This window comes from Brevundimonas sp. UBA7664, assembly GCF_002483305.1.
GTDB lineage: Bacteria > Pseudomonadota > Alphaproteobacteria > Caulobacterales > Caulobacteraceae > Brevundimonas.
On record NZ_DLHQ01000050.1, the window covers coordinates 1 to 55,705 of the forward strand.

The 55,705-nt window shown below is 69.5% G+C and carries 56 protein-coding genes and 1 tRNA gene (1 of these 57 cut by a window edge); 26 read left to right on the top strand and 31 right to left on the bottom strand.

Features of this window, described 5'->3' with window-relative positions:
- The 8 genes from B2742_RS11645 to ccoS form a co-directional block, all read left to right on the top strand.
- Positions 1 to 690: cbb3-type cytochrome c oxidase subunit I (locus B2742_RS11645; protein ID WP_292066429.1), on the top strand; the 690-nt coding region annotated here is incomplete at its 5' end.
- Positions 691 to 700: 10 nt separating this feature from the next.
- Positions 701 to 1,438, top strand: coding sequence for a cytochrome-c oxidase, cbb3-type subunit II (gene ccoO, locus B2742_RS11650; RefSeq protein WP_292066432.1), 738 nt, complete (start codon positions 701 to 703; stop codon positions 1,436 to 1,438).
- Positions 1,435 to 1,608: a cbb3-type cytochrome c oxidase subunit 3 gene (locus B2742_RS11655; protein ID WP_292066434.1), complete on the top strand. Its 174-nt coding sequence runs from the start codon at positions 1,435 to 1,437 to the stop codon at positions 1,606 to 1,608. Before ccoO ends, B2742_RS11655 begins: the two co-directional genes overlap by 4 nt.
- A complete protein-coding gene (gene ccoP, locus B2742_RS11660) occupies positions 1,601 to 2,503 on the top strand; it encodes a cytochrome-c oxidase, cbb3-type subunit III (RefSeq protein WP_292066613.1) in 903 nt (300 codons plus the stop codon). The genes B2742_RS11655 and ccoP overlap by 8 nt, the downstream gene beginning before the upstream one ends.
- A complete protein-coding gene (ccoG, locus tag B2742_RS11665; RefSeq protein ID WP_292066436.1) occupies positions 2,500 to 3,990 on the top strand; it encodes a cytochrome c oxidase accessory protein CcoG in 1,491 nt (496 codons plus the stop codon). The genes ccoP and ccoG overlap by 4 nt, the downstream gene beginning before the upstream one ends.
- Positions 3,987 to 4,475: a FixH family protein gene (locus tag B2742_RS11670; RefSeq protein ID WP_292066438.1), complete on the top strand. Its 489-nt coding sequence runs from the start codon at positions 3,987 to 3,989 to the stop codon at positions 4,473 to 4,475. The genes ccoG and B2742_RS11670 overlap by 4 nt, the downstream gene beginning before the upstream one ends.
- Before the next feature lie 26 nt (positions 4,476 to 4,501).
- The gene (locus B2742_RS11675) at positions 4,502 to 6,640 is read left to right on the top strand and encodes a heavy metal translocating P-type ATPase (protein ID WP_292066616.1); all 2,139 of its coding nucleotides are present in this window, start codon (positions 4,502 to 4,504) and stop codon (positions 6,638 to 6,640) included.
- Positions 6,637 to 6,801: a cbb3-type cytochrome oxidase assembly protein CcoS gene (gene ccoS, locus B2742_RS11680; protein ID WP_292066441.1), complete on the top strand. Its 165-nt coding sequence runs from the start codon at positions 6,637 to 6,639 to the stop codon at positions 6,799 to 6,801. The genes B2742_RS11675 and ccoS overlap by 4 nt, the downstream gene beginning before the upstream one ends.
- A 19-nt stretch (positions 6,802 to 6,820) precedes the next feature.
- Here the strand turns inward: ccoS and B2742_RS11685 are convergent, their stop codons facing one another.
- The 4 genes from B2742_RS11685 to B2742_RS11700 are packed head-to-tail and all read right to left on the bottom strand — an operon-like array spanning position 6,821 to position 11,803.
- Positions 6,821 to 7,204: a DUF302 domain-containing protein gene (locus B2742_RS11685; protein WP_292066443.1), complete on the bottom strand. Its 384-nt coding sequence runs from the start codon at positions 7,202 to 7,204 to the stop codon at positions 6,821 to 6,823.
- Positions 7,201 to 7,545 (bottom strand): ArsR/SmtB family transcription factor, encoded by a 345-nt coding sequence (locus tag B2742_RS11690; RefSeq protein ID WP_292066445.1) that lies wholly within the window; start codon positions 7,543 to 7,545, stop codon positions 7,201 to 7,203. The genes B2742_RS11685 and B2742_RS11690 overlap by 4 nt, the downstream gene beginning before the upstream one ends.
- Positions 7,542 to 10,772: an efflux RND transporter permease subunit gene (locus B2742_RS11695; protein ID WP_292066446.1), complete on the bottom strand. Its 3,231-nt coding sequence runs from the start codon at positions 10,770 to 10,772 to the stop codon at positions 7,542 to 7,544. Before B2742_RS11695 ends, B2742_RS11690 begins: the two co-directional genes overlap by 4 nt.
- A complete protein-coding gene (locus tag B2742_RS11700; RefSeq protein ID WP_292066448.1) occupies positions 10,769 to 11,803 on the bottom strand; it encodes an efflux RND transporter periplasmic adaptor subunit in 1,035 nt (344 codons plus the stop codon). The genes B2742_RS11695 and B2742_RS11700 overlap by 4 nt, the downstream gene beginning before the upstream one ends.
- 167 nt (positions 11,804 to 11,970) lie before the next feature.
- On the opposite strand from B2742_RS11700, the gene B2742_RS11705 reads away from it, so the two are divergent.
- A complete protein-coding gene (locus B2742_RS11705; RefSeq protein ID WP_292066450.1) occupies positions 11,971 to 13,284 on the top strand; it encodes an NAD(P)/FAD-dependent oxidoreductase in 1,314 nt (437 codons plus the stop codon).
- Entirely contained in the window at positions 13,281 to 13,484 is a 204-nt protein-coding gene (locus tag B2742_RS11710; RefSeq protein ID WP_292066452.1) for a YgaP family membrane protein, read from the top strand. The genes B2742_RS11705 and B2742_RS11710 overlap by 4 nt, the downstream gene beginning before the upstream one ends.
- Positions 13,485 to 13,502: 18 nt before the next feature.
- Here the strand turns inward: B2742_RS11710 and B2742_RS11715 are convergent, their stop codons facing one another.
- The gene (locus B2742_RS11715; protein WP_292066454.1) at positions 13,503 to 13,946 is read right to left on the bottom strand and encodes a host attachment protein; all 444 of its coding nucleotides are present in this window, start codon (positions 13,944 to 13,946) and stop codon (positions 13,503 to 13,505) included.
- 118 nt (positions 13,947 to 14,064) lie between these two features.
- On the opposite strand from B2742_RS11715, the gene B2742_RS11720 reads away from it, so the two are divergent.
- The 4 genes from B2742_RS11720 to B2742_RS11735 all read left to right on the top strand — a co-directional run bounded on the left by B2742_RS11720 (position 14,065) and on the right by B2742_RS11735 (position 16,802).
- Positions 14,065 to 14,649, top strand: a complete 585-nt coding sequence (locus B2742_RS11720) for a hypothetical protein (protein WP_292066456.1) — start codon at positions 14,065 to 14,067, stop codon at positions 14,647 to 14,649.
- Between the two features lie 131 nt (positions 14,650 to 14,780).
- The gene (locus B2742_RS11725; protein ID WP_292066458.1) at positions 14,781 to 15,422 is read left to right on the top strand and encodes a helix-turn-helix domain-containing protein; all 642 of its coding nucleotides are present in this window, start codon (positions 14,781 to 14,783) and stop codon (positions 15,420 to 15,422) included.
- Positions 15,423 to 15,466: 44 nt separating this feature from the next.
- A complete protein-coding gene (locus tag B2742_RS11730; RefSeq protein WP_292066461.1) occupies positions 15,467 to 16,030 on the top strand; it encodes a CC0125/CC1285 family lipoprotein in 564 nt (187 codons plus the stop codon).
- 4 nt (positions 16,031 to 16,034) lie between these two features.
- Complete coding sequence (locus B2742_RS11735) at positions 16,035 to 16,802, top strand: SDR family NAD(P)-dependent oxidoreductase (RefSeq protein ID WP_292066462.1); 768 nt, start codon at positions 16,035 to 16,037, stop codon at positions 16,800 to 16,802.
- Positions 16,803 to 16,889: 87 nt separating this feature from the next.
- On the opposite strand, the gene B2742_RS11740 is transcribed toward B2742_RS11735, so the two are convergent.
- The 3 genes from B2742_RS11740 to B2742_RS11750 all read right to left on the bottom strand — a co-directional run bounded on the left by B2742_RS11740 (position 16,890) and on the right by B2742_RS11750 (position 19,875).
- A complete protein-coding gene (locus B2742_RS11740; protein ID WP_292066465.1) occupies positions 16,890 to 18,470 on the bottom strand; it encodes an MBL fold metallo-hydrolase in 1,581 nt (526 codons plus the stop codon).
- A gap of 73 nt (positions 18,471 to 18,543) precedes the next feature.
- A complete protein-coding gene (locus B2742_RS11745; RefSeq protein WP_292066468.1) occupies positions 18,544 to 19,404 on the bottom strand; it encodes a universal stress protein in 861 nt (286 codons plus the stop codon).
- 108 nt (positions 19,405 to 19,512) lie between these two features.
- Positions 19,513 to 19,875, bottom strand: coding sequence for a cytochrome c (locus tag B2742_RS11750; RefSeq protein ID WP_349681129.1), 363 nt, complete (start codon positions 19,873 to 19,875; stop codon positions 19,513 to 19,515).
- Between the two features lie 113 nt (positions 19,876 to 19,988).
- Here B2742_RS11750 and B2742_RS11755 point away from each other — a divergent pair, with 113 nt between their 5' ends.
- Positions 19,989 to 20,819: a universal stress protein gene (locus tag B2742_RS11755; protein ID WP_292066470.1), complete on the top strand. Its 831-nt coding sequence runs from the start codon at positions 19,989 to 19,991 to the stop codon at positions 20,817 to 20,819.
- Positions 20,820 to 20,915: 96 nt separating this feature from the next.
- Positions 20,916 to 21,449 carry a hypothetical protein gene (locus B2742_RS11760; RefSeq protein WP_292066472.1) on the top strand — a complete coding sequence of 178 codons (534 nt, stop codon included), beginning with the start codon at positions 20,916 to 20,918 and terminating at the stop codon, positions 21,447 to 21,449.
- Positions 21,450 to 21,472: 23 nt separating this feature from the next.
- Here B2742_RS11760 and B2742_RS11765 read toward each other — a convergent pair.
- Positions 21,473 to 21,548: transfer RNA gene (locus tag B2742_RS11765), tRNA-Lys, on the bottom strand.
- Positions 21,549 to 21,746: 198 nt separating this feature from the next.
- Here B2742_RS11765 and B2742_RS11770 point away from each other — a divergent pair.
- From B2742_RS11770 to B2742_RS11780, 3 genes are read left to right on the top strand one after another with little or no spacing between them, the layout of a single operon-like run.
- The gene (locus B2742_RS11770; protein ID WP_292066474.1) at positions 21,747 to 23,198 is read left to right on the top strand and encodes an amino acid permease; all 1,452 of its coding nucleotides are present in this window, start codon (positions 21,747 to 21,749) and stop codon (positions 23,196 to 23,198) included.
- Entirely contained in the window at positions 23,198 to 23,548 is a 351-nt protein-coding gene (locus B2742_RS11775; RefSeq protein WP_292066475.1) for an Hpt domain-containing protein, read from the top strand. Before B2742_RS11770 ends, B2742_RS11775 begins: the two co-directional genes overlap by 1 nt.
- Positions 23,549 to 23,606: 58 nt before the next feature.
- The gene (locus B2742_RS11780; protein WP_292066478.1) at positions 23,607 to 23,969 is read left to right on the top strand and encodes a beta/gamma crystallin-related protein; all 363 of its coding nucleotides are present in this window, start codon (positions 23,607 to 23,609) and stop codon (positions 23,967 to 23,969) included.
- Here B2742_RS11780 and B2742_RS11785 read toward each other — a convergent pair.
- Positions 23,966 to 24,310 (bottom strand): chorismate mutase, encoded by a 345-nt coding sequence (locus B2742_RS11785; RefSeq protein ID WP_292066480.1) that lies wholly within the window; start codon positions 24,308 to 24,310, stop codon positions 23,966 to 23,968. The two genes, B2742_RS11780 and B2742_RS11785, sit on opposite strands and share 4 nt — an antisense overlap.
- Positions 24,282 to 25,097, bottom strand: coding sequence for a ferredoxin--NADP reductase (locus B2742_RS11790; RefSeq protein ID WP_292066482.1), 816 nt, complete (start codon positions 25,095 to 25,097; stop codon positions 24,282 to 24,284). The genes B2742_RS11785 and B2742_RS11790 overlap by 29 nt, the downstream gene beginning before the upstream one ends.
- A 423-nt stretch (positions 25,098 to 25,520) precedes the next feature.
- Between B2742_RS11790 and B2742_RS11795 the strand changes: the two genes are divergently transcribed.
- The 4 genes from B2742_RS11795 to B2742_RS11810 are packed head-to-tail and all read left to right on the top strand — an operon-like array spanning position 25,521 to position 30,195.
- Positions 25,521 to 27,779, top strand: a complete 2,259-nt coding sequence (locus B2742_RS11795; protein ID WP_292066485.1) for a S9 family peptidase — start codon at positions 25,521 to 25,523, stop codon at positions 27,777 to 27,779.
- Between the two features lie 34 nt (positions 27,780 to 27,813).
- The gene (locus B2742_RS11800; protein ID WP_292066487.1) at positions 27,814 to 29,394 is read left to right on the top strand and encodes an amidase; all 1,581 of its coding nucleotides are present in this window, start codon (positions 27,814 to 27,816) and stop codon (positions 29,392 to 29,394) included.
- Between the two features lie 49 nt (positions 29,395 to 29,443).
- A complete protein-coding gene (locus B2742_RS11805; RefSeq protein WP_292066489.1) occupies positions 29,444 to 29,923 on the top strand; it encodes a low affinity iron permease family protein in 480 nt (159 codons plus the stop codon).
- Entirely contained in the window at positions 29,920 to 30,195 is a 276-nt protein-coding gene (locus B2742_RS11810) for a SemiSWEET family sugar transporter (RefSeq protein WP_292066491.1), read from the top strand. The genes B2742_RS11805 and B2742_RS11810 overlap by 4 nt, the downstream gene beginning before the upstream one ends.
- 2 nt (positions 30,196 to 30,197) lie before the next feature.
- Here B2742_RS11810 and cysC read toward each other — a convergent pair whose 3' ends face one another.
- The 10 genes from cysC to B2742_RS11860 are packed head-to-tail and all read right to left on the bottom strand — an operon-like array spanning position 30,198 to position 40,955.
- A complete protein-coding gene (cysC, locus tag B2742_RS11815) occupies positions 30,198 to 32,045 on the bottom strand; it encodes an adenylyl-sulfate kinase (protein ID WP_292066493.1) in 1,848 nt (615 codons plus the stop codon).
- A complete protein-coding gene (cysD, locus tag B2742_RS11820) occupies positions 32,045 to 32,950 on the bottom strand; it encodes a sulfate adenylyltransferase subunit CysD (RefSeq protein WP_292066495.1) in 906 nt (301 codons plus the stop codon). Before cysD ends, cysC begins: the two co-directional genes overlap by 1 nt.
- 38 nt (positions 32,951 to 32,988) lie before the next feature.
- A complete protein-coding gene (locus B2742_RS11825) occupies positions 32,989 to 33,381 on the bottom strand; it encodes a RidA family protein (RefSeq protein WP_292066498.1) in 393 nt (130 codons plus the stop codon).
- Complete coding sequence (locus tag B2742_RS11830) at positions 33,378 to 33,800, bottom strand: acyl-CoA thioesterase (protein ID WP_292066501.1); 423 nt, start codon at positions 33,798 to 33,800, stop codon at positions 33,378 to 33,380. Before B2742_RS11830 ends, B2742_RS11825 begins: the two co-directional genes overlap by 4 nt.
- Positions 33,797 to 35,407, bottom strand: a complete 1,611-nt coding sequence (locus tag B2742_RS11835; protein ID WP_292066503.1) for an AMP-binding protein — start codon at positions 35,405 to 35,407, stop codon at positions 33,797 to 33,799. Before B2742_RS11835 ends, B2742_RS11830 begins: the two co-directional genes overlap by 4 nt.
- Positions 35,407 to 36,573: an acyl-CoA dehydrogenase family protein gene (locus tag B2742_RS11840; protein ID WP_292066506.1), complete on the bottom strand. Its 1,167-nt coding sequence runs from the start codon at positions 36,571 to 36,573 to the stop codon at positions 35,407 to 35,409. Before B2742_RS11840 ends, B2742_RS11835 begins: the two co-directional genes overlap by 1 nt.
- Before the next feature lie 3 nt (positions 36,574 to 36,576).
- Positions 36,577 to 37,389 (bottom strand): enoyl-CoA hydratase family protein, encoded by an 813-nt coding sequence (locus tag B2742_RS11845; protein ID WP_292066508.1) that lies wholly within the window; start codon positions 37,387 to 37,389, stop codon positions 36,577 to 36,579.
- Between the two features lie 4 nt (positions 37,390 to 37,393).
- Positions 37,394 to 37,903 (bottom strand): MarR family winged helix-turn-helix transcriptional regulator, encoded by a 510-nt coding sequence (locus B2742_RS11850; RefSeq protein WP_292066510.1) that lies wholly within the window; start codon positions 37,901 to 37,903, stop codon positions 37,394 to 37,396.
- Positions 37,900 to 38,661 carry an SDR family NAD(P)-dependent oxidoreductase gene (locus B2742_RS11855; protein WP_292066513.1) on the bottom strand — a complete coding sequence of 254 codons (762 nt, stop codon included), beginning with the start codon at positions 38,659 to 38,661 and terminating at the stop codon, positions 37,900 to 37,902. The genes B2742_RS11850 and B2742_RS11855 overlap by 4 nt, the downstream gene beginning before the upstream one ends.
- Positions 38,658 to 40,955 carry a bifunctional salicylyl-CoA 5-hydroxylase/oxidoreductase gene (locus B2742_RS11860; protein ID WP_292066514.1) on the bottom strand — a complete coding sequence of 766 codons (2,298 nt, stop codon included), beginning with the start codon at positions 40,953 to 40,955 and terminating at the stop codon, positions 38,658 to 38,660. The genes B2742_RS11855 and B2742_RS11860 overlap by 4 nt, the downstream gene beginning before the upstream one ends.
- 86 nt (positions 40,956 to 41,041) lie before the next feature.
- On the opposite strand from B2742_RS11860, the gene B2742_RS11865 reads away from it, so the two are divergent.
- Positions 41,042 to 41,968 (top strand): ROK family protein, encoded by a 927-nt coding sequence (locus B2742_RS11865; RefSeq protein WP_292066515.1) that lies wholly within the window; start codon positions 41,042 to 41,044, stop codon positions 41,966 to 41,968.
- Here the strand turns inward: B2742_RS11865 and B2742_RS11870 are convergent.
- Positions 41,955 to 42,854, bottom strand: coding sequence for a LysR family transcriptional regulator (locus B2742_RS11870; protein WP_292066518.1), 900 nt, complete (start codon positions 42,852 to 42,854; stop codon positions 41,955 to 41,957). The two genes, B2742_RS11865 and B2742_RS11870, sit on opposite strands and share 14 nt — an antisense overlap.
- Before the next feature lie 113 nt (positions 42,855 to 42,967).
- Between B2742_RS11870 and B2742_RS11875 the strand changes: the two genes are divergently transcribed.
- Positions 42,968 to 43,156 (top strand): hypothetical protein, encoded by a 189-nt coding sequence (locus B2742_RS11875; RefSeq protein ID WP_292066520.1) that lies wholly within the window; start codon positions 42,968 to 42,970, stop codon positions 43,154 to 43,156.
- A gap of 15 nt (positions 43,157 to 43,171) precedes the next feature.
- Complete coding sequence (locus B2742_RS11880; RefSeq protein WP_292066522.1) at positions 43,172 to 44,956, top strand: PHA/PHB synthase family protein; 1,785 nt, start codon at positions 43,172 to 43,174, stop codon at positions 44,954 to 44,956.
- Between the two features lie 21 nt (positions 44,957 to 44,977).
- On the opposite strand, the gene B2742_RS11885 is transcribed toward B2742_RS11880, so the two are convergent.
- From B2742_RS11885 to hisB, 9 genes are all read right to left on the bottom strand, one after another.
- On the bottom strand, positions 44,978 to 46,600 hold the full coding sequence (locus B2742_RS11885; protein ID WP_292066523.1) for a cisplatin damage response ATP-dependent DNA ligase: 1,623 nt from the start codon (positions 46,598 to 46,600) through the stop codon (positions 44,978 to 44,980).
- Positions 46,600 to 47,664 (bottom strand): ligase-associated DNA damage response exonuclease, encoded by a 1,065-nt coding sequence (locus tag B2742_RS11890; RefSeq protein ID WP_414633063.1) that lies wholly within the window; start codon positions 47,662 to 47,664, stop codon positions 46,600 to 46,602. Before B2742_RS11890 ends, B2742_RS11885 begins: the two co-directional genes overlap by 1 nt.
- 89 nt (positions 47,665 to 47,753) lie before the next feature.
- Positions 47,754 to 50,201 carry a DUF305 domain-containing protein gene (locus B2742_RS11895; RefSeq protein ID WP_292066525.1) on the bottom strand — a complete coding sequence of 816 codons (2,448 nt, stop codon included), beginning with the start codon at positions 50,199 to 50,201 and terminating at the stop codon, positions 47,754 to 47,756.
- Positions 50,202 to 50,290: 89 nt separating this feature from the next.
- Positions 50,291 to 51,922, bottom strand: coding sequence for an alpha-glucosidase (locus B2742_RS11900; protein WP_292066526.1), 1,632 nt, complete (start codon positions 51,920 to 51,922; stop codon positions 50,291 to 50,293).
- A 134-nt stretch (positions 51,923 to 52,056) separates the two neighbouring features.
- A complete protein-coding gene (hisIE, locus tag B2742_RS11905) occupies positions 52,057 to 52,698 on the bottom strand; it encodes a bifunctional phosphoribosyl-AMP cyclohydrolase/phosphoribosyl-ATP diphosphatase HisIE (protein ID WP_292066527.1) in 642 nt (213 codons plus the stop codon).
- Positions 52,695 to 53,462 (bottom strand): imidazole glycerol phosphate synthase subunit HisF, encoded by a 768-nt coding sequence (gene hisF / locus B2742_RS11910; protein WP_292066529.1) that lies wholly within the window; start codon positions 53,460 to 53,462, stop codon positions 52,695 to 52,697. Before hisF ends, hisIE begins: the two co-directional genes overlap by 4 nt.
- A complete protein-coding gene (gene hisA / locus B2742_RS11915) occupies positions 53,459 to 54,184 on the bottom strand; it encodes a 1-(5-phosphoribosyl)-5-[(5-phosphoribosylamino)methylideneamino]imidazole-4-carboxamide isomerase (RefSeq protein WP_292066530.1) in 726 nt (241 codons plus the stop codon). Before hisA ends, hisF begins: the two co-directional genes overlap by 4 nt.
- The gene (hisH, locus tag B2742_RS11920; RefSeq protein ID WP_292066532.1) at positions 54,181 to 54,783 is read right to left on the bottom strand and encodes an imidazole glycerol phosphate synthase subunit HisH; all 603 of its coding nucleotides are present in this window, start codon (positions 54,781 to 54,783) and stop codon (positions 54,181 to 54,183) included. The genes hisA and hisH overlap by 4 nt, the downstream gene beginning before the upstream one ends.
- Positions 54,780 to 55,705, bottom strand: the 3' portion of a protein-coding gene (hisB, locus tag B2742_RS11925) for an imidazoleglycerol-phosphate dehydratase HisB (RefSeq protein ID WP_292066533.1). Its footprint extends 511 nt past the window's final position; only the last 926 of its 1,437 coding nucleotides appear in the window; its start codon lies off the right edge, out of view — the gene reads right to left on this strand; it ends in the stop codon at positions 54,780 to 54,782. Before hisB ends, hisH begins: the two co-directional genes overlap by 4 nt.

Sequence of the window (55,705 nt, forward strand, 5' to 3'; positions counted from 1 at the left end):
GGCCCGCACCACCTGCACTACACGGCCCTGCCGCAGTGGGCGCAGACCCTCGGCATGACCTTCTCGATCATGCTGTGGATGCCGTCCTGGGGCGGGATGATCAACGGCCTGATGACCCTGTCGGGGGCGTGGGACAAGCTTCGCACCGACCCGGTGGTGCGCATGATGGTCGTGGCCATCGCCTTCTACGGCATGTCGACCTTCGAGGGTCCGCTGATGTCCATCCGGACGGTCAACGCCCTGTCGCACTACACCGACTGGACCATCGGCCACGTCCACTCCGGCGCCCTGGGCTGGGTCGGCTTCATCAGCTTCGGCGCGATCTACTGCATGGTTCCGTGGCTGTGGAAGAAGGACCGGCTGTACTCCAACGCCCTGGTCGAGTGGCATTTCTGGATCGCGACGACCGGCATCGTTCTCTACATCACCGCGATGTGGGTCTCCGGCATCATGGAGGGCCTGATGTGGCGCGAGTACACGCCCGACGGCTTCCTCGCGAACAGCTTCATCGAGACGGTGTCCGCCAAGCATATCCAGAACGTCATCCGCACCGTCGGCGGCCTGATGTTCCTGAGCGGCACGCTCATCATGTCCTACAACCTGTGGCGAACGATCCGCATGCCGTCCTCGCGCTCTTCCGCGAACGTGCCGGCGACCACGATCGAGCCGCAACTCCTTCCGGCCGAGTGAGGATCAGACCATGTGGAAGCAACATCACAGGTTCGAGCGGCATTCGCTCTGGCTGGTCATCGGCATCACCATCGTGGTGTCCATCGGCGGCATCGTCGAGATCGCCCCGCTGTTCTGGGTCGAGAGCACCATCGAGGAGGTCGAGGGCGTCCGTCCCTATACCCCGCTCGAACTGGCCGGGCGGGACATCTACATCGGCGAGGGCTGCTACGGCTGTCACTCGCAGATGGTCCGCCCGCTGCGTGACGAGGTCGAACGCTACGGCCACTACAGTCTCGCCGCCGAGAGCATGTACGACCACCCGTTCCAGTGGGGCTCCAAGCGCACCGGCCCGGACCTGGCGCGGGTCGGCGGCAAATATTCGAACGACTGGCATGTCGAACACCTGACCGACCCGCGCGCCGTGGTGCCCGAGTCCAACATGCCTCCCTACCGCTTCCTGGCCAATCAGGACCTGGACCAGCACGCCATCAAGGCCAAGCTGCGGGCGATGCTGGCCGTGGGCGTGCCCTATACGGCCGAGCAGATCGAGAACGCCGAGGCGGATCTGAACGCCCAGGTCGATCCGTACGCGAGCGAGACCTCGGATTTGCGGCGCCGCTACGGCCCGCGGATCGCCCAGGGTGATTTCGACGGCGATCCCACGCGTCTGACCAAGATGGATGCCCTGATCGCCTATCTGCAGCAACTCGGCACCCAGGTCGATTTCCGGACCTACCAGGCCGAAGATCCGGACAACATGCGATGAGCGGGCTCGACTACGAAACCGTGGCGCGGTTCGCCCAGCAGGGCGGCACCCTCTACTTCGGCACCGTCTTCATCGCCGGGCTGATCTACGCCCTGTGGCCGAAGCACCGCGAGGCCTTCCGCCGCCTTTCCCACCTGCCGCTCGACAAGGACGAGGATGAGCATGTCTGACCGCGAGCGCGACGAACACTCCGGCACCGAAACGACCGGACACGAGTGGGACGGCATCAAGGAGCTGGACAATCCGCTGCCGCGCTGGTGGCTGTGGATCTTCTACGGCTCGATCGTCGTCGCCATCGTCTACTGGGTGCTGATGCCGGCGTGGCCGGGTCTGAATGGCTACACGCCCGGCGTGCTGAAACAGTCTGATCGCGCCGATCTGGTCAGGGATCTGGCCGCCCTCCAGGCCCAGCGCGGCCAGGGCGAGACCCTGCTGATGTCGGCGTCGCTGGATCAGATCGAGGCGAATCCCGACCTGCAGGCCCATGCCCTCGCGGTCGGCCAGTCGGTCTTCGGCGACAACTGCGCCACCTGTCACGGCGCCGGCGGCGGCGGGGCCAAGGGCTACCCCAACCTGCGCGACGACGTCTGGCTGTGGGGCGGTTCGCTGGCCGAGATCGAGCACACGATCCGCGTCGGCGTCCGCGCGGCCCACCCGGAAACGCGGACATCGCAGATGCCGGCGTTCGGGCGCGACGGCATGCTCGACGCCGGCCAGGTCTCCGATCTGACGGAATATGTCGTGGCCCTGTCCGGCCGCGAGGCGGACGTCGCCGCCGTCGGGCGCGCGCGGCAGCTGTATGCCGACAACTGCGCGGCCTGCCATACGCCGACGGGCGTGGGCGATCGGACGCTCGGCGCGCCCAACCTGACCGACCGGGAATGGCTGTACGGCTCTGACCGTGACTCCATCCGGACCCAGATTCACAACGGGCGCAACGGGGTCATGCCGACCTGGGAGGGCCGGTTCTCGCCCGCGGTGATCAAGGCCCTGGCCGTCTATGTCCACGTCAACGCCGGCGGCGGCGAGGCCTCCTCCGTTGCGGGTGAAACCGCCACGCCATGACCATCATCATCGACCGGACCCGCGAACGCCCGGCGACGACGGGTCCGGTCTCCGTCGCCGAGCAGCAGCGCGAGAAGGCCCGGCCCAAGGGCCTCTACCAGCCCCGCGTGCCGATCTACCCCAAGCTGGTTCACGGCCGTTGGCGGTGGCTGAAATGGGCGCTGCTGATCGCCATGCTGGCGATCTACTACATCACGCCCTGGATCCGCTGGGACCGGCCGGGCGCCTTGCCCGACCAGGCGGTGCTGGTCGATTTCGACGGCGGCCGCTTCTACTTCTTCATGATCCAGCTGTGGCCGCAGGAGGTGTATTTCATCACCGGCCTGCTGGTGGCCGCGGCCCTGGCCCTGTTCCTTGTGACCGCCCTGTTCGGTCGGCTGTGGTGCGGCTACGCCTGCCCGCAGACGGTGTGGACCGACCTCTACATCTATATCGAGCGGATGTTCGAGGGCGACCGCAACGCGCGCATGCGGCTCGACGCGGCGCCGGCGTCGTTCAACAAGCTGTGGCGCAAGACCGGCAAGCATCTGGTCTGGATCGGCGTCGCCTTCGGCACCGGCGGGGCGTGGATCTTCTATTTCCACGACGCGCCCGATCTGATCCGCACCTTCTGGGTCGGGACCGCGCCGATGACGGCCTATGTCTCGTGCGCCATCCTGACCTTCACCACCTACATTTTCGCCGGCCACATGCGCGAGCAGGTCTGCACCTACATGTGCCCGTGGCCGCGCATCCAGGGGGCGATGCTGGACGACCAGTCGTTCCAGGTCACCTACCGCTACGACCGCGGCGAGCCGCGCGGGCCGCACAAGAAGACCGAGTCCTGGGACGGTCGCGGCGACTGCATCGACTGCAACCAGTGTGTCGTGGTCTGCCCCATGGGGATCGACATCCGCAACGGGGCCCAGCTGGAGTGCATCAACTGCGGCCTGTGCATCGACGCCTGCAACGAGGTCATGGACAAGGTCGGCCGGCCGCGCGGGCTGATCGCCTATGACACCGACGCGGCCGTCGCGGCGCGAAGCTGCGGTCAGAAGCCGGAGCACAAGCTGGTGCGGCCGCGCACCCTTTACTACGGCATCGCTCTGGCGGTGGTCGGGGGTCTGATGATCTGGGGCTTCAGCACGCGCGAGCAGCTGGGCGTCCATGCCCTGCGGGACCGCAACCCCGCCTATATCCGGCTGAGCGACGGCGCGGTGCGCAATGGCTACACCCTGAAGATCGCCAACCACGGGTTCGACACCGCCAATCTGGAGATCCGCTACGCCGGCGTGCCCGGGGCGACACTGAGGATCCCCGGCCAGCCGGGCGCCGATCCGCTGCGCGTCGAGGTCGAGCCGAACCGCGTCACATCGATGCGCATCTTCGTCACCGCCCCGGCCGATCAGGTCGGCGACGGCAGCCGGGACGCGGCCTTCGAAATCCGCTCGGGCGGGAAGACGACGACCGTTCCGACCGCCTTTGAGTACGGGAGCCAGACCCAATGACCGTCCCGAGCAAACCCTCAAAGCCGCCGTTCGCCGTCAAGGGGTGGCACGTCGCGGCGGGGGTGGTCGCCTTCTTCGCCCTGGTGATCAGCGTCGACGCGGCCTTCCTGGTGATGGCCTACCGCACCCATCCCGGCCAGGTCGCGCCGCGCCCGTATGAGGCGGGGTTGATCTACAATGCCGAGCTGGAGCGGCTCCGCGTCCAGGATGCGCTGGGCTGGCGGGCGGGGGCCGAGGCTCGTGCGAATGGCCTGAACGTGCTGATGCAGGACCGCGAGGGCCGACCGCTGACCGGGCTCAAGGTGTCGGCCACGCTCCAGCGCCCGGCGACGGAACAGGGCCGGGCCGTGGTCGCCCTCAAGGAAGAGGCCCCCGGCCGCTACGGCGCCGACCGCGCCCTGTCCGGCGTCTGGGACGCCCGGATCGAGGCGACGGACAGCACCGGCCGCAGCTTCATCGCCGAGCGGAGGCTGACGTGGCCGTGACCTTCGAGGCGGCGACCGGGCCGGACATGTCGGCCTTCCTGCGCCGGCAGGAAGACGGCCGCGCCCGTCTCGACCTGCTGGTCACGGGGGCTCGTTGCGCCGGGTGCATTTCCAAGATCGAGCGGGAAGTCTTGCGTCTGCCCGGCGTCGAGTCGGTCCGTCTGAACCTGTCGACCGGCCGGCTCGCCGTCGGCCTGGACAGCGACAGGGTCGACCCGGCGCGGATCATCTCGGCGCTGGACAAGCTGGGCTATCCGGCCACGCCGTTCGACCCCGGCGCCGCCCTGGTCCAGCGCGACCGCGAGGGACGGCGGCTGATCCTCGCCCTGGCCGTGGCGGGCTTCGGGGCCATGAACGCCATGATGTTCTCGGTCCCGATCTGGGCCGGGCTGTTCGACCAGGAGCTCGGGCCCGCGACCCGCTCGATGATGATGTGGATGTCGGCCGCCGTGGGCGCGCCCTGCGCCATCTTCGCCGGCATGCCCTTCTTCCAGTCGGCCTGGCGGTCCCTGCGCGCGGGGCGGGCCAATATGGACGTGCCGATTTCGATCGGGGTGATCCTGACGCTGGCGATCAGCTTCTCCGAGACCATCCTGAACGGCCGCGACGCCTATTTCGACGCCGCCGTCTCACTGCTGTTCCTGCTGCTGATCGGGCGGTGGCTCGACCATGTGCTGCGAGCCAAGGCGCGCAGCGCCGCCGGCGATCTGCTGGCCCTGCAGGCGCCCGCCGCCTGTGTCGTGGACGCGCGGGGGGTCGAACGCTCGGTTCCGCTGGGCGACATCCAGCCGGGCGACATCCTTCGCGTGCGGCCCGGCGACCGGATCCCGGTCGATTCGACGCTTGAGCAGGGCGAGGCGCTGCTCGACAACAGCCTTCTGACCGGAGAGAGCGTGCCGGAGCGGGTCCTGCCGGGCGGGCTGTGCCGCGCCGGGGCGGTCAACACCGCCGGCCTGCTGACCCTGCGCGCCAGCGCCCGGTCGGAGGACTCCACGCTGGCGGCCATCGCCCGACTGGTCGAGGCCGGCGCCCAGTCGCGCTCGCGCTATGTCCGCCTCGCCGATCGCGCGGCCGCCCTCTATGTGCCGGTAGTGCATGCGGCGGCGCTGGCGACCTTCGCCGGCGGCTGGGCCCTGGGTCTGGATCCTCGGGAAGCCCTGATCCGGGCGGTCGCGGTGCTGATCGTCACCTGCCCCTGCGCCCTCGGCCTCGCCGTTCCCGCCGTGCAGGTCGTGGCCTCGGCCCGGCTGTTTCGCCGCGGCGTGCTGGTCAAGTCCGGGGCCGCGCTGGAGCGGCTGGCCGAGATCGACCATGTGGTCTTCGACAAGACCGGCGTGCTGACCGGCGGCCGACCGACGCTGGTGGGCGCGTCGCCCGCCGTCATCGCCATGGCGGCCCCGCTGGCCCGCGCCTCGAGCCATCCGATGGCCCGCGCCGTCGCCCGTGCGGCCGGCGAGGGGCCGATCGCCGCCGAAGTGGTCGAACACGCCGGCCTGGGGGTGGAAGGGCTGATCGACGGGCGGCGCGCCCGCCTCGGCCGGGCGGGGTTCGTCGGCGCGCCGACCCTGCGCTCGGGCGAAACGGAACTGTGGTTCGGCTTCGACGGAGAGACCAAGGTCCGGCTGCAGTTCTCGGATGTCGTCAGGCCGGACGCCGCCGCCACGGTCGCGGCGCTGGTGATGCGGGGGATCACGGTGGAGATCCTGTCCGGCGATCAGGTCGGGGCGGTGGGCGCGGCGGCGGACGCGGTCGGGGTGTCCAGCTGGAAGGCCGGCATGCTGCCGCAGGAGAAGGCCGAGGCGATCGATCGCCTCGCCGCCGCGGGCCGCAAGGTGCTGATGGTCGGCGACGGGCTGAACGACACCGCCGCCCTGGCCCGGGCCCACGCCGCCATCGCGCCGGGGTCGGCGCTCGAGGCCAGCCAGAACGCCGCCGACCTGGTGCTCACCCGGGACGCACTGATGGCGGTGGTCGAGGCCATCGACACAGCCCGTTCGGCCCGCCGGCGCGCCCTGGAGAATTTCGGTTTCGCCGCCCTCTACAACCTGGTCGCCGCGCCGGCCGCCATGCTCGGCTTCGTCAATCCGTTCGTCGCGGCCCTGGCGATGTCCGGCTCTTCGCTGGTCGTTACGCTCAATGCGCTTCGGGTGAGGGGTGGACGATGAACGTTATCTTCCTGCTGGCGCCGTTCTCGGTGGTTCTGGGCCTGATCGCCGTGGGAGCCTTCGTCTGGACCCTGCGCTCCGGCCAGTACGACGATATCGAAGGGTCGGCGGCGCGGATCCTGATCGAGGACGACGCGGAGTCAGACAAGCCCGCGCCCTGAGGCCGTCGGCCAGGCCGTTTCAGATTTCGTCGACCGCCGCGCGCAGGTGCTCGCCCACCGTCCGCGCGTGCTCAAGCAGTCCGGCATTGTCGATGGCCGCCATCGAGGCGGCGGGATCGACGGCGAAGACCTCGACGCCGGCCCCGGTGTGCTGGACGACGACGTTGCAGGGCAGCATGACGCCGACGTGGGGCTCCATCTTCAGGGCCTCATGCGCCATGACCGGGTTGCAGGCGCCGAGGATGCGGTAGGGGCGGAAGTCCTCGCCGATCTTCGCCTTCAGCGTGGCCTGGACATCGATCTCGGTGAGGACGCCGAATCCATGTTTCTGCAGCGCCGCGCGGGTGCGCTCGACGACCGCCTCGAAGTCGCCTTCGATGGTGCGGGCATGAAAATAGGTCATGACGTCTGGTCCTCGGGTTTGTCGCGGTAGATGTCGCAGAGCAGGGCGATAAGGCGCGCCGCGGCCGGATCGGAAATGCCGTAATAGATGGTCTGGGCCTCGCGCCGCGGCGCGATGACCCCGGCGTCGCGCAGGCGGGCGAGGTGCTGGGAACAGGCCGACTGCGACAGGCCCGCATAGCCGGCCAGCTCGCCGACCGCACACTCCCCCTCGCTGAGCCGGCACATCAGCATCAGCCGTTGCTCGTTGGCGAACAGCCGCAACAGACGCGCGGCGGGCGCGGCGCTGGCCTCGAGCTCGGCGAGGGCGGCGGGGTTCGGCAGGGGCAAGGCGTCGGTCATGGCGTCTCTTCCGCTGGTGCGGGCGCGGCCAGCGGCCGGCCGTCGTCCTTCAACGCGATATAGATGGCCGGGATCACCAGCACGGTCAGAATCGTCGAGGAGATAAGGCCGAACAGCAGGGAAATGGCCAGACCCTGGAAGATCGGATCGAACAGGATCACCGCCGCGCCGATCATGGCCGCCAGCGCGGTCAGCAGGATCGGCTTGAAGCGGATGGCCCCGGCCTCCAGCAGCACCTCACGCAGCGGCCGCCCCGGCGTTCGCGCATGCCGGATGAAATCGACCAGCAGGATCGAGTTTCGCACGATGATCCCGGCCAGGGCGATGAAGCCGATCATCGAGGTGGCGGTGAACGGCGCGCCAAACAGCATGTGGCCGATGACGATCCCGATCAGCGTCAGCGGAATGGGCGTCAGGATCACCAGCGGGATGCGGAAATCCTTGAACTGGGCGACGACCAGAACATAGATCCCCAGCAGGGCCACGCCGAAGGCGGCGCCCATGTCGCGGAAGGTCACCCAGGTGATCTCCCACTCGCCGTCCCACAGCACGGTCGGGACGGTCTCGTCCGTCGGCTGGCCGTTGAGCCTGACTTCGGGACGCGGCAGGTCTTTCCAGTCGTGGGCCTTGATCGCGGCGTCGATGGCGAGGATGCCGTAGATCGGGGCCTCGAACTGGCCGGCCAGTTCGGCGGTGACCATTTCGGCGGCGCGGCCGTCGCGGCGATAGACGGGCCAGCCGGCCAGTTCGGTGCGGGCCTCGACCACCTCGCCCAGTTCCACCAGTCGCCGACCGCCGTCGATCGTGGTCACCGCCACCGGCATGACGGCCATCTGCTCGTTCCACGTCCGGGCCGACTGGGGCAGACGGACGGCGATCTCGACCGGGGTGCGTTCGTCGTCCCGGGCGGCGTAGCCGAGCACCTGTCCGCCCATGACGGCGGCGATGGAGTCGTGCACCTCGCGTTCGGACAGGCCGAAGCGCTCGATCTTCTCGCGGTCCGGGATCAGGCGCAGGACCGGGCGGCGGACGCCGTAGCTGTTGTCGACGTCGACCACCGAGGGCTCGGCCCGGAACAGGGTCTCCAGCTCGGCGGCCACGGCGCGGCGCGTCGCGGGATCGGGTCCGTAGACCTCGGCCAGCAGGGTCGCCAGCACCGGCGGCCCCGGCGGGGCCTCGACCACCTTGATCGACGATCCCGCCGGCAACGGCAGATCGGCTAGACGCCGTCGCAGGTCGAGGGCGATGGCGTGGCTGCTGCGTTTGCGGTGTTCCTTGTGCGCCAGCTTGACCGCCAGGTCGCCCTGTTCGGCCCCCGCGCGCAGGAAATAGTGGCGCACCAGGCCATTGAAATTGAACGGTGCGGCGGTCCCGGCATAGCTCTCCAGCGACTCCACCTCGGCCAGGGTCCCCGCCACGGCGGCGGCGCCGGCCAGGGTGCGTTCCGTGGTCTCGAGGCTGGTCCCCTCGGGCATGTCCAGCACGACCTGCAGCTCGGACTTGTTGTCGAACGGCAGCAGCTTCACCGGCACGGCCCGGAAGCCGAACATCGACATCGACAGCAGGGTGGCGAGGCCGACGACGATCAGGAAGGTCCAGGCGCTGCGACGGCTGCGGATCACCGGCGTCGCCACCTTGCGGTACAGGCGGCCCAGCATCCCCTCGCCGTGCTCATGCCCGTGGCCGCCGGCCAGGGTCTTGCGGGCCAGGCGGATCATCAGCCAGGGCGCGATGACCACGGCGACGAAGAAGGAGAAGACCATGGCCGCCGAGGCGTTGACCGGGATCGGCGCCATATACGGCCCCATCAGGCCCGAGACGAACAGCATGGGCAGCAGGGCGGCGACCACGGTCAGGGTGGCGACGACGGTCGGATTGCCGACCTCGGCCACGGCCTCGACGGTGGCCTGGGCGCGGCTGCGGCCGTCGTTCATGGCCCAGTGTCGGGCGATGTTCTCGATCATCACGATGGCGTCGTCGACGAGGATGCCGATCGAGAAGATCAGGGCGAACAGGCTGACCCGGTTGATGGTGTAACCCATCAGATTGGAGGCGAAGAGGGTCAGCAGGATGGTCGTCGGGATCACCACCGCCGTCACGCCCGCCTCGCGCCAGCCGATGGCGAAGCCGATCAGGATGACGATCGAGAATGTCGCGAGGCCGAGGTGCATCAGCAGCTCATTGGCCTTCTCATTGGCCATCTCGCCATAGTCGCGGGTGACCACGACCTCCAGTCCGTCCGGGATCAGCGTGCCCTTGAGCGCCTCGACGCGCTGCATGACGCCGTGGGAAACGACCACGGCGTTGGCGCCCTGGCGCTTGGCCACGGCCAGGCTGACGGCCGGGGTCCGGCTCCAGCCGTCGCCGGCGCGGGCGTAGTGGGCGGCGCGGGCCTGGTCCTCGCGCGGCGCTTGGACGATGGTCGCCACGTCGCGCAGATAGACGGACTCGCCGGCCATCGACCGGACGGTCAGCAGGGAGGCGTCGTCGGGCGTGGTCAGCCGCTCGCCGGAACGCAGGGCGACGCTCTGGCCTTGGTCGCGGAAGGCGCCGGCGGGAAAGCTGCGATTGGCCTGGGCGACGGTCTCCAGCACCGAGGACAGGGCCACGCCGCGCGCGGCCATGCGAGCCGGATCGGGCTCGACCCGGATCTCGGACGGTCGCCCGCCGACGATGAAGGTCAGGCCGACGTCCTCGACCTTGCCGATCTCGGTGCGCAGGCGGGCGGCCACGTCATAGAGAGCCTGGTCGCTCCAGCGCCCGGCGGCGTCGGCGCGCGGCGTCAGGGTCAGGACCACGGCGGGCACGTCATTGATGCCGCGGGTGACGATCTGTGGCTCGGACACGCCGACGGGGATGGCGCCGTAGTTGGCGCGCACCTTTTCGTGCACGCGGACCGCCGCGTCGTCGGGGTCGGAACCGACCACGAACCGGGCGGTGACCATGACCTGGTCGTCCAGCACCTGGGTGTAGACGTGCTCGACGCCGTCGATGCTGCGGACGATGGCTTCCAGCGGCTTGGCCGCCAGCTCGGTGGCGTCCGAGGCGCTCAGCCCGGGCGCCGCCACCATGATGTCGACCATGGGCACGCTGATCTGCGGCTCCTCCTCACGGGGGATCGACAGTAGCGCCATCAGGCCGACGGCGATGGCCGCCAGCAGCATCAGGGGGGTCAGGGGCGAATTCAGCGTGGCCTTCGTCAGCCGTCCGGACAGGCCGAGGTTCATCGGGCCGTCTCCGGCGCGAGAACGACATCGCCGGCGGCGAGACCCGACAGCACCTCGACCCGGTCCCCGCTGACGGGGCCGCCGAGCTGGACTGGCGCCTCGCTGACGCGTCCGGCCCGATCGACGGTGCGGACGAAGTCGATGCCGAAGCGGGTGGCGACGACCCGGCGGGGGATGACGAGCGCGCGCCGCTGCCCGACGGAAACCTGGACGGTGACCCGTTGGCCCACCCGGTCGCTGCTGAGGCCGGCGACGGAGATATCGGCGGTGGTCTGGCCGGCGGTCGAGGCCGGATAGACCTGGGCGATGGTCCCGGCGCTGACACCGGGCAGGTCCTCGGAAGAGACCACGACGCTCTGGCCGACCCGCAGGTTGCGGCCCTGGGCCTCGGGCAGCTCCAGCCTCAGGACCAGCGGGCCGGCGGTGATGGTCGCGACCGACTGGCCGGCGCTGACCACCGAACCGGCGGGCACGTCGGCGGCGAGGACGCGGCCGGAGGTCGGGGCCAGAATCCGGCCTTGGGCTCCGGTCTCGGCGCTGGCCGCGCGGACGGCGCGGGCCGCCCGGACCTGGGCCTCCGCGGCGTGGGAGGCGGCGAGGGCCTGGTCGAGCCGCGCCTGGGCGTAGATGCCTCGATCGAACAGGGTCTGGATGCGCGACAGGTCGGCCCGGGCGCGCCCGGCCTCGGCCTCGGCGGCCGCGACCTGGGCGCCATAGGCCGCCGTCTCGAGCCCGACCCGGTTGTCGACCACCACGCCGATGACCTGGCCCTGACGCACGGTGTCGCCTTCGCGCACGTTCAACTGCGTCAGCGTGCCGGGAATGCGGGCCCGGGCGTCGCCGAGATCGCGCGGGGCGACCATGGCCGAGGCCGGCTTGACCGCGTCGATCAGGGCCTCGGTCACCGTCAGGCGTTCCCCCCGCGCAGGCGCGGTCGCCACCACCTCGGGCTCTCCGCCGCAGGCCGACAGGCCGCCGGCCATCAGGATCGTGGCGGCGAGGGCGGCGAACAGGGCCGGGGGCTTTGTCATCGGGCGTCCTTATGTAAGCTTGCGCTAATATTAGACGATGCTAATATCAATGCAAGCCTGAGGCACTGTCCTCCCCACGCCGATCGTGAACCTTGATACGGATCAAGGCGCATGGCTCCGGGCGGCGCAGGATCGGGCATCGAATTCGTTCCGGGAAGGAAATCCCCATGAACCGGCCCACCATCGTCATCATCGGCGCAGGCCTGGGCGGCGCCATCGCCGCCTATGACATCCGCCACGCGCTCGGCGACCGGGCGCGGATCGTCATGGTGTCGAAGGGCGACACCTTTCACTTCACCCCCTCCAACCCCTGGGTGGCGGTGAGCTGGCGCAAGCGCGAGGCCATCGAGGTCAGCCTGCCCGAGGTGATGAAGCGCAAGGGCGTGGAGTTCATCAATGTCGGCGCCAGCCGCATCCGGCCCGCGGAAAAGGGCATCGACCTGGCCGACGGCCGCGCCCTGCACTACGACTATCTGGTCATCGCCACGGGCCCCGAGCTGGCCTTCGACGAGATCCCCGGCCTCGGCCCGGACGGCCACACCGTCTCGATCTGCCATGTCGACCATGCCGTGAAGGCGGCCGCCTCCTTCGATGAGTTCGTGAAGAACCCCGGCCCCATCGTCGTGGGCGCCGTCCAGGGCGCGTCCTGCTTCGGCCCCGCCTACGAGTTCGCCATGATCCTCGACACCGAGCTGCGCCGCCGCAAGGTGCGCGACAAGGTGCCGATGACCTTCGTCACCTCGGAACCCTACATCGGCCACCTCGGCCTCGACGGGGTCGGCGACACCAAGGGGCTGCTGGAAAGCGAGATGCGTCAGCGGCACATCAAATGGATCACCAACGCCAGGGTGAAGAGCGTCGACGCCGGCATGATGCATGTCGAGGAGGTCGGCGAGGACGGCGCCGTCAAGGCGAACCACGACCTGCCCTTCGCCTATTCCATGATGCTGCCCGCCTTCCGCGGGGTCGAGGCGGTGCGCGGGGTCGAGGGCCTGACCAATCCGCGCGGCTTCATCCTCGTCGACAAGCACCAGCGCAATCCGACCTGGCCCGACATCTTCGCCCTCGGCGTCTGCATCGCCATCCCGCCGACCGGTCCCACGCCGGTGCCCGTGGGCGTGCCCAAGACCGGCTTCATGATCGAGAGCATGGTCTCGGCCATCTCGGCCAATCTGAAGCAGATCCTCGACGGCGAGGCGCCGAGCTTCGAGGCGAGCTGGAACGCCATCTGCCTGGCCGATTTCGGCGACGGCGGCGTGGCCTTCATGGCCCAGCCGCAGATCCCGCCGCGTAACATCAACTGGTCCGCCAGCGGCCGCTGGGTGCACGCCGCCAAGGTCGCCTTCGAGGGCTATTTCCTCCACAAGGTCCGCAAGGGCCAGGCCGAGCCGCTCTATGAGAAACTGGCCCTCGACCTGATCGGCGCCCACAAGGTGCGCCGTACCCCCACGTCCACGCCCAGTCAGGAGCCGAAGGCATGAGCCTCGATCGCGCCGTCATGATGTTCGCCGGCTTCATGGTGCTGGTCAGCTTGGCGCTGACCCACTGGGTGGATCCGGCGTGGATGTGGCTGACGGTCTTCGTCGGCCTGAACCTGCTGCAGGCCTCGATCACCCGCTTCTGCCCGGCCGCCATGCTGTTCCGGCGGCTCGGCGTGCGGCCCGGCCCCGCGTTCCGTTAGGCCGGGCCGGCGCGGCCTTCAGTCCCCGAGACGGAGCTCGCGCAGTCGGGTCCGAAGCGACGCCGCGCTCTCGGACACACGATCATGGGGCTCCGTGTGGGCGGCCTCGACGCCGGCTTGCGCCAGAGCGCGCCGCAGCTGGCCGAGCGCGCGCGGCGCCGCGATCAGGACCACATCCTGATAGCCGCCCCGGCGCATGATCTCCGCCGCCCGGACGCCCACAAGGCCGACGAAATCAGCCTCGCGCCGGTCCTGCGGCGTCGGTCCGTCGCCCGTGTGGGACGCCGGGCCGAACCGGTCATGGGTCCCGCCCCGTCCGCCGGAAGCCTCGGGCCGATGGTGCGACAGATCGCCGAGCTGGGCGGTGACGTCGGTCAAGGGGCCTCCACGGCGCCGCTCCTCAAACAGCCGGGCCTGCCGTCCGTCGGCGACCACGATCAGGCTTGGTCCCATGATTTCCATTCATTCCTCCTCGGAGCCTGTCGTGGAGAATGCCGGCGGGGGCGATCCCCGCATTGATCGACATCAAGGCAGGGCTCGTCGCGGTGAACGACAAGACGCAATCTTCAGGAGGACGTTCATGACGACTCGCGCCCTGCCTCACTGGTCTGACGGACTGATCAGCGACATCAGCGCCCGGCCTCAGCCCGTGTTCTTCGCTGCGCTGGCGTTTATTCTGGTCGGCGCCGTGGTCGCCGTGGCCCCCGGCCCGACGGGGATTGTGCTGGGCGGAACCTCGGGCTGGGTGCTCTGGGTGGCAGGCGTCACCATACTGTCGATATGGCTGCTCCTGCTGCTCGGCGGGCGACGGCTCAGGGGCCTCCTGATCGCCGGCGCTGTAGCGGCGGCCTTCGGGACCCTTCTGTTCTACAGTCCGCGGACCGGCGCCTTTGCGGTCGTGATCCTGGCGATCTCCACCCTGGTCGTTGATGGCGGCATCCAGCTGGCGCTGGCCCTCAAGCTTCGTCCCGCAGGCGTCTGGCGCTGGCTCTTCGCCTCTGCCCTCGCGTCCGCCGTCGCCGCGATCGCCGTGACAGGGCGTACGTTCGCGGGCGCGGCGTCGGGCTGGGGCCCCCTCGTTGGAATGGCCCTGATCAGCAGCGGCCTGGTGCTGGTGCTCCTGACCTGGACAGCCTCCCGTCCGGCTTCCCAGGCGTCTGACTGAGCGCGCAGGCGTCCCGACCGATGCAGGGCCTACGTATCAATCCGTAGGGAAGGACGCTTAGGGATCGTTCCCGAATAACCACAAGGGTCGCGCTGGCCTATCCCTGTCTTCGTCAAGACGAGGAGGCCGATGTGACGCCGACCCTGCTTCAACAGACATTCGTCAGCGCGCCCGGCGGCGCCGACGAATGGGCCGGCGCCGCCCGCCTGACCTTCCGCCAGGGCGAAGAGATCTACGCCCAGGACGAGGACGCCGACCTGATCTACCGCCTCGTCCGCGGCGCGGTCCGGACCAGCCATCTGCTGGCCGACGGTCGCCGTCAGATCGGCGACTTCTACTACGAGGGTGATGTGCTCGGGGTTGCGATGACCCCCACCCACAGGTTCTCGGCTGAAGCCCTCGGCGATTGCGAGGTCCTCGCCATCCGCCGCTCCGGCTCCGCGGCCTACGACGCAGGCCACCTCGGGCGCATGATCTGGCAGGCGACCGCCACCGAACTGGGCCGCACGCAATCCCACATGCTGCTGCTGGGCCGGGCGACGGCCTGCGAGAGGGTCGCCCGCTTCCTGCTCGACATCGCCGAGCGATTCCGGGGCGAGATTGTCGCCCTGCCGATGAGCCGCCAGGACATGGCGGATTATCTAGGGCTCACCATCGAGACGATCTCCCGGATGCTGGGCCGGCTTCAGGCAGAGGGCGTCGTCGAGTTCATCGGAGCCCGCAGATACCGCATCCGGCGGCTCGGAGCCTTGTCGGACCTGGCCGCCGCCTGATCTTCGCGCGCATGTCGCGCCAGCACGATTGAAGGAGAGCCTCCATGACCCGAGCCACTCGAGTCGCGTCCGTCATCGTCGCCCTTGCGGGCGCCGCCGTCCTCGGCAGCTGCGCCACCCCGACGCCCTACCATCCCGCGTCACTGACCGATCCCGCCCACACCGACGGCTACCATGAGCTTCAGGTCGAGCGGGACCGCTGGCGCATTGTCTTCGCCGGCAACAGCCTCACCTCCCGCGAGACGGTCGAGACCTATCTTCTGTACCGGGCGGCGGAGCTCACGCTGCAGAACGGCTACGACTGGTTCCATGCGGTGGAGCGCGACACGGAGGAGCACGTCACTCTGGTCGGGCGTGAGCCGATCGGGGCGTGGGGACCGGGCTGGGAGCCGCACTGGCGCTATGCCTACGGGGGCCGCGCCGGCTGGCGCTCATGGGACCGCCACGGTCAGGAGCCCGCGTTCGATGTCAGTCGTGTCACCACCTATGAGGCCGTCGCCGAAGTGGTGATGCGCCGCGGGACAAAGCCCGCCGACGATGCGCGCGCCTTCGATGCACGGGCGGTCAAGGCCTCGCTCGAAGCCCGCATTGTGCGACCGGAGTCCTGACGCCATGAACCGCCTGATCGACAAGGTCGCCGTGATCACCGGCGCCGCCGTGGGCCTGGGCCGCGCCACCGCGATCCGCATGGCGGAGGAGGGCGCATCCGTCGCGCTGCTCGACGTCCGCGACGCCGAGGGGCTGGAGCTGGTGCAGACGCTCAGGGAGCGGGGCCTCTCCGTCGCCTGGTGGCATTGCGATGTGTCGAGCGAGCGCGAGGTGAAATCCGTGATGCTCGAGGTGGTCGAACATTTCGGCCGCCTCGATATCCTCGTCAACAACGCCGGCGTGGCCGGGGTCAACAAGCCCACGCACGAGATCACCGAGGCGGAATGGGACCACGTCCAGGCGATCAATGTGAAGGGCGTCTTCTTCTGCACCAAACACGCCATCCCCCACCTCAAGCAGGCCGGGGGCGGATCGATCATCAACCTGTCGTCGATCTACGGGCTGGTGGGCGGACCGGACGTGCCGCCGTATCACGCCTCGAAGGGAGCGGTGCGGCTGATGTCCAAGACCGACGCCCTGATCTATGCGCCCGACCGAATCCGGGTGAATTCGATCCATCCCGGCTTCATCTGGACGCCGATGGTGGAAACCCATCTGTCGAGCCAGGGCGATCTGGAAGAGGGCCGCAAGGCGACCGCCGCCCTGCATCCGCTCGGCCATATGGGCGAGCCGGACGACATCGCCTGGGGCGCGGTCTATCTCGCCTCGGACGAAGCGAAATTCGTCACCGGCTCCGAGCTCGTCATCGACGGCGGCTACACCGCCCGCTGATTCCTGTTCGAGGCGGCGATCCGGCGCACCCGGTCCGCGCCCCCCTGACGGGGGCGTTCGATGTCATCAGCGCCATGAAGGGATTTGTCATCGCCCGGACTCCAGGGCGCCGCTCAGCCTCTCGACCAGCCGGGCTCTCGCCTCGTCGTTCGGAAGCGCCTGGAGCCTCTCGTTCAGCGCCACGAGGAAGGCCGAGCGATCATTGTGCCAGTCCGGCCGGGTGGCCTGTCCCGGAGCCAGCCGCGCGCCCGTGGAGGGCAGCGGCTCCGCCGATGTCCGGGTAAGGCGGTAGGTCTGGTCCAGCAGGGCGGTCGCCGGCCGGTATCCCTCATCCGCCAGCCGGGTCGCCAAGACCGCCAGCGCGCCCGGTTCGCCGTGGTTGAGCAGCACCGACCCCGCGACAGGGCTTCTTGCCTTGAGCCAGGCGACCAGATCGGTCGCGTCGCCATGACCGGAGTAGCAGTCGAGGTTGCGAATGCGTGCGCCGACCCGGACCTCCTCGCCCTGGATGCGAACCGCGGAGCGGCCCTCGACCAGCATGCGGCCCAGGGTGCCGGCGGCCATGAAGCCGGTCATCAGGACGGTCACCTCCTTGCGCCACAGCAGGCGTTTGAGGTGGCGGCGGATGCGTCCGGCGTCGCACATGCCGCTGCCGGCCAGGATGATGTGCCATCCGGTCAGCCGCTCGAGCCGATCGCTTTCCTGCGGACGCATCAGGTGATGCAGGCGCGTGGCTTGCCGCAGCGGCTCGAACGGGTTCTCGCCGGTGTCCTGGTTCCAGCCGCGGCGCAGGAAGACCTCCGTCGCCTCGATGGCGAGCGGCGAATCGAGGAAGATGTCGGCGGTCAGGTCCGGCTCCGCCTCCATCACCGCCAGCAGGTCGAGGATCAGTTCCTGGGCCCGCCCGACGGCGAAGCTCGGCAGCAGCAGCGGGCCGCCCGCCGCCCGCGCCAGACGCAGTTCTTCCGCCAGCGCGCGGCGTCGGGCAGACAGCTCCAGATCCATGCGCTCGCGATCGCCATAGGTGCTCTCGAGGATCACATGATCGACGCCGACGGGGCCGTCGGGATGCGGCAGGAACGGCTGCCGCCCCGAACCAAGGTCACCCGAGAACAGCAGGTTCAGACCATCGGTCCCATCGCCGATCTGTATCTGGATCGAGGCCGCGCCCAGCAGGTGACCCGCCGGCCACCACGTCGCCTGCAGGCCCCCGATGATGGGCGTCGGCTCGCCGAACTTGACCCGCTCCATCAGCCGCAGGGTGTGATCGACATCCGTGGATGTGTAGATCGGCTCCACCGGCCCAAGGCCCCGCTGGGCGTTACGCCGGTTGAGGTGTCGCACCTCGCTTTCCTGGATTCCCGCGGAGTCCGCCAGCATGACCTCGCACAGGTCCCGGGTGCCTCGCGTCGTGAAGATCGGCCCTCGATAGCCGGCCCTGACCAGCTTCGGGAGCAGGCCCGAATGGTCGATATGGGCATGGGTCAGCAGCACCGCGTCCAGCGACGCGGGCGAGAAGGGGAAGGGTTCGTAGTTGAGCGCCTTGAGGGTCTTGGGCCCTTGGAACATGCCGCAGTCGATCAGGATGCGGCGTCCGGCGGCTTCCAGCAGCATGCAGGAACCGGTGACGCACTCGGCGGCCCCGTGGAAGGTCAGTTCAGCATTCACGGCGCGGTTCCTTTGAAGAGCGAAATGGACCGCCCGGGCGCGTTGTCGCCGGGGCCGTCGTCAGGGGCGCGATTCAGTGCGCCAGCAGCAGACTGGGGCCGTCTTTCCCGCGCAGGAAACTCCGCGTGGCGCCGCCGAAGACGGTTTCGCGAAGCCGCGAATGTCCCCAGGCCCCCGCGACGAGCAGACCGGCCTGCTTGCCTTCCGCCGCCGCCATCAGGGCCGCGCCCTCATCCTCGCCTTCCACCAGCATCGCCACGCCTGCGCCGACGCCATGGAGCTTGAGATAGGCGTTGAGCAGGTCGATGTCGGGGTCGGCGGCGCGCTGATCGAGCCCGGTGACGCACTGAAGAACATGGATGGCGCTGGCCATCGCGAGCAGGGGCAGGGCGGCGCGAACCGCGCGGCCGGCCTGGGGGCTCCCGTCCCAGGCGATCGCGGCCGGCCCGGCCAGCCCGTCGGGGTCGCCGCGGGCGATCAGCACCGGCGCGCGATCCGCGAGCAGGGACTGGTTCAGAAGGTCCTCGATGAGTGCGTCCTGGAGCCCCGCCTGGGCGATCACGACCAGGTCGGCCAGGGCCGAATGGCGGGACAGGGCGAGCGCCGGCCGCAGCCCGCGTGAGAGCACCGACATCCGGGGCGCGCCCTGGCCGGCTCCAAAGACGAGGTCCGCCGCCTTCGCCGCCTGCTGGGCGGCGGTCTCCACGCGCGCCTGCATGGTTCGCTCGGCCTCCGCCAGTTCCTCGACGGCATCCCGAGGAAGCGTTGCGCCGAGCGCCAGACCGAGGGTGACCATATCGACCGCGGAGTCGGGATAGACGGGAACGATGTCGGCCACGGCGTCGTGCTGACCCGCCAGCCAAGCGGCGAAGGCCAGGGCGGCCGGGTCGCCGGCGCCGCCGGAGGCCAGGGCAAGGATGCGTTTCAGGCTCATGGTCGATCTCCTTCGAGCAAACCATGAGCCACCGGCGCGAGCCCGCACTTGATCCGCATCAAGGGATCGGAAAAAGCGCGCGAGCGGCCAGACCGAAAAGGGCGGCGCCTAGGGCTCGACCTTCACGGTTTCCAGATAGGCGACCAGGTCGTCGATCTCGCTGGCGCGAAAGACATAGGCCGGCATCGCCGGGTGGCTGGTGACCAGGCCTTCGGCGAAGGCCTCCTCGAGCTGATCGAGCGGGCGGCGGTGAACAATCTCGCGAAACGGCGTGGCTGCGGCCATCGGACTGTCACCGACAGCGCCCACCGCATGGCAGCTCGCGCAGGCCCCGGTCGCGAGCTGCCGGCCCCGCACGGCCGCCTGCTCCATTGTGTCGGGACGGGTCGATATCGTCGTGGACAGGGGCTCCGGGCTGGCGCAGGCGGCGCAGCTCAGCGCGAGGGCGGCAGCGAGGCGAGGTAGGAACATCGTGCATCTCCAGGGCGGCCCAGACTGGGGTGTTGGTGAAGGCGGGGCGTTGATCCTGATCAAGGCGGAGGACGATCGGGCGCCGTTCTCTTTCTCCACAGACGGAGACAGCCATGACCTACGCCAGCCTTCTTGTCGCCGTCGATGACGGCCCCGAGAGCGACAGCCGCCTCGAACTGGCCTGTGACCTCGCCAATGCCTTCAACGCTCATCTGACCGGCCTCTGCACCGGTTCCATCGCGCCGCCGCTGTATGATCCGCTGGGCGGCGGGGCCATGGTCGGCGAGTTGCTGGCTCTCTATCGCGACATGGCGGAGGCCGAGGTGAAGCGCGCCGCCGAGCGGTTCGCCGACATCACGCGCGCGCGCGACGTCGAGACCGACTGGCGAGGCCAGATCGGGTTTCCGGGCGAGGTGTGTTCCCGCGAAGCGCGGGCGGTGGACCTGGTCATCCTCGGCGGCCGCAATGCGCGGGCGCCCTGGCACGCCCCGGATGTGGCCGACGTCCTGATGGGCAGCGGACGGCCCGTGCTGGTCACCCCGCCGACCCGCCTGCGCAATCCGGTCGGCGAGCCCGCCCTGGTCGCGTGGAAGGACTGCCGGGAAGCCCGCCTGGCCTTGTCCGCGGCGCTTCCGCTGCTGCGGCGGGCCAGGGGCGTCACGATCTATGCGATCCGCGCCCCCGATGACATCGAAGCCGCCGGCGACGAACTGTCCGACATCGTGCGCTTTCTGGCCCGACACGGGGTCGCCGCCGAGCCCGTGGTCGTGGCCCCGACCGAGGCCTCCGCCGGGCGTCAGGTCCTCGACGAAGCCCTCGCGCGAAGCGCGGGCCTGATCGTGGCGGGGGGCTATGGGCATAGCCGCCTGCGGGAATGGGCGCTCGGCGGCGTGACCCGCGACCTCATCAGCGACAGCCCGATCTGCCTCTGCCTCTCCCACTAGAGACCCCGGGCTATCGACAGACGCCGGATTGCAGGCGCACTGAGGAGAATGGTCGAGACGCGATCTGCGCTGAAGGTCGGGCACGATGTGCCCTGGGTGACCAGCTGGACGGGCGAAGCCATCGTGGGCGTCGGACCGTGCCCGAGCGTCCGCGGCCGTCTCGCGATCGGCCAGATCCAGGACGCGGGCTGCGGCAAGCCGCAATACTCAAAGAACCACATGGTCCGGCAACGTCTCTCGGTCGTCCGGATGCTGTGTCCCATGTGCGGCGAGCCGACCGCGCCGGGGGATCGCTGGACCGAGGTGGCGAAGCTCGTCGCCGCGGGCGTTCTGAGGTCACGCGGGATAGCGATCGCGACGGCGATCGACGGTGACACGGTGTTGCTCGACGCCGGCTCGATCGCCCCGCTGCACAGGCGCTGCGTCGACCGGTCGCTTCTCCACTGCCCGCATCTGCGAGCGAGCCCCGACGTTCGTGTGATGAAGTTTCCGGAGACCTGGTCGGTGATCCCCCTGTTGGTGGATACGGACGCGGTGGACGGCCACAGGCCCGACGTCATCGGGTTTCTGCAGCTCTGCGGCCTGACGCGAACCGTCGACCGGCGATGGCGGCTGAACCTGGGCCGCTAGTTTCCGATTTCAGGGAAGGACGATGGTGGGTGATGTAGGGTTCGAACCTACGACCCGCTGATTAAGAGTCAGCTGCTCTACCAACTGAGCTAATCACCCGGACCATGCGTCTGGCGAAGCCTCGCGAGGGTCACGCCGTCCCGGCCGCGCCGGTCAGGACCGGCGTCGGCGAGGGGGCGTTCCTAATGGGAATGATTGTCGCGTGCAAGGAGATTTGGCGCTCCGTTTCGGTTTGTCGCAGGACCGGATAAGCTCGTTCGGAATCAGCCGCGGGGGTGCGGCGGGGGGACGAACAACATGGCTTTCTGGAACCGCCGGCGCTCGATCGACGCCATGCTGGCCCCGCACGACGGGCCGGCGTTGAAGAAGACGCTGGGCTGGCCGCATCTGATGGCCCTGGGCGTCGGGGCCATCGTCGGCACTGGCATCCTGACCCTGATCGGGGTCGGCGCCGGCCTGGCCGGGCCGGCGGTGATGATCAGCTTCGCCCTTGCGGGTCTGGTCTGCGCCTGCGCCGCCCTGGCCTATGCCGAACTGTCGACGATGATGCCGGCGGCGGGCAGCGCCTACACCTATTCCTATGCCGTGCTGGGCGAGTTGATCGCCTGGATCGTCGGCTGGAGCCTGATCCTCGAATACTCCCTGGTGGTGTCGGCGGTGGCGGTCGGCTGGTCCGGCTATGCGACCGGCTTCCTCGCCGGGATGGGCGTGGAGCTGCCCGCCATGCTGGCGGCGGGACCGCACGTCGAGGGCGGTCTGATCAACCTGCCGGCGGTGTTCATCATCGCCGTGGTGACGGGTCTGCTGCTGCTCGGCACGCGCGAGAGCGCCACGCTGAACGCCGTGCTCGTGGTCATCAAGATTGTGGCCCTGATCGCCTTCGTGGCCATCGCCCTGCCGGCCTTCGACGCCGCCAACTTCACCCCCTTCATGCCCAACGGGTTCGGATCCCCGGCCCTGCCGTTCGCGGAACAGATCACCGGCCAGCCCGTGGTCCAGACCGGGGTCATGGCGGCGGCGGCGATCATCTTCTTCGCCTTCTACGGCTTCGACGCCATCTCGACGGCGGCCGAGGAAACCAAGCGGCCCGAGCGCGATCTGGCCATCGGCATCGTCGGCTCCATGGTCGTCTGCACCGCCCTGTATCTGGTCGTCGCCGCCGCCGCCATCGGCGCCCGCCCGGTCGCCAGTTTTGCCGAAAGCCCCGAGCCGCTGGCGCTGATCCTGCGCGAGATGGGGCAGGGGACGGCGGCGCAGTGGATCGCCGTCTCGGCCGTTGTCGCACTGCCGACCGTGCTGCTGGCCTTCCTGTTCGGCCAGAGCCGCATCTTCCTCGGCATGGCCCGCGACGGCCTGCTGCCGCGCAAACTGGCCAAGGTGTCGGCGCGCGGCGTGCCGGCGGTGGTGACCATCTTCACCGCCATCGTGGTGGCGGGCCTCGCCGGCGTCATGCGGCTGGACGAGCTGGCCTCGCTGGCCAATGCCGGAACGCTGGCGGCTTTCGCGGCGGTCGGCGTCTGCCTGATCGTGCTGCGCATCCGCGACCCGCACCGCCCGCGCGTCTTCAAGGCGCCGCTGTGGTGGCTGGTCGGAGCGATCACCATCATCGGCTGCATCGTCTTCTTCTTTAGCCTGCGCGCCTCGACCCAGATGTGGTTCGTGATCTGGAACGCCATCGGCCTCGTCCTCTATTTCGGCTGGTCGGCCTGGAACTCGCGCCTGGCCAAGGGCGAGGAGACCGCCGGCTGATGGCGTTGCGCGACCTCTCCGGCGCGGTCGACTTCACCGTGCTGGAGCGGATGACCGGCGGCGACGACGGCATCACCGAGGAGGTGCTGGGCCTGTTCGTCCAGCAGGCCGCGATGTGGTCGCCGCTGCTGGACGTGCGCGAGGACGGCTGGCGCGACGGCGTGCACACCATCCGGGGGGCGGCCGCGGGCATCGGCGCGGGCGCCCTGGCGGCGGCCTGCCAGACGGCCGAGACGGCGGAGAAGGCCGCGGCGCCGCCGTTGCTGGAGCGGGTGCGCGACGCCCTGGAGATCGCGCTCGCGGACGTCGCCGCCTATCGTCACGAATTGTTGCTCAGATCACTGCGTTGACAACTTTGAGATGTCGGGCGCATCCTTTCAACGCTCACCACGGGCCATGGAGGTAGACATGCTGACGCTTTCCGCGATTGCAGCGACCATCCTGTTTGTTGCGACCCCGGCCGTGTCCCAGGATCGGGCGCTCGGCAATCCCAACTGGATCCCCGGTCAAACCCCCTCCACCCTGACCCTGTATGAGCAGTCGGGTCTTCAGGGAAACAGTGTCCTGATCGTCGAAAGCGAAGGCAATCTCTCGGGCCGGACCGCCAGCCTGCGGGCCTCGGGCGGAAGCTGGGAAGTCTGCGATCAGCACAATTTCCGCGGCGAGTGCCGGGTCGTGGATGGCTGGGCGTTGAGCCTGAACCGCGATATCGGCTTGCGGAACATACGCTCCGTGCGCCCGGTGGCGCCGGACGACACCAGCCGCAACTAACCCCGTTCGCGGTCGAACGCCGCGAACTCATGGGCGATGCAGCGGTCGATCAGCAGCCGCCAGACCGGCTCGGCGATGTCCGGCGACAGGCCGGCCGGGCCGGCGGCGGCCAGCACCTTGGCCACAACGTCCTCGATGCGGGCGTCGTCATGGACGACGGACCGGTCCGGCTTGATGCGGGCGGCGGCGTCCATGTAGCGCTGGCGTTCGGCCAGCAGGGTGACCAGGGCGCGGTCCAGCGCATCCACGCCCTGGCGCACCTCGGCCATGGAGCCGCAGGCTTCCGGCGCGGTGCGCGGATCGATGGTGACGTTATCCGACAAAGGCGCGCTCCAGCACATAGTCGCCCGGCTCGGCGTTCGAACCTTCCTTCATGCCGAAGGTTTCGAGCAGTTCGGCGGTTTCCTTGATCATGGCCATGGAGCCGCACAGCATGACCCGGTCGCGCTCGGGCGAGAAGCCGTGCGGCAGACCCAGATCGTCGAACAGGGCCCCGGACTTGATCCGGTCGGTGATCCGGCCGGCGTGTTCGAACGGCTCGCGGGTGACGGTGGGATAGTAGGTCAGCTGCGCCTTGGCCTCCTCGCCGATCAGGGGGTCGTCATGGATGCCCGAGGTGAGGAAGTCGCGGTAGGTCAGGTCGGCCTCGTGGCGCACCGTGTGGCAGACCACGACATGGCCGAACCGGCTGTAGGTGTCGGGATCGCGCGCCACGCTGAGCCAGGGCGCCAGGCCGGTGCCGGTCCCGATCAGCCACAACCGTTCGCCACCGGTCAGGGCGTCCAGCACCAGGGTGCCGGTCGGCTTCTTGCCCATCAGCACCGTATCGCCCGGCTGGATCTTCTGCAGGCGCGAGGTCAGGGGGCCGTCGGGGACCTTGATCGACAGGAACTCCAGCTGCTCGTCCCAGCCCGGGCTGGCGATGGAATAGGCGCGCAGGATGGGCTTGCCGCCGTCTTCTCCCGGCAGGCCGAGCATGACGAACTCGCCCGAGCGAAACCGGAAATCCTCGGGGCGGGCGATGGCGAAGCTGAACAGCTGGTCGGTCCAGTGGCGAACCCACAGCACTTCCAGTTCATGGAAGGCCGAGGCTTTCGCGGGCGGCGGAGAGGCGGCGACGTCGGTCATTGCGCGCTTCTTAGGGGGTGAGGGGCGAGGGGGGAAGGGATGCCGTGTCGCGCCGGACAGGCTCGGCGAGCGTCCGCCCCGATGCTGTCTTCTCGCCCCTGATCATCGCGCCCCTTCCGACCCCTGACCGTGTCATCCCGCCCCCTGTCCCGACCTCCTGCGCCCACCATTCCGTCGCCTGCGACCGAAGCTGACGTATCGATGTGTCTCTATGTACAACGGCCACAGGGGCAGGATTTTTGACGGTTCGAAACCCATCACGGCATCGGCATCCGCTTCGGCGGGCGGGTCTGGCGGCGATCTGCCGCAGGGTGGCTCGACTGTGCGGAAATTTCGGGATTCCACGGTGTACTCTCGCCCCCTCCGGCCGCTGCGCGGAATCGGGGGATGACGCCGGCCGAAACGCCCGCTAGCGTCAGCGCCATGCGCAACAAACTCCTCGCCTCCACCCTGTTCCTCGCGGCCCTGTCGCCGTTCACCGCCGTGATGGCGCAAACCGCGGACCCGGCGGTCCTGACACCCGAACGGGTGTTCGCCAATCCGTCGCTGGCCGGACCGGTGGCGCGGGGCGTCAGCCTGTCGCCGGACGGCGAGCTGGTCGCCTTCCTGCGCTCGCGCGAGGACGACGTCGATGTGCTGGACCTGTGGGCCGCGCCGACCGGTGAGGGCGAGCCGTTCAAGCTGATCGACGCGCGGGCCCTGGTCCCCGACGCCGGCGAACTGTCCGAGGCCGAGAAGGCCCGACGCGAGCGGATGCGGATCAGCCAGCGCGGCGTGGTCGAATATTCGTGGGACCAACAGGGCCGCTACATCCTGGCCCCGCTGGAGGGCGACATCTTCCTGGCCAGCCGCGAGGGCGGGGCGGTGCGCCGCCTGACCGAGACCCCGGCCGACGAGATCGACGCCAAGGTCTCGCCTCAGGGCAATTTCGTCTCCTTCGTGCGCGACCAGGACCTGGTCGTGCTGGACCTGAACGGCGACCGCGAGACCGCGGTCACCACCGACGGCGAGGGGCTGATCACCTGGGCCACGGCCGAGTTCATCGCCCAGGAAGAGATGGACCGGGACACCGGCTACTGGTGGAGCCCGGACGAGCGCTACATCGCCCTGCAGCGCACGGACGAGAGCACGGTCGACATCGTGCCCCGTCTGGACATCACTGGCGGCGGCGCCTCCGTGGTCGAGCAGCGCTATCCGCGCGCCGGCCGCCCCAATGCCGTGGTCGAGCTGTATGTCCACGATCGTCAGGGCGGCGAGCGGGTCAAGGTCGACCTGGGCTCGAATCCCGACATCTACCTGGCCCGCGTGAACTGGTCGGCGGACGGCCGCACCCTCTATGTCCAGCGCCAGTCGCGCGACCAGAAGACCCTGGACCTGCTCAGCGTCGATCCGGCCACGGGCGCGTCACGCGTGATCGTGACCCAGCGGTCCGACGCCTGGGTGTCGCTGAACAATGACTTCCGCGCCCTCGAGAATGGCGACTTCATCTGGGCCTCGGAAGAGAGCGGGTGGAAGCATCTATATCTGTACAATCGCGACGGCCGCCGGCTGCGCGCGATCACGAGCGGCGAGTGGCCGGTCAAGTCGCTGGACGGGGTCAACCAGCAGACCGGCGAGGTCTTCTTCACCGCCTCGATGCGCGACGGCCGCGAGCTGCCGATCGAACAGCAGATGTTCCGCGCCAGCCTGCGCCGGACCGTGACGCCGACGCCGGTGACGCCCGCCGGCGGCTGGTGGTCGGCCTCGATGAACCGCACGGGCACGGCCTATGTCGGCAACTACACCGACATGGATACGCCGGCGCAGTCGGGCCTCTATCGCGCCGACGGGACCTTCGTGCGCTGGATCGAGGAGAACCGGCTGGACGCCGACCATCCGATGTATCCCTACGTCTCCCGGCGTGGCGAGACGACCTTCGGCACGCTGGAAAGCCATGGCGAGACCCTGGTCTGGCAGATGACCACGCCGCCGGGCTTCGATCCGTCGAGACAGTATCCGGTGGTCATGCAGGTGTATGGCGGGCCGGGCGGCGGCGGGGTCAAGAAGGGCTGGCAGTCATCGACCAGCCAGCTGCTGACCGAGGCCGGCTATATCGTCTTCCGCCTCGACAACCGCGGCGAGGGCCTGCGCTCGGCGGCGTTCAAACAGGCGCTGTATCTGAAGATGGGTCAGCCCGAGATCGAGGATCAGGTGCTGGCGGCGAACTATCTGCGGTCGCTGCCCTATGTCGCCGACGACCGCATCGCCATGATGGGCTGGTCCTATGGCGGCTTCATGAGCCTGATGGCCCTGACCGAGCCGGACATGGGCCTGGCCTCGGCCATCGTCGGCGCGCCGCCGACCGAGTGGAGCCTGTACGACACCCACTACACCGAACGCTTCATGTCGACGCCCGAGGCGAACGTCGCAGGCTACGCCGCCTCGGACGCCATTCCGCGGCTGCCGAACCTGACCGGGCGGATGCTGCTGCTGCACGGCATGGCCGACGACAACGTCATCCTCGAGAACACCACGCGGGTGATGGACGCCATGCAAGCGTCGTCCATCCCGTTCGAACTGATGCTCTTCCCCGGCCAGCGCCACGGCGTGCGGGGCAATGAAAGGCAGCTGATGCAATGGCGGACGTATCTGGACTTCCTCGATCGCACGATCGGGACTCGAGCGCCGGCAGCACAGGACTGATCGCGTAATCAACGATACTTCGGGGGGCCGGGTGATGCGTTTCAACAGGATGGGGCTCGGCGCCCTTGCCTTGGCGGCGTCCGTGGCGCTGGGCGGCTGTATTGTTATCGAGGCGCCAGACCGCGACATGGTCTGGGCCGAGGCCAGCCCGGCCTGGACTGGCGACAGGGCGGGCGAGCCCGATCGCTCGGAAGCCCACCTCGCGGGCAACACGCCGGCGCAGGTAGCCACCAACAGCGTCTTGGCCTGGGGCAGGCACGACCCGGACGCGGTTGTGCTGTGGGCTAGTGGATCAGGTATTTCGGGAATGCCCGTCCTTCTCAAGGACAACATCGAAACCGCCGACATGCCGACCACGGCCGGGTCGCTGGCGCTGGTCGACAACGCGCCTGGCCGGGACGCGCCGCTGGTCGCCCGTCTGCGCGAGGCCGGGGCCGTGATCCTCGGCAAGACCAATCTGTCGGAATGGGCCAATATCCGGTCGTCGAACTCGACCAGCGGCTGGAGCGCCGTAGGCGGGCTGACGCGCAACCCCCATGCGCTGGACCGCAACACCTGCGGCTCGTCCTCGGGCAGCGGAGCGGCGGTGGCGGCGGGACTGGCGCCGGCGGCGATCGGGACCGAGACGGACGGGTCGATCACCTGCCCGGCGGCCATCAACGGCATCGTCGGCTTCAAGCCGACGGTCGGTCTGGTCAGCCGCACCCACATCGTGCCGATCAGCCATTCCCAGGACACGGCCGGACCGATGACGCTGACGGTCGAGGACGCGGCCATCGTGCTGACGGTCATCGCCGGCAGCGATCCGCTGGATCCCGCGACGGTCGAGGCCGACGCGCGCAAGGTCGATTATCGCGCGGCGCTGGACGCGGGGTCGCTGCGCGGGACGCGGATCGGGGTGATGCGCTGGCCCTCGGGCTACAACGCCGCGACCCTGGCGGTGTTCGAGACCAATCTTCAGGTGCTGCGCGACGCCGGCGCGGTGCTGGTCGACATCACCGAGGCGCCGTCGGACGAAGGGGCGATGGGCGCGGCCGAACTGACGGTGCTGCTGACCGAGCTGAAGGTCGACCTGAACGCTTATCTGGCCTCGACCCGGCCCGACCAGGTGCGGACCCGGACCCTGGCCGACGTGATCGCCTTCAACGAAGCGGAGCCGCGCGAACTGGCCCTGTTCGGGCAGGAGCTGTTCCTGCTCGCGGAGCAGACCGGCGGCCTGGACGATCCGGCTTACATCGAGGCGCGGGCGACGTCGCTGCGGCTGGCCGGGGCGGAGGGGATCGACAAGCTGCTGCGCGAGCATCGGGTCGTCGCCCTGATCGCGCCGACGACCGGCCCGGCCTGGACCACGGATGTGGTCAACGGCGACCATTACGGCGGCGCGGTGTCGACCATGCCGGCCATCGCCGGCTATCCGCATCTGACCGTGCCCATGGGCTTCGTCCGCGGCCTGCCCGTCGGTATGAGCTTCATCGGCGGCCAGTGGGAGGACGCCCGGATCCTGTCGCTGGGCTACGCCTTCGAGCAGCTGACGCAAGCCCGTCGCAGCCCCACATTCGCCCGGACCGTGGACGTGATGGACGAGACGGCGCCGCTGCTGGCCCCCGTGCACTGAGACGACCCGAGAGACAGGAACCGGCCCCAAGGGCGGCCGTTGGAGGCCGATGGAAAAGCAGTTCGTCAAATTCGCCACGGCGACGGCCAAGGTGGCCGGCAAGCCCTGGACCTTTATCGCCTGCCTGGCGATCGTGCTGACCTGGGCCGTCTCCGGTCCGGTCTTCAACTTCAGCGAGACCTGGCAGTTGATCATCAACACCGGCACGACGGTGATCACCTTCCTGATGGTGTTCCTGATCCAGAACACCCAGAACCGCGACGGCGCGGCGATCCACGCCAAGCTGGACGAACTGGTGTTCGCGGTGAAGCAGGCTGATGACCGCTTCATCGGCATCGAACACCTGACCGAGCTCGAACTGGATGCGATCCTGAGGGAGGTCGAGGGCCGCGGCCTGGCCGTGCAGGCGGGCAAGCCGGCCCGCGCCCTTCCCGGCAAACGCGCGCGGGCGGAAGCGATCGAGGACGCGCAGCCGAAGAAGGCCAGCCCGCGTCGCACCGCTGGAACGAAGACGAGGACCAAGTCGTGACAGGCCTCGTCGCCAACGTCGTCGGCACCCTCGCGGCCCTGTGTTCGATCACCAGTTTCGCCCCGCAGATGATCAAGATCTGGAAGGAGCGTGACGCATCGGCGGTGTCGCTGAAGACCTATTCCCTGACGGTGACCTGCTTCGTGCTGTGGACGGCCTATGGCGTTCTGACCACGGCCTGGCCGGTCACCATCGCCAATGCCTGCGCCCTCGTCATGGCCTCCGGGGTGCTGGCGATGAAGTGGCGGTTCAGCGACACCCGGCCCCGCTGAGCTCAGCGGGCGGCGGCCGCCTGGGCGGCGTGGACGAGGGCGATGATCCGGTCCGCGGCCTCGTCGGCCGAGCAGGCGGCGGCGTCGATGCGCAGCTCCGGCGCCTCGGGCGCCTCATAGGGGCTGTCGATGCCGGTGAAATGGCTCAACTGGCCGGCCCGGGCCTTGGCGTAGAGCCCCTTGACGTCCCGCGCCTCGGCCACCGCCAGCGGTACATCGACGAAGACCTCGACGAACTCGCCGGGCTCCATCAGCTCGCGCGCCATGCGGCGTTCCTCGCGGAAGGGCGAGATGAAGGAGACCAGCACGATCAGGCCCGCGTCCGTCATCAGCCGCGCCACCTCGGCCACCCGGCGGACGTTCTCGACCCGGTCGGCGTCGGTGAAGCCGAGGTCGCGGTTCAGGCCGTGGCGGACATTGTCCCCATCCAGCAGGACCGAATGCAGGCCCTCGGCGAGCAGCCGCTGCTCGACCTGGTTGGCGATGGTCGACTTGCCAGCGCCGGACAGGCCGGTGAACCACAGCACCAGCGGCGACTGGCGTTTGAGGGCCGCGCGGTCGGCCCGGCTGACGCTCAAGGCCTGCGGCCGGACATTGGCCGACCGGCGAAGGGCGAAGCGGATCATGCCGGCCCCGGCGGTCTCGTTGTTCATCCGGTCGATCAGGATGAAGCCGCCGAGATCGCGGTTGGCGGCATAGGGTTCGAAGGCGACGGGGGCGTCCAGCGCCAGGGTGCACAGGCCGATGTCGTTCAGCGTCAGGGTCGGGGTGGCCAGGCGCTCGCCGGTATCGACATTGACCTTGTGGCGCAGGTCGCTGATCCGGGCCGGGACCGTGGTCGCGCCGAGCTTGAGCCAGTAGGACCGGCCCGGCAGCAGGGGGCGGTCCGACATCCACACCAGATGAGCCTCGAACTGGTCCGCGACCTGAGGCGGGGCGCCGGCGGCGGCGATCAGGTCGCCGCGCGAGACGTCGACGTCCGGGGTCAGGGTCAGGGTCACGGACTGGCCGGTCCGGGCCTCGTCGAGGTCCCCGTCCAGGGCGACGATGCGTTCGATCGCGGCGCTCACGCCCGACGGCAGGATGCGGACGGCGTCGCCGGGCCGGGCGACGCCGGCCACGATCCGGCCCGCGACTCCACGGAAGTCCGCGTTGGGCCGGTTGACCCCCTGCACTGTCATTCGCAGCGGGCCGGACGTGGTCTCGGCCAGGCTGACTGTCTGGAGATGCGCCATCAGACCCGGACCGGTGTACCAGGATGTCAGGTCGCCCGCCGCCGAGATGTTCTCGCCCGAACGGGCACAGGTCGGGATGGCGATGATATCGGTCAGGCCGATCGGGTCGGCGAAGGCGCGGTAGTCATCGACGATCGCGTCGAACCGGTCCTGCGACCCCTCGACCAGATCCATCTTGTTGACCGCCAGCACGACGCGCCGGACCCCCAGCAGGGCCAGCAGCCGGCTGTGCCGCCGCGTCTGGGTCAGCACCCCCTTGCGGGCGTCGATCAGCACGATGGCCAGGTCGGCCGTCGAGGCGGCGGTGACCATGTTGCGGGTGTACTGCTCGTGTCCCGGGGTGTCGGCGAGCACGAAGCGGCGCTCGCCGATGTCGAAGAAGCGATAGGCGACGTCGATGGTGATGCCCTGCTCGCGCTCGGCCGACAGGCCGTCGACGAGGAAGGACAGGTCCAGCGCGCCGTCGAGATCGGGCAGGGCCGCGATCTGATCGGAGGGAATGGCGCCGGCGTCGTACAGCAGGCGGCCGATCAGGGTCGATTTGCCGTCGTCGACCGAGCCGCAGGTGATCAGCCGGACGATCTCGCGGGGGCCGGTATCGTGAACGGGGGCCATCAGAAATAGCCCTCGCGCTTCTTCTGCTCCATCGAGGCGGATGGGTCGTGGTCGATGGCCCGCCCCTGGCGTTCGGACACCAGCGCCTCGCGGACCTCGCGCACCACGGCGTCGAGGGTGTCGGCGTCGCTGTCGACGGCGGCGGTCAGAGGCCAGCAGCCAAGGGTGCGGAAGCGGACCCGTCGCATCCGGGCGGCCTCGCCGGGCCGCAGGGGCATGCGCGCGTCGTCCAGCATCAGCAGGGCGCCGTTACGCTCGATGATCGGCCGTTCGGCGGCGAAATAGAGCGAGGGCAGGGCGAGGTTCTCACGCTGGATGTAGCGCCAGACGTCCAATTCGATCCAGTTCGACAGGGGAAAGACCCGCACCGACTCCCCATCGCTGAGGCGGGTGTTGTAGAGGCTCCACAGTTCGGGGCGCTGGCGTTTGGGGTCCCAGCCGTGCGCCGCCGTGCGGACCGAGACGATGCGCTCCTTGGCCCGGCTCTTCTCCTCGTCACGACGCGCGCCCCCGAAGGCGGCGTCGAACCCGTGCAGGTCCAGCGCCTGTTTCAGCCCCTGGGTCTTCCACAGGTCGGTATGGACATTGGCTCCGTGATCGAACGGGTTGATCCCGTCCGCCTCAGCCTCGGGGTTGCGGTGGACCAGCAGCCGCATGCCAGCCGTCGCCGCGGCCTTGTCGCGGAAGGCGTACATCTCGCGGAATTTCCACATCGTATCGACGTGAAGCAGGGGGAAGGGCGGGACGGCCGGGAAGAAGGCCTTGCGCGCGAGGTGCAGCAAGACCGCCGAGTCCTTGCCGCCGGAAAACAGCAGCACCGGCCGTTCGCACTCGGCGACGACTTCCCGGAAGATATGAATGGCCTCGGCTTCCAGTGAGCCCAGGACGTCGTCGTGCAGCCGCATGGGTCAGCTTTGGCCCCGGAATCGCGCGGCGCCAAGCCTCACGCGGGAATGACCGCGGTGGTCTCGATCTCGACCCGCGCTGCGTCCTCGATCAGGCCCTTGACCTCAACCACGGCCATGGCGGGGTAGTGGGGCCCGATCCGCTCGCGCCAGGCGGCGCCGATGTCGCGCAGGGCGGCGAGATATTCGCGCTTGTCGACCACGTACCAGGTCATGCGGACGATGTGCTCGGGGCCCGCGCCCGCTTCGGCGAGGACGGCGAGCGTATTGTCTATCGTCTGGCGGAACTGGGCGGCGAAACCGTCAGGGAAGGCGCCGGCCGTGTTCCAGCCGATCTGGCCGGCGACGAAGACCGTCCGACCGGTCGCCTCTATTCCGTTGGAATAGCCTTTGGGCCGGGGCCAGCCTTCGGGCAGCAGGACGCGGTTCACGAGACACTCTCCACGAAGGGGGCGATCCGGGCGCGCAGGGCGTCGGGCCAGGGCTCCGGCTTCAGCGACTCGCCGACATAGACGATGGTCTGGATCGCCTCGAAGCGGAGGTCGGCCCCGGCCGAAATGCGGTGGCGCAGGGTGCAGGACGCGCCACCCAGTCTTGTGACAGACAGGGCGAAGGTCAGAACGTCCTCCAGCCGGGATGGCGCAATGAAGCGCGCCTCAACAGCGGCGGTGGGTACGCTTACGTGGCGGTTGACGTGCAGTTCGCGGAACGAGGCCTCAAGCGGGCCGGCGAACCAGTCCTCGACCACCCCGTTCAGCATCTCGAAATAGCGCGGGAAGAAGACGATGCCGGCCGCGTCGCAGTCGGCGAAGCGGACGCGGCGTTCGCTCGTGAAGACCTGAACCGTCATGTCGGCTCCTTGAGCCGGAAACGCTGCAGCTTGCCGGTCTGGGTCTTGGGCAGGGCGTCCACGAAGTCGAGGGCGCGGGGGTATTTGTAGGGGGCGATGACGCTCTTCACATGGTCCTGCAGGGCGACCCTGAGGCCGTCGGAGGCGGCGTGGTCGGAGTTCAGCACCACGAAGGCCTTCACGATCTGGCCGCGCTCAGGGTCGGTTGCGCCGATGACGGCGGCCTCGGCCACGGCCGGGTGGCGCAGCAGGGCGTGCTCCACCTCGGGTGCGCCGATATTGTAGCCGGAGGAGATGATCATGTCGTCGGACCGGGCGACGAACCAGAAATAGCCGTCCTCATCCAGCCGGTAGACGTCGCCGGTCAGGTTCCAGCCGTCCTGGACATAGGCCGCCTGCCGGTCGTCATCGAGATAGCGGCAGCCCGTGGGGCCGCGCACAGCGAGGCGACCGGTCTCGCCCGGCGGCAGGGGCTGGCCATCGGCGTCAATGATGCGAGCCTCATAACCCGGCACGGCCTTGCCGGTGGCGCCGGGGCGGATGTCGTCGCCGCGGGCCGAGATGAAGACGTGGATCATCTCGGTGGAGCCGATGCCGTCGATGATGCGGACGCCGGTGGCCTCATGCCAGGCATCCGAGGTGGCGGCCGGCAGGGCCTCGCCGGCCGAGACGCAGGTGCGCAACGAGGACAGGTCGTGGTCGCCGGCCAGTTTCAGCAAGGCGCGATAGCCGGTCGGGGCGGTGAACAGGGCGGTGGCCTTGTGTCGGGCGATGGTCTCGGCGAGGGCGTCGAAGCCGGGCCGGGGCGCGAAGGCGGTGGCGGCGCCGACGGCGGCCGGGAAGACGACCAGCCCTCCCAGGCCGAAGGTGAAGGCGATCGGCGGGGTGCCGACGGCGATGTCGTCCTTCGTCAGGCCGACGATATGCCGGGCGAAGGTGTCGGCCATGGCGAGGATGTCGCGATGGAAATGGACGCAGCCCTTGGGCTTGCCCGTCGTGCCCGAGGTGAAGGCGATCAGGGCGGGGTCGTCGGCGGCCGTGTCGACGGGGTCGAAGCGGATGCCGGCGGGTTGGGAGCGGGCGGCGGCCTGGAGCATGGCGGAATCCATGACGTGCTTCAGGGTCGTCGCCGTCGCCGTCGCCTGCGCCTCCGCCACCGCTTCGGCGAGGGAGGCGTAGACCAGGGCATGGCTGATCCGGGCCTTGTCGATCACGGTCGCCAATTCGGCGGCGCGGAGCATGGGCATGGTGGCGACGACCACGCCGCCGGCCTTGAGGATCGCGAACCACGCCAGCACCGTCCAGGCGCTGTTCGGGCCGTGCAGCAGGACCCGGTTGCCGGGAACCAGACCCATGTCCTCGACCAGCACCCGCGCCATGCGGCTGGAGATCATGTCGACCCGGGCCCAGGAGAATTCGTGGTCATGGTCGATCAGGGCGCGGGCGTCGGGGCCGACGGCGGCAAGGGCCCGGCGCAGCAGTTCGACGCCCGCATTGAGCTGTTCGGGATAGGACAGCTCGGCCCGGTCGAAGACGAGGTCCGGCTGCTGATCCGCCGGCGGCAGATGATCAAGGACGAACCGGTCGATGTGCGCGCTGGTCCCCATCAGACGCCTCCCGCAAGGCCCGCCAGCACCTGCCGGGCGATGACGATCTTCTGGACCTCGGAGGCCCCCTCATAGATGCGCAGGGCGCGGATCTCGCGGTAGAGGCGTTCGACCGGATGGCCCGAGACGACGCCAAGGCCGCCGAACAGCTGGACGGCCGCGTCGATGACCTGCTGCGCCTCGTCAGTGGCGTAGAGCTTGGCCATGGCGGCCTCGCGGGTGATGCGCGGCGCGCCCTGGTCCTTGAGCCATGCGGCGCGGTAGATCAGCAGGGCCGAGGCGTCGATCTTCAGCGCCATGTCGGCGAGCGAGGCCTGGACCAGTTGCAGGTCGCTCATCGGCGCGCCGAACAGCCGGCGGGCGGAGGTGCGGGCCGCGGCCTCGTCAAGGGCGCGGCGCGAGAAGCCGAGGGCGGCGGCGGCGACCGTGGAGCGGAACACGTCGAGCGTGGCCATGGCGATGCGGAAGCCCTCGCCCGGCGTGCCGAGGAGGCGGTCGCCGTCGATGCGGCAGCCGTTGAACCGGATCGTCGCCAGCGGATGCGGGGCCATCAGGGGGATGCGCTCGACCACCTCGAAACCCGGCGCGTCGGCGTCGACGACGAAGGCGCTCAGCCCCTTGGCCCCGGGCGCCTCGCCGGTGCGGGCGAAGACGGTGTAGCGGTCGGCGAGGCCGCCGTTGGAGATGAAGGTCTTGGTCCCATCGAGGACCCAGCCGTCGCCGTCCCGGCGCGCGCCGGTCGACAGGGCGGCGACGTCGGAGCCGGCGTCGGGTTCGGACAGGGCGAAGGCAGCGATGGTCCGACCCGCCGCGACGCCGGGCAGCCACCGGGCCTTCTGGTCCTCCGTACCGAAAAGGCTGATCGGACCGGAGCCGAGGCCCTGCATGGCGAAGACGAAGTCGGCGAGGCCCGAGCGGCGGGCGAGGGTCTCGCGTGTCAGGCACAGGGTGCGGACGTCGAGCTTGCCGTGGGCGTCGGGGACGGCGTTGTTCAGCCAGCCGCCCTCGGCCAGGGCCTTGAGGATGGTGCGGCAATCGCCGTCGAGGTCGTGGTCGCCGTGCAGGTTCACCGCATCGGTGCGGTCCGCCCAGGCGTCGAGATCGGCGGCGAAGGCGCGGTGGCGGTCGTCGAAGAAGGGCCAGTCGAGGAAGGTGCGGTCGGCCATGACTCAGTTCCCCTCGAACACCGGCTCGCGCTTGGCGGCGAAGGCCTCATAGGCGCGGCGGAAGTCGTTGGTCTGCATGCAGATGGCCTGGGCCTGGGCCTCGGACTCGATGGCGGCGTCGAGACTCATGTCCCATTCGACGTTGAGCTGGTTCTTGGTGATCCCGTGGGCGAAGGTCGGGCCCTTCGCGAGCGACAGCGCCAGTTCTCGGGCGGCGTCCATCAGGCCGTCCGGCTCGACCAGCCGGTTGTGGAAGCCCCAGCGCTCGCCTTCGTCGGCGGTCATGACGCGGCCGGTGAACAGCAGCTCCGACGCCCGGCCCTGGCCGATCTGGCGGGGCAGGATGGCGCAGGCGCCCATGTCGCAGCCGGCCAGGCCGACGCGGGTGAACAGGAAGGCGGTCTTCGTCCGCGGCGTGGCGAGGCGCAGGTCCGAGGCCATGGCCATGATGGCCCCGGCCCCGACGCAGACCCCGTCCAGCGCCGCGATGACCGGCTGGGGGCAGCCGCGCATCGCCTTGACCAGATCGCCGGTCATGCGGGTGAAGACCAGCAACTCGGGCATGGCCATCTCGGTCAGCGGGCCGATGATCTCGTGCACGTCGCCGCCCGACGAGAAATTGCCGCCCGCGCCGGTGACGATCACCACCTTGCAGTCATCGGCGTGGACCAGGGCGCGGAACAGATCGCGCATCTCGGCGTAGGACTCGAACGTCAGCGGGTTCTTCCGCTCGGGCCGGTTCAGGGTCAGGGTCGCGACGCCGTCGTCGTCGACCGACCAGAGGAAATGGGCCGCCTTGTAGTCGCGCGCCTTCATCCGTTCAGCTCCTCGTGCCCAGTTCTTCGGGGGTGGTGGCGTGAAGCGACCGCTTGGTGCGCTCCAGCAGGCGGGTCAGATCGTCGGCCTCGGCCGCGGTCAGATCGGCGAACAGGGCCTCGATCCAGCGTTCGTGGGCGCGGGCCATGGCGGCGAAACGGGCGTCGCCCTCTGCGGTCAGGCGCACGCGTTGCACCCTTCGATCGGCGCCGGGCAGGTGCTCGATCAGTCCGTCGGCCTTGAGCCGCTGGGCCAGGCCGGTGACATTGCCGTTGGAGACCATCAGCATGCGTGAGACCTCGCCCATGGTCAGACCGGCGTCGCCGGCGCGGTCGAGCGCCGACAACATGTCGAACCGGGGCAGGGTCGAGCCGAACTCGTCGCGCAGCCGCTGGGCGATGGTCTGTTCGATGGTGGTGGCGCAGGTCAGCAGGCGCAGCCACAGGCGCAGGGAGCGTTTGCCGTCCGGCGCGCCGCCGAGACGGTCAGGCAGAGAGGCGAGGGCCGGGTTCACAGCTCGCCGCCCGCGACCGGCACCGCCGCGCCGTTGACGCCCGAGGCGCCGGCGCCGCAGAGCCAGACGATGGTCTGGGCCACCTCGTCGGGGGTGATCAGCCGGCCCTGCGGGTTGGATGCGGCGAGGGCGGCGCGGGCTTCGTCCGCCGTCCGTCCGGTCTTGGCGGTGATGGACTCTATGGAGCGTGCGACAAGCTCGGTTTCGGTGAAGCCGGGGCAAACGGCGTTGACGGTGACGCCCTTCGACGCGACCTCCAGCGCCAGTGCGCGGGTCAGGCCGACGAGGCCGTGCTTGGCCGCGACATAGGCCGAGACATAGGCGTAGCCCTTGAGCCCGGCGGTCGAGGCGACGTTGATGATGCGGCCCCACCGGCGGGTCAGCATGCCAGGCAGGACCAGACGGGCGGCCTCGGCCGGCGCTTCGAGGTTGAGGGCCAGCATGGCTCGCAAGGCGTCGGCGTCGGTCTTGAGGAAGGGAGCCGAGGTCGCGGCGCCGGCGTTGTTGATCAGGATGTCGATCGGTCCGAAACGGTCGCGGCCCGCCTCGATGGCGGCGGCCAACATATCGGGATCGGTGACGTCGGCGGGGGCGGCGAAGGCGAGGTCGCCGATGCGGTCGGCGGTCTCGGCCAGGCGGACGACGTGGCGGCCGATCAGGGTCACCTGGCAGCCCGCCTCGGCCAACCGTTCGGCGGTGGCGCGGCCGATGCCGGAGCCGGCTCCGGTGACCACGGCGTGATGTCCGGTGAGGCTCATACCGGTCCCGCCTGCTGCTGCTTCTCGAGATTGCGGGCCAACTGGGCGAAGCCGGCGAGGTACTGGACCGGCGGTTTCTGCCCGCGCCATCCGAGCTCGGCGGCGGCGCGCAGGCTCCAGTTCGGATCGGCCAGATGCGGCCGGGCGAGGGCGCACAGGTCGGCGCGGCCGGCGGCGAGGATGCTGTTCACGTGGTCGGTCTCATAGATGTTGCCGACGGCCATGGTGGCGACGCCCGCCTCGTTGCGGATGCGATCGCTGAAGGGGGTCTGGAACATGCGGCCATAGACGGGCCGCGCTTCTTCCGAGGTCTGGCCCGCCGAGACATCGATCAGGTCGCAGCCCGCCTCGGCGAAGGCGCGGGCGATGGCGACCGAGTCGTCGGGCGTGAGACCGTCGTCGACCCAGTCGGTGGCGGACAGGCGCACGGACATCGGCTTGTCGTCGGGCCAGACGGCGCGCATGGCGGCGAAGACCTCGAGCGGGAAGCGCAGCCGGTTCTCGACGGAGCCGCCGTAGTCGTCGGTGCGGTGGTTCGAGACCGGCGTGAGGAAGGATGACAGCAGGTAACCGTGGGCCCCGTGCAGCTCGACCATGTCGAACCCGGCCTCGTGGGCCCAGGCCGTAGCGCGGACGAAGTCGTCGCGGACGCGGTCCATGTCGGCGCGGGTCATCTCCCGCGGGATCTGGTCTTCAACCGACCACGGAATGGCGGAGGCGGCGATCAGGGGCCAGCCGTCCTCCAGCGGCTGATCGGCGCGCGGTCCCCAGGGCCGTTCGACCGAGCCCTTGCGACCCGCGTGGGCCAGCTGGATGGCGATGCGGGACCCCTGGGCGTGAACGAAGTCGACGATCCGTTTCCAGGCGTCGCGGTGGTCCGGGCGGTACATGCCGGCGCAGCCGGGGGTGATACGGCCATCGGCCGAGACGTCGGTCATCTCGGTGAAGACCAGACCGGCGCCGCCCAGGGCGCGGGCGCCCAGATGGACGAGGTGGAAGTCACCGACCATCCCTTCCTCGGCCGAGTACATACACATGGGCGAGACGACGACGCGGTTGGGCAGGGTCAGGCCGCGCAGACGCAGGGGCGCGAACATCGGCGCGGGGGGATCGTCCGTAGGCGGAGCGCCGGCGTTGGCCGCGAACCAGCGCTCGACACCGGTCAGGAAATCGCGGTCGCGCAGGCGCAGGTTTTCATGGCTGACGCGCTGGCTGCGGGTCAGCAGGCTGTAGGCGAACTGCAGCGGTTCGAGATCGACATATCGGTCAACGGTCTCGAACCATTCGGTGGAGTTGCGGGCGGCGCTCTGCAGCTTCAGCACCTCGACGCGCCGCTCGGCCTCATAGGCGGCGAGGCCTGCATCCAGATCATCGGCCTCCGTCAGCGTCTCGGCGAGGCGGATGGCGTCCTCGAAGGCCAGCTTGGTCCCCGAGCCGATGGAGAAATGGGCAGTGTGGGCGGCGTCGCCCAGCAGCACCACCTTGCCGTCGCGCCAGTTGGAACAGGCGACGCGCGGGAAGTTGAGCCAGGCCGATCCGCGCAGGTGTCTGGCGTTGCTCATCAGGGCGTGGCCGCCCAGCCAGTCGGCGAACAGGCCTTCCGCCGCGCAGCAGGTCTGGTCCCGGTCCATGGCGTCGAAGCCGAGGCCGCGCCAGGTCGTCTCGGTGCATTCGACGATGAAGGTCGAGGCCCCCGGCTCGAACTGGTAGGCGTGGGCCCAGATCCAGCCGTGCGGGGTCTCGACGAAGGCAAAGGTGAAGGCGTCGAAAGACTGTTTCGTGCCCAGCCAGATGTATTTGTTGGTGCGCACGTCGATGTCGACGCCGAAAGTCTCGGGGTTGTCGTTGCGGATCCGGCTGTTCAGGCCGTCGGCGGCGACGACCACATCAGCCGGCAGGGCGCGGATGTCGGCGATCTCGCTCTCGAAGCGCAGGTCCACGCCCAGCGATCGGGCGCGGTTCTGCAGCAGGGTCAGCAGCTTCTGGCGGCCGATGCCGGCGAAGCCGTGGCCGCCCGAACGGATGGTCTGGCCGTGGATGTGGACGTCGATGTCGTCCCAGTGGACGAAGGCGGCCTCGATCGTTGCGGCGGTCTCGGGATCATTGGCCTTGAGATTGGCGAGTGTCTGGTCCGAGAAGACCACGCCCCAGCCGAAGGTGTCGTCGGGTCGGTTGCGTTCATGCACGACAACCTCGAGCGAGGGATCGCGCAGCTTGAGCGAGATGGCGAGGTACAGGCCGCCCGGCCCGGCCCCCACCACGGCGATGCTTCTGACAGCCTGATCCGACAACATATTTTAAGCTTGAAACAAAATCCGGCGATAGTCCAGAACTGGTTGGGCGGGTAGCCGAACCCGGTCCGACCGGGCAGGGTGGATGGATGACGGACAGAACTGAGACGCCGTTGGTCGCGGGGGTGGAACTGGGCGGCACCAAGGTCGTCTGCCTGCTGGCGAGCGGTCCGGGTGACATCCGCGAGCACGTGCGCATCCCGACCACGACGCCGGAAGTGACCTTGGCTGGCATCGCCGCGGTGCTGGAGCGTTGGCGATCCGGTCCGGGGTTCGCGGCCCTCGGCGTGGCCAGCTTCGGTCCGCTGGAGCTGGACGACCGCTCGCCGCGCTTCGGCCAGATCATCGCCACGCCCAAGCCGGGCTGGACCGGATGTGCGCTGACCGCGCTGGGCGAGGGCCTGGCCGTGCCCTTGGCCATCGACACCGACGTTAACGGGGCAGCCCTGGCGGAGGGGCGTTGGGGCGCGGCGCGTGGGCTGCGCAGCTATGCCTACGTCACCGTCGGGACGGGGATCGGCGTCGGTTCGATCGTCGACGGCCGGTCGGTGCGGGGGCTGGGCCATTCCGAGGCGGGCCACCTGCGGGTCGGACGGCTGAAGGGCGACGACTGGCCGGGCGTCTGCCCCTATCACGGTGATTGCGTCGAAGGCCTCGCCTCGGGCCCGGCGGTGGCGGCGCGGGCGGGCCGGCCGGGCGATGCGCTTGATCCTGACGATCCCGCCTGGACCATGGTCGTCCACGCCTTGGGCGGACTGTTGCACAACCTGGTCCTCACCACGGCGCCGGAGCGCATCCTGATCGGCGGCGGGGTTGCGGACGGGCAGGGATGGCTGTTCCCGCGTCTGCGCGCTGCCCTGGTCGACAGTCTCGCGGGCTACGCCACGGCAGACCGGATCGCGGCCGACCTCGAGGCCTTCGTGCAGCCGCCCGGGCTGGGGGCCCTGGCCGGTCCCCTGGGCGCGATCGCCCTGGCCCACAAAGCCTTGTCGGAGGGGCCGCTCAGCCGCCGGTGAACATGGCCCGGTCGGCCCTGACCGCCTCGACGATCATCGCCGTCACGGCGCGGATGCGGGCGAGGGGCTTGAGGTCGGCGTGGGTCACCATCCAGAGGCTGCGGTCCAGATGCACGGCGTCCGGAAGGACGCGGCGCAGGCCGGCTTCGCGGGCGGCGATGAAGTCGGGCAGGACGCAAAGGCCCGCGCCGGCGAGGGCGGCCTGGAGCTGGGCGATCAGGTTGGAGCTCTGCAGGGCGACATGGATGTCGACGTCCGGCGCCTGCATATAGTCGAGCTCGGGCGCATAGAGCAGGTCGCCGATATAGCCGATGAACCGGTGACCGGCCATGTCGGCGCGGGTGCGGATCGGCGGCCGGGCGTCGAGGTAGGCCGGGGCGGCGTACAGGCTGAGGCCATAGTCGGTCAGCTTGCGCGAAATCAGCCGGCCCTCGCGCGGGGCGCTGAGCGTCACGGCGATGTCGGCCTCGCGCTTGGACAGGCTGAGCACGCCGGAGATGGCGACCAGCTGGATGTCCAGTCCGGGGTGCCGGTCGGCGAGTGTCGCCATCAGGGGCGCCAGAACATAGCTGCCGAACCCTTCGGGCGCGCCGATGCGGACCGTGCCGGTCAGGGCCTGGTCGGCCTCACCCAGCTGGCTGGCGGCCAGCAGGGTCAGGCTCTCGATCTTCTCGGCGGTCGGCATCAGCCGTTCGCCGTGCGGGGTCAGGGCGTAGCCCTGCGGGCTGCGATCAAACAGGCGGGCGCCCAGTCCGTCCTCCAGGGCCGCGATGCGGCGGGCCACGGTCGTGTGGTCCATGCCGACCCGGGCTGCGGCCGTGGTCAGCCGCCCCGTGCGCGCCACGGCCAGAAAGGCGCGGAGGTCGTTCCAGTTGAAGTCGGCCACAATCCGCTCCTGTGCAAAAATGCACAATGATTGCTCAAGTCTTGGCATCGTCAGGACAGAAAAGCCATGACATATCGTCGTCATCCGAACGTCTCCGTTCCAAGGACACCGTCATGGCCTTCGACTCCGCCGCCTATACGCCCGCCATCCGGACCGCTATTCCCACGCCGACAGCCGCGCTGATCGACGCGTTCGACGCTCCCTGCCCAATCTGGGCGGCCGAGAACCCGGACCGCGCCCTGGCGTTGCTGTTCGTGGCCCCGCGCGATTGCGCGGCCGTGGATGTCCTCGTCTCGCTGTAAGCGGAAAGCCTGCCCATGACCGTTTCCCAGCCGCCGCTTCCCCAACTGCCCGATCCGACCGTCGTGGCCGAGACCCTGACCACCCTGATGCAGAACGCCGCCGCCGCGGTGCGAACCACCATGGCCCAGGCCGCCACGCCTTGCGCTCTACCCTACGATCCGACGACGCTGACGCGGGCGATGATCGACTTCAACACCGCGGTGATGACCCAGCCGGCGGCGCTGTTCGAGGCCCAGGCGAAGAACTGGACCGACTGGACCGCCCTGTGGCGCACCATGGGCGAGCGGGCCATGGGCCAGGAGACTTCCCCGGTCGCGGCGCCGGTCAAGGGCGACCGCCGCTTTTCGGACCCCGCCTGGAGCGACGAGCCGGTCTACGACTATCTGAAACAGGCCTATCTGCTGGCCGCGCGCCAGCTGCAGGATTTCGTCGCCGCCGCCCCGGTCGATGACGCGACCCGCGCCCAGGTCGATTTCGCCAGCCGCCAGATGATGAACGCCCTGGCGCCGACCAACTTCCCGCACACCAATCCGCAGGTGGCCCGTCGCACCATCGAGAGCGGTGGTCTGAGCCTGATGACGGGTCTGTCGAACCTGCTGGAAGATGTCGGCAAGGGGCAGGGGCTGGTCAGCCGTCGCGCGCCCAACGACTTCGAACTGGGCGTCAACGTCGCCGCCACGCCGGGTGCGGTGGTGTTCAAGAACGACCTGATGGAGCTGATCCAGTATGCGGCGACGACCGACAAGGTCTATCGCCGTCCGCTGCTGTTCGTGCCGCCACTGGTCAACAAATACTACCTGTTCGACCTCACGCCGAAGGCCAGCTACCTGAAATGGCTGGTGGATCAGGGGCACACCGTCTTCGTCATCTCCTGGGCCAATCCGGACGAGAGCCACGCCGACAACGGTCTGGACGCCTATGTGAAGGATGGCGTTGTCGCCGCGCTGGACGCCGTCCAACTGGCCACGGGCGAGGCGGACGCGGATCTGGTTTCCTACTGCCTCGGCGGCACGCTCTCGGCCATGACGCTGGCCTATCTGGCCGCGACAGATCGCGCCGATCGAGTTTCCTCGGCGACCCTGATCGCCACCCTCGTCGACTTTGGCGACATGGGCGAATGGTCGGTGTTCACGAGCGAGCAGGACCTGAACGCCTTCGACCGCTATCTCGACGACAAGGGCTATGTCGAGGCCCACGACCTGACCAAGCTGTTCTCGGCGGTGCGGGCCAACGACCTGATCTGGTCGTCGGTGGTGAACCACTATCTGCTGGGCGACGAGGCGCGCGCCTCGGACCTGCTGTGGTGGTTCGATGACGGCTCGCGCATCCCGGCCCGGATGCTCAAGGAATACGGCCGCCAGATCCTGCGCGGGAACCAGCTCAAGGACGGCGGAGTCGCGATCGACGGCGTGACGCTGGACCTCAAGGCCATCGAGACCCCGGTGATGATCGTGGCCCTGAAGGACGACCATGTCTCGGCGTGGAAGAACACCTATGCCGGGCGCGCCTTCTTCGGCGGGCCGACGCGGTTCCTGCTGGGCGGCTCGGGCCACAATGCGGGGATGATCAATCCGCCGGCGGCCAACAAGCACGGCTACTGGACCAATGACGACGCTCCGGCCGACGCCGAGGCCTGGCTGGCCGGCGCCGAGCAGAAGACCGGATCATGGTGGCCGGAATGGCAGGGCTGGCTTGACGCCGCCGCGGCCGACGACAAGGTCAAGGCGCGCAAGGTCGGTTCCGGCAAGCTCAAGGCCGGCGTCGCCGCCCCGGGCGACTACGTCCGCGTTCGGCACTAGAGGGTCCGCCGGCCGGACCGGCTATCTCTGAGCCGGGTCAGCCTGGTCCAGCATCCGCTCCAGCGTCGCCAGCTCATCCGCTTCCTTCGCCGGCTTGTCCCAACGAATCCGGCTGATCCGGGGGAAGCGCATCGCGACACCGGACTTGTGGCGTTTCGATCGCTGCAGGCCCTCGAACGCCACCTCCAGCACCAGGCCGAACTCGCGGCTCGCCCGCACCGATCGCACCGGGCCAAACCGTTCGACGGTGTTGTCGCGCACGAATTTGTCCAGATGTTTGAGCTCCTCGTCGGTGAAGCCGAAATAGGCCTTGCCCACCGGCGTCAGCACATGGGCGCCGTCGGCGTCCTCGGTCCAGACGCCGAAGGTGAAGTCCGAATAGAAGCTGGACCGCTTGCCGTGCCCCCGCTGGGCGTACATCAGCACGGCGTCGATCAGATGCGGATCTCGCTTCCATTTGAACCACGGCCCCTTGGGCCGGCCCGCCTCATAGACGCTGTCGAGCCGTTTCAGCATCAGCCCTTCCGCCGCCTGCGGGTCTCCCGCGGGCGGCGCGGCGCGCAGGGCCGCGAGCTCGTCCCACGATGCGAAGGACTGGAGCGGCGACAGGTCGATGCGTTTGGAAGCGATCGCGGCGACGAAGGCCTCCAGCCGCGCGCGCCGTTCGACGAAGGCCAGCCCCCGCAGGTCGACCCCGTCCGCCGCCAGCAGGTCGTAGGCGCGGATGCCGGCGGGATGGGCTGTCATCACCTTCGGATCCGCCGCCTTTCGGTTGAGGCGCTGCTGAAGGTCGCCGAAGGACGCGACACGCCCGTCCCGCAGCACCAGCAGTTCGCCGTCGATCACGCCCTCGTAGGTCAGGGTCTCCACCACATCGGGGAAGGCCGCCGAGACATCCTCGCCGGTCCGGCTGTACAGGCGCTTCACCCCGCCCTCGCTGACCGCCTGGACGCGGATGCCGTCCCATTTCCATTCCGCGGCGTAGGCGGCGGGGTCCAGTTTCGGGAAATCCGCCTCGTCGATAGGCTGGGCCAGCATGACCGGGCGGAAGCGGCCGTGCGCATCGGCCGAAGGACGCTCGGCCTTGCCGTCCAGCCAGGCGAGGAGGTCGGCATAGGGCGGGGCCTGGGCGTGCCAGACCTCCTGGATGTCGGCGACCTCGACCTCGCCGAAGTCGGCCGCGGCCTGCCAGGCGAGGCGCGCCGAGACGCCGACCCGCAGGCTCCCGGTCACCAGCTTCAGCAGAGCCCAGCGGCCGTCGGCGTCCAGGGCGTCCAGCCAGCCTTCGATCAGGCCCCGCACCTCGCCCCGTTTCGCCTCTCTGAGGGCGTCAACCACCTCGGACAGATCGGGTTCACGGTTGGCTCCGTGACGGGCGGGCCAGATCAGGGCGACGGTCTCGGCCAGATCGCCCACATAGTCGTAGGACAGCCGGAACAGCTCCGGATCGACGCGGCCTTCCACCGCCTGTCGGATCATGGCCGGCTTGGCGGCGTTGAACGACAGGGCGCCGGTCAGGGCGGCGAGGGCCCAGCCCCGGTCGGGGTCCGGCGCATCGGCCAGGTGATCACGGATCAGCCGCAGTTTGACGTTGCGCGACGCCGTCAACGACAGCCGATCCAGCAGGGCCGCGAAGGCGCGCATCAGTCGTCGTCCTCGTCCTCATAGCCCACCAGATGCAGCGCCCGCGCGGTGAGGCCGTTCAGTTCGGCCCAGCGCCGAAGGGCGTCGTCGCGGCCATGAGTGATCCACACCTCCCGCGGCGACAGCTCCTTCAGGGTGTCGGTCAGTTCGTCCCAGTCGGCGTGGTCCGACAGGACGAGAGGCAGCTCCACCCCCCGCTGCCGCGCCCGCGCGCGCACGCTCATCCAGCCCGAGGCGAAGGCCGTGACCGGATCGGGAAAGCGGCGGCTCCAGCGGTCGGCGAGGGCCGACGGCGGGGCGATGATGATGCGTCCCGCGAAATCGGCCTTGGACCCGGTCGCCGGCGCCAGCGGTCCCAGCATGACGCCGAAATGCTCGTACAGCCGGTTCAACCGTTCGAGGGCGCCGTGGACATAGATGGTCTCGTCATAGCCCGCCTCGCGCAGCAGGCGGATCACCCGCTGCGCCTTGCCCAGGGCGTAGGCGCCGACCAGATGGGCGCGCTCGGGGAACTGCCGCACCGAATGCAGCAGCCGTCCGATCTCCTGGGTATCTGGCGGATGGCGGAACACCGGCAGGCCGAAGGTGGCTTCGGTGATGAAGACATCGCTGGGCACCGGCTCGAACGGGACGCAGGTCGGATCGCGGCGGCGCTTGTAGTCGCCCGAGGCCGTCACCGTCAGCCCGCCCTGCCGCACCGTCGCCTGGGCCGAGCCCAGCACATGGCCGGCCGGGGACAGGGTCACCTCGGCTCCGCCCACCATCAGCCGCTCGCCATAGGCCAGTGGTTGAACACTCGTGGCGAAGTCGCGGCCGTAGCGCTCGCCCATGATGGCGAGGGTTTCGGGCGTCGCCAGCACCGCGCCGTGGCCGGCGCGGGCATGGTCGGCATGGCCGTGGGTGATGACCGCACGGTCCACGGGGCGCGGGGGGTCGATGAAGAAAGCGCCCGCCGGACACCAGAGGCCGTCCGGTGTCGGCCGCAGAATCGCGCTCAGTTCCGGGGCGACGGCGGACTTCAGCGGTCGCCCCCGGTCATCCACACGACCTGTCCCGACAAGCACGGACCCATCGCCATCCTGATCATCACAACCTCCATCCGAAATTGATCAAGTCGATCAGGCCGCGTTCGGTTGCCTGGAGGCCCGACGGCTCAGCCGAGCCGATCCGCGATGCCCGAGAGGGTCTCCTTCAGCCCCGTCATCCGTTTGGCGGTCTGATCCTCGCCCGTCACCCGGATTTCCCCGGCGAGGGCCTCGATCTGGCGAGCGACCGCGGCGTCGCGGCCGTTCGCATCGACCAACGGCGTCGCCAGGTCCAGCGCGCCGGTGATGCGGGCCATCATCTCGGCGGGCATGGCGTCATCGCGCGCCAGCTGGTCCAGATAGGCGCGGGCGACCACGGGATGGGCGGGCCAGCTCACCGGGAACTGCTGCTGGGGGTTCACCGCGCCACCGACGTCGGCCATGGCCGCGGCGGCGATCTCGTTGGCGGTCAGATGCTCGCTCGGCTCCAGCGTCAGCACGTCCAGGCCACGGGCGATCTCCGTGCCGTAGATGCGGCCATTGTACCAGTATACGGACCAGTAACCGCCCATGGTGCCGTGCTGCTCATTGATCGGTCCACGGTCGAAATAGGCGATCTCGCGGGGATTGGCCGAGTCGGTGAAGTCGCTGATCGACAATCCGCCCTGGTACCAGGCCTGGACGAACAGGTCGCGGCCGGGCACCGGGATCAGCGAACCGTTGTGGGCGACGCAGTTTTCCTTGTCCGTCTGGGCCGCCGGCAGCTTGTAGTAGCTGCGGAAGACCAGCTGGCCGTCGACGATGTCATAGATGGCGTTGGCGCCCCAGGTGCGGGGATCCTGGACCCGGCAGCGCGGACGTCCGCCGCCGCCCCATTCGTCGGTGAAGATCACCTTGGTGCCGTCGTTGTTGAAGGTGGCGGAGTGCCAGTAGGCGAAGCCTGTGTCGGTCACCGCATCGAGCCGCCGCGGCTCGAGCGGGTTGGAGATGTCGAAGAGGATGCCGTTGCCCGAGCAGGCCCCGCCCGCGATGTTGCGCGACGGGAACAGGGTGATGTCGTGGCAGTGGTCGGTGCGACCTGTGGTCTGCGTCCCTTCACCGTGGTCGCCGCCCTGCCACAGGCCGGCGATCTGGCCGGTCTCGGCGTCGGCGAAGACCGTGGGGCTGTCGATGATGCGCGACCGGGACGGGTCGGCCAGGGGGATCTCGATGACATCAACCCGGAACAGGGCCGTGCGCGGATCGCCCGGCGTGCCGACGACGCACCCGGCCAGTTCCTCTTCATCGCGGATGTTGGCGGTGCCGGAGTTGTAGACGACCAGGCGCCGTGCGTCTTGGGCCACCACCGAATGGGTGTGCGAGCCGCGGCAGGTCTGGACCTGCCCGACCTGGACGGGGCGGGTCCGGTCGCTGATGTCGAAGATCCGCAGGCCGCGGAACCGCTCGGGGTTCACCTGGCCGGTCACGCCCTGGCGGCCGCAGTCGACCCGGCCGCTGTTGGACTCGACCGACATCAGCAGCAGGTTGCCGACGATCGACACGTCGCCCTGACCGCCGGGGCAGACGATCGAACTGATCAGTTCGGGCTCGGCGGCGTCGGTCAGCCGGTACAGGTTGACGCCGTGATAGTTGCCGACCGCCAGAAGGTCGCCGGCGAATGCCATGTCGGTGTTGGCGAAGCTGAGGAAGGGCGAGCGGCGGCCGAACTGGGACGCGGCGCTGTCGCGGGCGACCCCGTCGTCGGCGACCGTCGGAACCGCCGGGGGCAGGCCCTCGGGGTTGGCGGGATCGAAGAAGCCGGTCGGCTTGGGCAGGCTGGCGATGAGGGCCAGGTTGCTGGCCGCCTGACCTGCGTCGCGGAATCCGGCGGACAGGGTGCTGCGCGGATCGCCGGCCTGCTGGCGCGACAGGGCCGTCATGCGGTCGATCTCGGCCTGCTGTTCGTTGGTCACGTCGTTGGCGAAGCGGAACAGCACCGGATCGTAGGCGGAGCCGGAGCGCGCGAACAGGTCGGCGACCATCTTCACCGCCCCCTCGTGGTGGGCGATCATCAGCCGGAGGAACTGCTGGTCGAAGTCGGGGCCGCTGGCGGCGGCAAGCGCGGCCATCTGTTCCGCCGTGGCCATGCCCGGCATGCCGGCATGGGCCGCGCCGTGCTGGCTGTGATCCATTCCCGCCATGCCGGCGTGGCCGGCGGCGGCGGCCGGCGCTTCTTGGCCGCGCTCGCGCAGCCAGCCCTGCATGAATTCGATCTCGTCGGCCTGGGACGCATTGATACGGCCGGAGATGTCGCGGATCGCCTGGGTGTTGGTCCGCCCGGCGACGAGCGCGGCCATCTCGACGGCCTGGGCATGGTGAAGGATCATGTCCTGCATGAATTTCACGTCGTCGGCGGAATAGCGGTTGTCGGCGATGCGCGAGGCTTCCTCGCCGCTCAGGGCGCGGGCGGCCTGGCCCGGCGCGCCGGGCTGCACGATCGGGGCGTCCTGCGCGAAGGCGCCGGTGGCGCAGAGCAAGACGCCAGCGGCGACGGAGGAGCCCAGAAGCTTGCGAATGGACGGCGCGGATCGATGCATCGGCTTGATCTCCATTTTACGAACGTGCGTCAGGGCTAGCATGGGATTTCCGACGGCACCAACCGTGGCGTCTCTCCCCGGCCCCGGGACTAGCCGGCCACGCGCCTGAGCACCACGCCGGCCATCGGCGGCAGCGCGCCCCGGGGCGGCGTTGCCAGATTGACCGCCTCGACGACCTGCATGCCTTCTGGCGGCGACCACGGCGCGGGCTCGTGACCGAGGTTGAAGACACAGACCAGCCGTTCGTCGTCGGACACCCGTTCGAAGCAGAGAATGTCCCCGTCCGACTCCAGCATGTGCATCTCGCCCCGGACGAGGGCGGGGTGCGATTTTCTCAGGGCGACCAAACGACGGGTGACGTGGAGCATGGCGTGCGGATCCGCCTCCTGCCGATCCACGGCGAGGTCGACGTGGCGCGGGTCGAGCGGGAGCCAGGGTTCGACGGTCGAGAAGCCGGCCCAGGGCTGGTCGGCGCGCCACGGAATGGGCGTGCGCGCGCCGTCGCGGCCGAGGGTCCGGGGCCAGTTGGCGATGGCCTCTGGATCGACCAGCCGGTCGAAGGGAACCTCGCCCTGGGGCAGGGCCAGCTCCTCGCCCTGATAGATGAAGACGTTGCCGCGCAGGGTCATGAGCAGGAGCATGGCCATCCGGGCCATGGCGTTGAGGTCGCGACCACCGGCCCAGCGCGAAATGGCTCGCGGCGCATCGTGGTTCGAGAAGGTCCAGGACGGCCAGCCCTGTCCGTCACGCCCGTGCCAGGCCTCGGCGCCCATGCGGACCAGCTGCCGCTCCAGCGTCGGGGCGTAGAGGTAGAGGAAGCCGTAGGCGCTGTTCAGATGGCCCTCGCCGCGGGTGAAGGCCTGCATCTCGCGCTCGGCATGGTCGCCCGCCACCTCGGCGACGCTGAAGCGACCGCCATAGCTGTCGGTGAGGGCGCGGATACGGGCGAGGAAGTCGACAATGCCCGGCTGGGACTGGTTGTGCACCTTGTCCTGGAAGTCGAACGGCCGGGTCCGCGGTCCGCCGGGCGGCAGCGGCGGATTGTCGGTCAGCTTCGGGTCATGCATCGAAAAGTTGATGGCGTCGAAGCGGAAGCCGTCGACGCCGCGGTCCAGCCAGAAGCGCGCGACCTCCAGCAGGGAGTCCTGGACCGCTGGATTGTGCAGGTTCAGCTGCGGCTGCTCCGGCAGGAAATTGTGCATGTAATACTGACCCCGCCGCGCGTCCCAGGTCCAGGCCGGCCCGCCGAAGACCGACTGCCAGTTGGAGGGCGGCGAGCCGTCGGGTTTGGCGTCGGCCCATACGTACCAGTCCGCTTTCGGCCCCGAGCGGGACTGGCGGCTTTCCGCGAACCAGACATGCTTGTCGGAGGTGTGGGCGAAGACCAGATCGGTGATGATCTTCAGGCCGAGCTGATGGGCGCGGGCGATCAGGCGGTCGAAATCGGCCAGGGTCCCGAAGACCGGATCGACGTCGCAATAGTCGGCAACGTCATAGCCGAAATCCTTCATCGGCGAGGTGAAGAAGGGGCTCAACCAGACTCCGTCCACGCCCAGCGAGGCGATGTGATCGAGGTGGGCGGTGACGCCGGGCAGGTCGCCGACGCCGTCGCCGTTCGTGTCGGCGAAGCTGCGCGGATAGACCTGATAGATCACGGCCCCACGCCACCATTCTGCGGTGGCGGCAGGGGCGGGCGGGCGGTCGGATGAGCGGGGGGTCACGCCGGGCCTTCATCGGGTTGATGGGTCACCCACTGTTGAACACCACCTGCGCCGCGGCGTCACCCACCGGCGTCGGCCCAACCGCTCAATCCGGGCGCTACTGCACCAGCGCCTCGATCAGATCGCCCATGCGGTCAGGTTTCGCTGACCCTGGCGGCCTTGATCCCTGCACGATTTGCTCGATCCCTCAGAACGTCCAGAACCCGGGCGAAGGCGAGGTCCCTGGAACGCAGCAGGACGAGCAGGTGGTAGATGAGATCCGCCGCCTCCTCCGTCAGCTCCGCCACATCCCCGGCCGCGCCTGCGAGGGCGACTTCCACGCCCTCCTCCCCCACCTTCTGGGCGGCGCGCTTCGGGCCTTGCGCCAGCAGGCGGGCGGTCCAGCTTTCAGCCGGGTCCGCGGCGGCGCGTTCGGCGATGGTCGCCTCCAGCCGGGCGAGTCGACCGAGACCCGGCGCATCCTCCTCGCCGAAACAGCTGATGCGGTTCAGGTGGCAGGCGTTGCCGACGGGACGGACCTTCAGGACCAGCGCATCGGCGTCGCAGTCGGGGGTGATCGATACGACGTGAAGCCGGTCGCCCGAGGTCTCGCCCTTGCGCCAGCGGCGGCCGCGCGAGCGGGAGAAGAAGGTGGCTTCACCGGAGGCGATCGTCTCGTCGAGGGCGGCGCGATCCATATAGGCCAGGGTCAGGACCTGCAGGGTGCCGGCGTCCTGGACGACGACGGGGATCAGGCCCTGGCCCTTGGCGAAGTCGAGTTGGTCGGAATCGATCACAGTCTCATTTCCTGTCCGGCGTCCGAAAGGAACGCCTTGAGATCGGGAATGGCCAGGGCCCCGGTGTGGAAGACGCTGGCGGCGAGGGCGCCGGAGACGTCGGCCTGTTCGAACACATCGCGGAAATGCGAGGCCGCGCCGGCGCCGCCCGAGGCGACCAGCGGGATGGTCAGACGGGCGCGGGCGGCGGCGAGCTGGGCGATGTCATAGCCGCGACGGACGCCGTCCTCGTCCATGCAGTTGAGCACGACCTCGCCGGCGCCGAGGGCCTGGGCCTCGACGATCCAATCAAGGGTGCGGCGGCCGGCCCCGCGGCTGGCGGTCGGGTCGCCGGTGTACTGGTGCACCAGCCAGTCGTCTCCGGCGCGTTTGGAGTCGACGCCGACGACCACGCACTGGCTGCCGAGGCGTTCGGCCATTTCGCCGATCAGGTCCGGGCGTTCGAGGGCGGGGGAGTTGATCGAGACCTTGTCGGCGCCGTGGTCGAGGCAGCGGGCGGCCTGATCGACCGAGCGGATGCCGCCGGCGACGCTGAAGGGGATGTCGAGCAGGCGGGCGATGTTACGGACCCAGCCGTAGTCGAGCGTGCGGCCCTCGGGGCTGGCGGTGATGTCATAGAAGACTAGTTCATCCGCGCCCTGATCGCGGTAACGGGCGGCGAGCTCGGCGGCGTCGCCCATGTCCGCGTGGCCCTGGAAGCGGACGCCCTTGACCACCCGGCCGTCCTTGACGTCGAGACAGGGGATGATGCGGCGGGCCGTCATGCCGCGAGCGCTTCTTCGAGCGTAAAGCGGTTCTCGTAGAGGGCGCGGCCGACAATGGCTCCGTCGCAGCCGAGGGCGGCGGCGGCGGTCAGGTCGGCGACCGTGGCCACACCGCCGGAGGCCTGGACCTTCAGATCGGGACGGCGGCGGATGATCTCGCCCAGCAGGTCGAGGTTGGGGCCGGTCAGCGCGCCGTCGCGGCCGACGTCGGTGACCAGCAGGTGGCGCGCGAGGGTGGGCGGATAACGGTCCAGGGCGGTCCACAGATCGACCCCCGCCGCCTCGGTCCAGCCCTTGAGGGCCGGGACCCAGCGGTCGCCGTCGGCCTTGACGTCGATGGCCAGGGTGATGCGATCCGGACCGAACCGGCGCAGCCAGTCGGCCACGGTCTCCGGCTGTGACACAGCGAGAGATCCGACCACGACCCGGGCGACACCGGCGTCGATCAGGGCGGCGACATCGTCGGCGGAGCGGACCCCGCCGCCGGACTGGATGCGGATGTCGATGGCGCGGGCGAGGTCGCCGATGAGGGCGTGCTGGACCGCGCGCCCGGCTTCGGCGCCGTCGAGGTCGACGATGTGGGCCCAGGTCGCGCCGGCGGCCGCGAAGGCGGCGAGGCGGGCGGCGGGCTGGTCATCGTAGCGGGTGACGGCGTCGAACCGGCCGTGCATCAGCCGCACGCAGATCCCGTCTTTCAGGTCGATGGCGGGATAGACGATCACGCGGGAAGCTCCAGGAAATTGCGCAGGATGCGGGCGCCGGCGGCGGCGGAGCGCTCGGGGTGAAACTGGCAGCCCCAGCGGTTGGCGCTGCGGACCATGGCGGGCACCGGGCCGCCGTAGTCGGCGCGGGCAAGGGTCGCCGAGCCGTCCGGGCAGACGAAGCCGTGGACGAAATAGGCGTATGCGCCGTCTTCGATCCCTTCGAGCAGGGGATCGCCCCGATCGGCCGTCAGGCGCGACCAGCCCATGTGCGGCACGGTCAGGCCCTTGCCGGGCTCCAGCCGACGGACGGCGCCGGGGATCAGGCCGAGCAGGGGGATGGGCTCGCCCTCCTCGCTGGTCTCGAACAACAGCTGCTGGCCGAGGCAGACGCCGAGCAGGGGACGCGGGAAGGCGCGGATCGGTTCGACGAGGCCGAGCGCGGTCAGCCGGGCCATGGCGTAGGCGGCCGCGCCCACGCCCGGCAGGATCAGCCGTTCGGCTTCCGTGACCGCCAGAGGGTCGTCGGTCAGGCGGACGATCGCGCCCAGCCGCTCCAGGGCGAACCGGACCGAGGCGGTGTTGCCGGCGCCGTAGGCGAGGACGGTGACCTCGGTCACAGCACGCCCTTGGTGCTGGGCACGGCGTCGCCCTCGATGCGGATGGCCTGACGCAGGGCGCGGCCAAAGGCCTTGTAGACGGCCTCCGTCTTGTGGTGGTCGTCGTCGCCGGTGACCGAGACATGGACGGCCGCGCCCATGGCTTCGGCCAGCGAGCGGAAGACGTGGGCCGTCAGATCGGTGCGGTAGTCGCCGATGAAGGGGGTCGAGAAGGTCCCCTCGAAAACCGGGAAGGGTCGGCCGGAGAGGTCGATGGAGACGCTGGCGTTGGCCTCATCCATGGGCAGGACGAAGCCGTAGCGGGCGATGCCGCGGCGTTCGCCGAGCGCCTGCTTCAGGGCCTGGCCGAGGGCGATGGCCGAGTCCTCAATGGTGTGGTGCGGGTCGGTGTGCAGGTCGCCCTCACAGGCCAGCCGCAGGGAGAAGCCGCCGTGGGCGGCGACCTGCTCCAGCATGTGGTCGAAGAAGCCAACGCCGGTGGCGATGGAGACCGGGCCGGTCGCGTCGAGGTCGACGGCGCAGACGATGCGGGTCTCCTTCGTGTCGCGGACGGCCTCGCCAGTGCGGTGGACACGGCCGGATGCCGCGCCGAGACCGAGGGCGGCGAGGAGCCGGTCGTTGACCCCGGCCCTGGCGGAGACGGGCAGTCGCAGCCGGTCGCCGGCGCGTTCGGCGGCGAGGCCGAACCGGGCGAGCGCGGTGAGGACGGCGTCCGGGTCGGTGGGCCGGGCCATGATCACGGGGCCGAAGCCAGGCTCGATCTTCATGTCGCGGGAGAGTGCCTTGCTCAGCCGCTCGCGCTCGGACCGGACGAGGGCGATGCGCGCCGTCGTCTCCATCATCCGCGAGGGGTCAAGCGCCTGCAGGGCGAGGCGGATGGAGACCTCGGGCAGGGCGTAGGGCTCAAGCACAGAGGCGAGAC

Coding starts and splice junctions, on each gene's coding strand:
- B2742_RS11835 (WP_292066503.1), bottom strand. CDS start 35,407: ATGGGGACCAGCGCGCACATCGACCGGTTCGTCCTTGATCATCTGCCG.
- B2742_RS11715 (WP_292066454.1), bottom strand. CDS start 13,946: ATGGAAATCATGGGACCAAGCCTGATCGTGGTCGCCGACGGACGGCAG.
- B2742_RS11735 (WP_292066462.1), top strand. CDS start 16,035: ATGAACCGCCTGATCGACAAGGTCGCCGTGATCACCGGCGCCGCCGTG.
- B2742_RS11685 (WP_292066443.1), bottom strand. CDS start 7,204: ATGACCTATTTTCATGCCCGCACCATCGAAGGCGACTTCGAGGCGGTC.
- B2742_RS11895 (WP_292066525.1), bottom strand. CDS start 50,201: ATGCATCGATCCGCGCCGTCCATTCGCAAGCTTCTGGGCTCCTCCGTC.
- B2742_RS11840 (WP_292066506.1), bottom strand. CDS start 36,573: ATGGCCGACCGCACCTTCCTCGACTGGCCCTTCTTCGACGACCGCCAC.
- B2742_RS11770 (WP_292066474.1), top strand. CDS start 21,747: ATGGCTTTCTGGAACCGCCGGCGCTCGATCGACGCCATGCTGGCCCCG.
- B2742_RS11670 (WP_292066438.1), top strand. CDS start 3,987: ATGACCGTCCCGAGCAAACCCTCAAAGCCGCCGTTCGCCGTCAAGGGG.
- cysD (WP_292066495.1), bottom strand. CDS start 32,950: ATGCGGCTGCACGACGACGTCCTGGGCTCACTGGAAGCCGAGGCCATT.
- B2742_RS11700 (WP_292066448.1), bottom strand. CDS start 11,803: ATGACAAAGCCCCCGGCCCTGTTCGCCGCCCTCGCCGCCACGATCCTG.
- B2742_RS11745 (WP_292066468.1), bottom strand. CDS start 19,404: ATGAGCCTGAAACGCATCCTTGCCCTGGCCTCCGGCGGCGCCGGCGAC.
- B2742_RS11855 (WP_292066513.1), bottom strand. CDS start 38,661: ATGAGCCTCACCGGACATCACGCCGTGGTCACCGGAGCCGGCTCCGGC.
- B2742_RS11795 (WP_292066485.1), top strand. CDS start 25,521: ATGCGCAACAAACTCCTCGCCTCCACCCTGTTCCTCGCGGCCCTGTCG.
- B2742_RS11885 (WP_292066523.1), bottom strand. CDS start 46,600: ATGCGCGCCTTCGCGGCCCTGCTGGATCGGCTGTCGTTGACGGCGTCG.
- ccoP (WP_292066613.1), top strand. CDS start 1,601: ATGTCTGACCGCGAGCGCGACGAACACTCCGGCACCGAAACGACCGGA.
- B2742_RS11655 (WP_292066434.1), top strand. CDS start 1,435: ATGAGCGGGCTCGACTACGAAACCGTGGCGCGGTTCGCCCAGCAGGGC.
- B2742_RS11830 (WP_292066501.1), bottom strand. CDS start 33,800: ATGACGGTTCAGGTCTTCACGAGCGAACGCCGCGTCCGCTTCGCCGAC.
- B2742_RS11690 (WP_292066445.1), bottom strand. CDS start 7,545: ATGACCGACGCCTTGCCCCTGCCGAACCCCGCCGCCCTCGCCGAGCTC.
- B2742_RS11750 (WP_349681129.1), bottom strand. CDS start 19,875: ATGTTCCTACCTCGCCTCGCTGCCGCCCTCGCGCTGAGCTGCGCCGCC.
- B2742_RS11785 (WP_292066480.1), bottom strand. CDS start 24,310: ATGTGCTGGAGCGCGCCTTTGTCGGATAACGTCACCATCGATCCGCGC.
- B2742_RS11845 (WP_292066508.1), bottom strand. CDS start 37,389: ATGAAGGCGCGCGACTACAAGGCGGCCCATTTCCTCTGGTCGGTCGAC.
- cysC (WP_292066493.1), bottom strand. CDS start 32,045: ATGGCCCCCGTTCACGATACCGGCCCCCGCGAGATCGTCCGGCTGATC.
- B2742_RS11720 (WP_292066456.1), top strand. CDS start 14,065: ATGACGACTCGCGCCCTGCCTCACTGGTCTGACGGACTGATCAGCGAC.
- B2742_RS11875 (WP_292066520.1), top strand. CDS start 42,968: ATGGCCTTCGACTCCGCCGCCTATACGCCCGCCATCCGGACCGCTATT.
- B2742_RS11755 (WP_292066470.1), top strand. CDS start 19,989: ATGACCTACGCCAGCCTTCTTGTCGCCGTCGATGACGGCCCCGAGAGC.
- B2742_RS11865 (WP_292066515.1), top strand. CDS start 41,042: ATGACGGACAGAACTGAGACGCCGTTGGTCGCGGGGGTGGAACTGGGC.
- B2742_RS11790 (WP_292066482.1), bottom strand. CDS start 25,097: ATGACCGACGTCGCCGCCTCTCCGCCGCCCGCGAAAGCCTCGGCCTTC.
- B2742_RS11705 (WP_292066450.1), top strand. CDS start 11,971: ATGAACCGGCCCACCATCGTCATCATCGGCGCAGGCCTGGGCGGCGCC.
- B2742_RS11710 (WP_292066452.1), top strand. CDS start 13,281: ATGAGCCTCGATCGCGCCGTCATGATGTTCGCCGGCTTCATGGTGCTG.
- B2742_RS11675 (WP_292066616.1), top strand. CDS start 4,502: ATGTCGGCCTTCCTGCGCCGGCAGGAAGACGGCCGCGCCCGTCTCGAC.
- B2742_RS11860 (WP_292066514.1), bottom strand. CDS start 40,955: ATGTTGTCGGATCAGGCTGTCAGAAGCATCGCCGTGGTGGGGGCCGGG.
- B2742_RS11730 (WP_292066461.1), top strand. CDS start 15,467: ATGACCCGAGCCACTCGAGTCGCGTCCGTCATCGTCGCCCTTGCGGGC.
- ccoG (WP_292066436.1), top strand. CDS start 2,500: ATGACCATCATCATCGACCGGACCCGCGAACGCCCGGCGACGACGGGT.
- B2742_RS11800 (WP_292066487.1), top strand. CDS start 27,814: ATGCGTTTCAACAGGATGGGGCTCGGCGCCCTTGCCTTGGCGGCGTCC.
- B2742_RS11695 (WP_292066446.1), bottom strand. CDS start 10,772: ATGAACCTCGGCCTGTCCGGACGGCTGACGAAGGCCACGCTGAATTCG.
- ccoO (WP_292066432.1), top strand. CDS start 701: ATGTGGAAGCAACATCACAGGTTCGAGCGGCATTCGCTCTGGCTGGTC.
- B2742_RS11805 (WP_292066489.1), top strand. CDS start 29,444: ATGGAAAAGCAGTTCGTCAAATTCGCCACGGCGACGGCCAAGGTGGCC.
- hisF (WP_292066529.1), bottom strand. CDS start 53,462: ATGACGGCCCGCCGCATCATCCCCTGTCTCGACGTCAAGGACGGCCGG.
- ccoS (WP_292066441.1), top strand. CDS start 6,637: ATGAACGTTATCTTCCTGCTGGCGCCGTTCTCGGTGGTTCTGGGCCTG.
- B2742_RS11775 (WP_292066475.1), top strand. CDS start 23,198: ATGGCGTTGCGCGACCTCTCCGGCGCGGTCGACTTCACCGTGCTGGAG.
- B2742_RS11780 (WP_292066478.1), top strand. CDS start 23,607: ATGCTGACGCTTTCCGCGATTGCAGCGACCATCCTGTTTGTTGCGACC.
- B2742_RS11880 (WP_292066522.1), top strand. CDS start 43,172: ATGACCGTTTCCCAGCCGCCGCTTCCCCAACTGCCCGATCCGACCGTC.